This window comes from Streptomyces sp. NPDC047042 (assembly GCF_040644035.1).
Taxonomy (GTDB): domain Bacteria; phylum Actinomycetota; class Actinomycetes; order Streptomycetales; family Streptomycetaceae; genus Streptomyces.
Window position 1 is genome coordinate 1 of sequence record NZ_JBEYVP010000017.1, and the last position, 56665, is coordinate 56665.

Annotated in this window: 51 protein-coding genes (1 of these 51 cut by a window edge); 19 read left to right on the forward strand and 32 right to left on the reverse strand. The window is 70.7% G+C overall.

The window, feature by feature from the left end:
* Positions 1 to 424 precede the first annotated feature (424 nt).
* Positions 425 to 1432 (reverse strand): stage II sporulation protein M, encoded by a 1008-nt coding sequence (locus ABZ855_RS20710; protein ID WP_360808777.1) that lies wholly within the window; start codon positions 1430 to 1432, stop codon positions 425 to 427.
* 131 nt (positions 1433 to 1563) lie between these two features.
* On the opposite strand from ABZ855_RS20710, the gene ABZ855_RS20715 reads away from it, so the two are divergent.
* Positions 1564 to 2541, forward strand: coding sequence for an RDD family protein (locus tag ABZ855_RS20715; protein ID WP_360808779.1), 978 nt, complete (start codon positions 1564 to 1566; stop codon positions 2539 to 2541).
* Here ABZ855_RS20715 and ABZ855_RS20720 read toward each other — a convergent pair.
* The 8 genes from ABZ855_RS20720 to ABZ855_RS20755 form a co-directional block, all read right to left on the reverse strand.
* Positions 2538 to 3155 (reverse strand): hypothetical protein, encoded by a 618-nt coding sequence (locus tag ABZ855_RS20720; protein WP_360808781.1) that lies wholly within the window; start codon positions 3153 to 3155, stop codon positions 2538 to 2540. The genes ABZ855_RS20715 and ABZ855_RS20720 overlap by 4 nt on opposite strands.
* Before the next feature lie 163 nt (positions 3156 to 3318).
* Positions 3319 to 4776, reverse strand: a complete 1458-nt coding sequence (gene ahcY / locus ABZ855_RS20725; protein ID WP_360808783.1) for an adenosylhomocysteinase — start codon at positions 4774 to 4776, stop codon at positions 3319 to 3321.
* A 270-nt stretch (positions 4777 to 5046) separates the two neighbouring features.
* A complete protein-coding gene (locus ABZ855_RS20730; RefSeq protein ID WP_360808785.1) occupies positions 5047 to 6024 on the reverse strand; it encodes a cation diffusion facilitator family transporter in 978 nt (325 codons plus the stop codon).
* Positions 6025 to 6226: 202 nt separating this feature from the next.
* Entirely contained in the window at positions 6227 to 7378 is a 1152-nt protein-coding gene (gene manA, locus ABZ855_RS20735) for a mannose-6-phosphate isomerase, class I (RefSeq protein WP_360808787.1), read from the reverse strand.
* A 105-nt stretch (positions 7379 to 7483) separates the two neighbouring features.
* Positions 7484 to 8623: an SIS domain-containing protein gene (locus ABZ855_RS20740; protein WP_360808789.1), complete on the reverse strand. Its 1140-nt coding sequence runs from the start codon at positions 8621 to 8623 to the stop codon at positions 7484 to 7486.
* 29 nt (positions 8624 to 8652) lie between these two features.
* Positions 8653 to 8823: a Trm112 family protein gene (locus tag ABZ855_RS20745; RefSeq protein ID WP_190149712.1), complete on the reverse strand. Its 171-nt coding sequence runs from the start codon at positions 8821 to 8823 to the stop codon at positions 8653 to 8655.
* Positions 8824 to 9245: 422 nt separating this feature from the next.
* On the reverse strand, positions 9246 to 10619 hold the full coding sequence (locus tag ABZ855_RS20750) for a phosphomannomutase/phosphoglucomutase (RefSeq protein WP_360808791.1): 1374 nt from the start codon (positions 10617 to 10619) through the stop codon (positions 9246 to 9248).
* A 99-nt stretch (positions 10620 to 10718) separates the two neighbouring features.
* Positions 10719 to 11138 carry a DUF3499 domain-containing protein gene (locus tag ABZ855_RS20755; protein ID WP_360808793.1) on the reverse strand — a complete coding sequence of 140 codons (420 nt, stop codon included), beginning with the start codon at positions 11136 to 11138 and terminating at the stop codon, positions 10719 to 10721.
* Positions 11139 to 11451: 313 nt separating this feature from the next.
* On the opposite strand from ABZ855_RS20755, the gene ABZ855_RS20760 reads away from it, so the two are divergent.
* Complete coding sequence (locus tag ABZ855_RS20760; RefSeq protein WP_360809103.1) at positions 11452 to 11901, forward strand: metallopeptidase family protein; 450 nt, start codon at positions 11452 to 11454, stop codon at positions 11899 to 11901.
* An 18-nt stretch (positions 11902 to 11919) separates the two neighbouring features.
* Here ABZ855_RS20760 and ABZ855_RS20765 read toward each other — a convergent pair whose 3' ends face one another.
* From ABZ855_RS20765 to ABZ855_RS20775, 3 genes are all read right to left on the reverse strand, one after another.
* Positions 11920 to 13407 (reverse strand): DUF5719 family protein, encoded by a 1488-nt coding sequence (locus ABZ855_RS20765; protein WP_360808795.1) that lies wholly within the window; start codon positions 13405 to 13407, stop codon positions 11920 to 11922.
* Positions 13404 to 17072, reverse strand: coding sequence for a glycosyltransferase (locus ABZ855_RS20770; RefSeq protein WP_360808797.1), 3669 nt, complete (start codon positions 17070 to 17072; stop codon positions 13404 to 13406). Before ABZ855_RS20770 ends, ABZ855_RS20765 begins: the two co-directional genes overlap by 4 nt.
* A gap of 176 nt (positions 17073 to 17248) precedes the next feature.
* Positions 17249 to 17512 (reverse strand): WhiB family transcriptional regulator, encoded by a 264-nt coding sequence (locus tag ABZ855_RS20775; RefSeq protein WP_010034659.1) that lies wholly within the window; start codon positions 17510 to 17512, stop codon positions 17249 to 17251.
* Between the two features lie 681 nt (positions 17513 to 18193).
* Here ABZ855_RS20775 and ABZ855_RS20780 point away from each other — a divergent pair.
* Entirely contained in the window at positions 18194 to 18688 is a 495-nt protein-coding gene (locus ABZ855_RS20780; protein WP_360808799.1) for a cysteine dioxygenase family protein, read from the forward strand.
* An 84-nt stretch (positions 18689 to 18772) separates the two neighbouring features.
* Positions 18773 to 19732 (forward strand): 2-phospho-L-lactate transferase, encoded by a 960-nt coding sequence (cofD, locus tag ABZ855_RS20785; RefSeq protein ID WP_360808801.1) that lies wholly within the window; start codon positions 18773 to 18775, stop codon positions 19730 to 19732.
* Positions 19733 to 19869: 137 nt separating this feature from the next.
* Here the strand turns inward: cofD and ABZ855_RS20790 are convergent, their stop codons facing one another.
* Positions 19870 to 20430 (reverse strand): hypothetical protein, encoded by a 561-nt coding sequence (locus tag ABZ855_RS20790; protein WP_360808803.1) that lies wholly within the window; start codon positions 20428 to 20430, stop codon positions 19870 to 19872.
* Positions 20431 to 20535: 105 nt separating this feature from the next.
* On the opposite strand from ABZ855_RS20790, the gene ABZ855_RS20795 reads away from it, so the two are divergent.
* Together ABZ855_RS20795 and ABZ855_RS20800 are read left to right on the forward strand one after the other, a co-directional pair.
* Positions 20536 to 21822, forward strand: a complete 1287-nt coding sequence (locus tag ABZ855_RS20795) for a coenzyme F420-0:L-glutamate ligase (protein ID WP_360808805.1) — start codon at positions 20536 to 20538, stop codon at positions 21820 to 21822.
* A gap of 157 nt (positions 21823 to 21979) precedes the next feature.
* A complete protein-coding gene (locus ABZ855_RS20800) occupies positions 21980 to 22996 on the forward strand; it encodes a DNA-3-methyladenine glycosylase 2 family protein (protein ID WP_360808807.1) in 1017 nt (338 codons plus the stop codon).
* Positions 22997 to 23336: 340 nt separating this feature from the next.
* Here ABZ855_RS20800 and ABZ855_RS20805 read toward each other — a convergent pair whose 3' ends face one another.
* Positions 23337 to 24419 carry an NDP-sugar synthase gene (locus tag ABZ855_RS20805; protein WP_360808809.1) on the reverse strand — a complete coding sequence of 361 codons (1083 nt, stop codon included), beginning with the start codon at positions 24417 to 24419 and terminating at the stop codon, positions 23337 to 23339.
* A gap of 116 nt (positions 24420 to 24535) precedes the next feature.
* A complete protein-coding gene (locus tag ABZ855_RS20810; protein ID WP_360808811.1) occupies positions 24536 to 25825 on the reverse strand; it encodes a peptidoglycan recognition protein in 1290 nt (429 codons plus the stop codon).
* 138 nt (positions 25826 to 25963) lie between these two features.
* Between ABZ855_RS20810 and ABZ855_RS20815 the strand changes: the two genes are divergently transcribed.
* The 4 genes from ABZ855_RS20815 (at position 25964) to ABZ855_RS20830 (ending at position 31887) form a co-directional block, all read left to right on the forward strand.
* The gene (locus ABZ855_RS20815; RefSeq protein WP_360808813.1) at positions 25964 to 26722 is read left to right on the forward strand and encodes a TIGR03089 family protein; all 759 of its coding nucleotides are present in this window, start codon (positions 25964 to 25966) and stop codon (positions 26720 to 26722) included.
* Between the two features lie 175 nt (positions 26723 to 26897).
* Positions 26898 to 28034 (forward strand): LCP family protein, encoded by a 1137-nt coding sequence (locus ABZ855_RS20820; protein WP_360808815.1) that lies wholly within the window; start codon positions 26898 to 26900, stop codon positions 28032 to 28034.
* Between the two features lie 223 nt (positions 28035 to 28257).
* Entirely contained in the window at positions 28258 to 30018 is a 1761-nt protein-coding gene (locus tag ABZ855_RS20825) for an LCP family protein (RefSeq protein ID WP_360808817.1), read from the forward strand.
* Between the two features lie 189 nt (positions 30019 to 30207).
* Entirely contained in the window at positions 30208 to 31887 is a 1680-nt protein-coding gene (locus tag ABZ855_RS20830; protein ID WP_360808819.1) for an LCP family protein, read from the forward strand.
* Between the two features lie 67 nt (positions 31888 to 31954).
* Here ABZ855_RS20830 and ABZ855_RS20835 read toward each other — a convergent pair whose 3' ends face one another.
* Positions 31955 to 33004, reverse strand: a complete 1050-nt coding sequence (locus tag ABZ855_RS20835; RefSeq protein ID WP_360808820.1) for a glycosyltransferase family 2 protein — start codon at positions 33002 to 33004, stop codon at positions 31955 to 31957.
* A gap of 180 nt (positions 33005 to 33184) precedes the next feature.
* Between ABZ855_RS20835 and ABZ855_RS20840 the strand changes: the two genes are divergently transcribed.
* Positions 33185 to 34678, forward strand: a complete 1494-nt coding sequence (locus tag ABZ855_RS20840; protein WP_360808822.1) for an LCP family protein — start codon at positions 33185 to 33187, stop codon at positions 34676 to 34678.
* Positions 34679 to 34721: 43 nt separating this feature from the next.
* Here ABZ855_RS20840 and ABZ855_RS20845 read toward each other — a convergent pair whose 3' ends face one another.
* Positions 34722 to 35270, reverse strand: a complete 549-nt coding sequence (locus ABZ855_RS20845) for an acyl-CoA thioesterase (protein WP_360808824.1) — start codon at positions 35268 to 35270, stop codon at positions 34722 to 34724.
* A gap of 119 nt (positions 35271 to 35389) precedes the next feature.
* Between ABZ855_RS20845 and ABZ855_RS20850 the strand changes: the two genes are divergently transcribed.
* Positions 35390 to 36712 (forward strand): LCP family protein, encoded by a 1323-nt coding sequence (locus tag ABZ855_RS20850; protein ID WP_360808826.1) that lies wholly within the window; start codon positions 35390 to 35392, stop codon positions 36710 to 36712.
* A gap of 64 nt (positions 36713 to 36776) precedes the next feature.
* On the opposite strand, the gene ABZ855_RS20855 is transcribed toward ABZ855_RS20850, so the two are convergent.
* Complete coding sequence (locus ABZ855_RS20855; protein WP_360808828.1) at positions 36777 to 37934, reverse strand: acyl-CoA dehydrogenase family protein; 1158 nt, start codon at positions 37932 to 37934, stop codon at positions 36777 to 36779.
* Positions 37935 to 38155: 221 nt separating this feature from the next.
* Between ABZ855_RS20855 and ABZ855_RS20860 the strand changes: the two genes are divergently transcribed.
* The 3 genes from ABZ855_RS20860 (at position 38156) to ABZ855_RS20870 (ending at position 41041) form a co-directional block, all read left to right on the forward strand.
* Positions 38156 to 39499 (forward strand): UDP-glucose/GDP-mannose dehydrogenase family protein, encoded by a 1344-nt coding sequence (locus tag ABZ855_RS20860; protein WP_360808830.1) that lies wholly within the window; start codon positions 38156 to 38158, stop codon positions 39497 to 39499.
* A gap of 746 nt (positions 39500 to 40245) precedes the next feature.
* On the forward strand, positions 40246 to 40605 hold the full coding sequence (locus ABZ855_RS20865; RefSeq protein WP_360808832.1) for a VOC family protein: 360 nt from the start codon (positions 40246 to 40248) through the stop codon (positions 40603 to 40605).
* Between the two features lie 40 nt (positions 40606 to 40645).
* Complete coding sequence (locus ABZ855_RS20870) at positions 40646 to 41041, forward strand: VOC family protein (protein WP_360808834.1); 396 nt, start codon at positions 40646 to 40648, stop codon at positions 41039 to 41041.
* Positions 41042 to 41070: 29 nt separating this feature from the next.
* On the opposite strand, the gene ABZ855_RS20875 is transcribed toward ABZ855_RS20870, so the two are convergent.
* From ABZ855_RS20875 to ABZ855_RS20890, 4 genes are all read right to left on the reverse strand, one after another.
* Positions 41071 to 42234 (reverse strand): dipeptidase, encoded by a 1164-nt coding sequence (locus tag ABZ855_RS20875; protein WP_360808836.1) that lies wholly within the window; start codon positions 42232 to 42234, stop codon positions 41071 to 41073.
* Between the two features lie 139 nt (positions 42235 to 42373).
* Complete coding sequence (locus tag ABZ855_RS20880; RefSeq protein ID WP_360809105.1) at positions 42374 to 43555, reverse strand: dipeptidase; 1182 nt, start codon at positions 43553 to 43555, stop codon at positions 42374 to 42376.
* 5 nt (positions 43556 to 43560) lie between these two features.
* Entirely contained in the window at positions 43561 to 44106 is a 546-nt protein-coding gene (gene purE / locus ABZ855_RS20885; RefSeq protein WP_360808838.1) for a 5-(carboxyamino)imidazole ribonucleotide mutase, read from the reverse strand.
* Positions 44103 to 45254 carry a 5-(carboxyamino)imidazole ribonucleotide synthase gene (locus ABZ855_RS20890; RefSeq protein ID WP_360808840.1) on the reverse strand — a complete coding sequence of 384 codons (1152 nt, stop codon included), beginning with the start codon at positions 45252 to 45254 and terminating at the stop codon, positions 44103 to 44105. The genes purE and ABZ855_RS20890 overlap by 4 nt, the downstream gene beginning before the upstream one ends.
* Positions 45255 to 45397: 143 nt before the next feature.
* On the opposite strand from ABZ855_RS20890, the gene ABZ855_RS20895 reads away from it, so the two are divergent.
* Entirely contained in the window at positions 45398 to 45979 is a 582-nt protein-coding gene (locus ABZ855_RS20895; RefSeq protein ID WP_360808842.1) for a GtrA family protein, read from the forward strand.
* Between the two features lie 21 nt (positions 45980 to 46000).
* On the opposite strand, the gene ABZ855_RS20900 is transcribed toward ABZ855_RS20895, so the two are convergent.
* The 4 genes from ABZ855_RS20900 to ABZ855_RS20915 form a co-directional block, all read right to left on the reverse strand.
* Positions 46001 to 47272, reverse strand: a complete 1272-nt coding sequence (locus ABZ855_RS20900) for an ATP-binding protein (RefSeq protein WP_360808844.1) — start codon at positions 47270 to 47272, stop codon at positions 46001 to 46003.
* Positions 47273 to 47426: 154 nt separating this feature from the next.
* Positions 47427 to 48104: a response regulator transcription factor gene (locus ABZ855_RS20905; RefSeq protein WP_053745752.1), complete on the reverse strand. Its 678-nt coding sequence runs from the start codon at positions 48102 to 48104 to the stop codon at positions 47427 to 47429.
* Between the two features lie 231 nt (positions 48105 to 48335).
* A complete protein-coding gene (locus ABZ855_RS20910; protein WP_360808846.1) occupies positions 48336 to 48617 on the reverse strand; it encodes a DUF397 domain-containing protein in 282 nt (93 codons plus the stop codon).
* Entirely contained in the window at positions 48599 to 49441 is an 843-nt protein-coding gene (locus tag ABZ855_RS20915) for a helix-turn-helix transcriptional regulator (RefSeq protein ID WP_360808848.1), read from the reverse strand. The genes ABZ855_RS20910 and ABZ855_RS20915 overlap by 19 nt, the downstream gene beginning before the upstream one ends.
* Positions 49442 to 49642: 201 nt before the next feature.
* On the opposite strand from ABZ855_RS20915, the gene ABZ855_RS20920 reads away from it, so the two are divergent.
* Together ABZ855_RS20920 and ABZ855_RS20925 are read left to right on the forward strand one after the other, a co-directional pair.
* Entirely contained in the window at positions 49643 to 49801 is a 159-nt protein-coding gene (locus ABZ855_RS20920) for a hypothetical protein (protein ID WP_360808850.1), read from the forward strand.
* Positions 49798 to 49962 (forward strand): hypothetical protein, encoded by a 165-nt coding sequence (locus tag ABZ855_RS20925; protein WP_360808852.1) that lies wholly within the window; start codon positions 49798 to 49800, stop codon positions 49960 to 49962. Before ABZ855_RS20920 ends, ABZ855_RS20925 begins: the two co-directional genes overlap by 4 nt.
* A gap of 138 nt (positions 49963 to 50100) precedes the next feature.
* On the opposite strand, the gene ABZ855_RS20930 is transcribed toward ABZ855_RS20925, so the two are convergent.
* From ABZ855_RS20930 to ABZ855_RS20955, 6 genes are all read right to left on the reverse strand, one after another.
* A complete protein-coding gene (locus ABZ855_RS20930; RefSeq protein ID WP_360809107.1) occupies positions 50101 to 51381 on the reverse strand; it encodes a hypothetical protein in 1281 nt (426 codons plus the stop codon).
* Positions 51382 to 51425: 44 nt separating this feature from the next.
* Positions 51426 to 52598, reverse strand: coding sequence for a hypothetical protein (locus ABZ855_RS20935; protein WP_360809109.1), 1173 nt, complete (start codon positions 52596 to 52598; stop codon positions 51426 to 51428).
* Positions 52598 to 53500 carry a hypothetical protein gene (locus ABZ855_RS20940; protein ID WP_360808854.1) on the reverse strand — a complete coding sequence of 301 codons (903 nt, stop codon included), beginning with the start codon at positions 53498 to 53500 and terminating at the stop codon, positions 52598 to 52600. Before ABZ855_RS20940 ends, ABZ855_RS20935 begins: the two co-directional genes overlap by 1 nt.
* A 41-nt stretch (positions 53501 to 53541) precedes the next feature.
* Positions 53542 to 54255: an LPXTG cell wall anchor domain-containing protein gene (locus ABZ855_RS20945; protein WP_360808856.1), complete on the reverse strand. Its 714-nt coding sequence runs from the start codon at positions 54253 to 54255 to the stop codon at positions 53542 to 53544.
* 239 nt (positions 54256 to 54494) lie between these two features.
* Complete coding sequence (locus ABZ855_RS20950) at positions 54495 to 54971, reverse strand: ATP-binding protein (RefSeq protein WP_360808858.1); 477 nt, start codon at positions 54969 to 54971, stop codon at positions 54495 to 54497.
* Positions 54972 to 55152: 181 nt separating this feature from the next.
* Entirely contained in the window at positions 55153 to 55566 is a 414-nt protein-coding gene (locus ABZ855_RS20955) for an STAS domain-containing protein (RefSeq protein WP_360808860.1), read from the reverse strand.
* Between the two features lie 299 nt (positions 55567 to 55865).
* Between ABZ855_RS20955 and ABZ855_RS20960 the strand changes: the two genes are divergently transcribed.
* Positions 55866 to 56665, forward strand: the 5' portion of a protein-coding gene (locus tag ABZ855_RS20960) for an RNA polymerase sigma factor SigF (RefSeq protein ID WP_360809111.1). 121 nt of this gene lie beyond the right edge of the window; the window shows 800 of its 921 coding nt (coding positions 1–800); it begins with the start codon at positions 55866 to 55868; its stop codon lies beyond the right edge, outside the window.

Sequence of the window (56665 nt, forward strand, 5' to 3'; positions counted from 1 at the left end):
GGCGTTGATTTTTGGCACGCTGTTGAGTTCTCAAGGAACGGACGCTTCCTTCGTACTCACCCTCTCGGGCTTTCCTCCGGGCTTTTCCCTTCGGTCTTGCTGTCTTGCGTTTCCGACTCTATCAGACCGTTTCCCGATCCGATTTCCTCGGCGCTTTCCAGGTTTCCGCTTTCGCGTTTCCCTTTCCGGCGAGTCCGACTTTATCAGAAGTTTTCGGCCGGACTGACCGACTGCTCATTTCTGAGATTCATCGGGAGGTGGCCCTCGGGAATCCAAGTCCTCGAGAAGCCAGTAGATTTTCGCTGTCGCCACCGGACCCATCCGGCTCCAGGCAACTGCTCTAATCTACCTCCCCACTCGCTCCGCGTCAACGGCGTTTGTGGGGCGAAGAGGAGACTAGCAGCCCGGCCGCCGTGTCCGCACATCAGGCGGCGGTGGGGACCGAGGCACTCCGCTCGGCCGCATCGAGGTCACCCGTCTCGCCGGCGCGCGCGGCACGACCGCCGAGGACGTACACGTACGCGAGGAAGGCCAGCTCGGCGACGACCCCGATCGTGATGCGGGCCCAGGTGGGCAGGCCGGACGGGGTGACGAAGCCTTCTATGGCGCCCGAGACGAAGAGGACCAGGGCCAGGCCGATCGCCATTCCCAGGGCGGCTCGTCCTTCCTCGGCCAGTGCCGTGCGGCGGGAACGCGGGCCCGGGTCGATGACCGTCCAGCCCAGGCGCAGGCCCGTGCCGGCGGCCACGAAGACCGCGGTCAGTTCCAGGAGGCCGTGCGGCAGGATCAGGCCGAGGAAGGTGTCCAGTCGGCCCGCCGATGACATCAGGCCGATGCCGACGCCCACGTTGAGCATGTTCTCGAAGAGGATCCAGACGACCGGCAGGCAGAGGAAGACGCCCAGGACCAGGCACATCGCGGCGGCCTGGGCGTTGTTCGTCCAGACCTGAGCGGCGAAGGACGCCGCCGGATGGCTGGAGTAGTACGTCTCGTATTCGCCACCGGGGCGGGTGAGGGCACGCAGTTCGTCGGGGGCCGCTATGGAGGACTGCACCTCGGGGTGGGTGCCTATCCACCAGCCCAGGAGGATCGCCACCACCGTGGAGATGAGCGCGGTGGGGACCCACCAGTGGCGGGATCGGTAGACCGCCGCGGGGAAGCCGTGGGTGAGGAATCGGGTGACGTCCCGCCAGGACGCGCGGCGGGTTCCTGTCACGGCGCTACGCGCGCGTGCCACCAGTTGACTCAGCCTGCCGGTCAGCTGGGGGTCCGGGGCGCTCGACTGGATCAGCGAGAGGTGGGTGGCGGTGCGTTGGTACAGGACGACGAGTTCGTCCGCCTCGGCTCCGTTGAGGCGGCGCTGGCGGCGGAGCAGTGCGTCCAGGCGGTCCCACTCGGCACGGTGGGCGGAGACGAAAACGTCGAGGTCCATCGGTTTTGCCTGCTCCTCGGCTGTTCGTCGACTGCACGTCGTGGGTGTCGGCTTGTCGTACTGCGGCGCGATGCCCTGTCAGCTTGGCAGACTTGCTGTTCCAGGGGCAGGTCAGGGGAAGGACGGCAGGCGTGAGTGAGCTGGTTACGGGCGAGGCGGTGGCGCTGGAGCTGCGCCCCGCGAAACTGCCCAGCAGGGCGCTCGCCGTGTTGCTCGACCTTCTGGTGGTCGGGGTGGTCTACACCCTGGTCACCATTGTTCTGGTCATATCCACGGCTTCACTGGACGAGGCGGCGCAGGCCGCTGTCGCCGTCGCCGCGTTCCTTCTGGTGCTGGTGGGTGCGCCGATCGCGGTGGAGACCCTCAGCCATGGCCGATCGCTCGGGAAGCTGGCGTGCGGTCTGCGGGTGGTGCGGGACGATGGTGGGCCGATCCGGTTCCGCCACGCGCTGGTGCGTGGTGCGGTCGGGGTGGTCGAGATCCTGATGACGTTCGGGGTGGTGGCCTGTATCGCGTCGCTCGTGTCGGCGCGTGGGCGGCGGCTCGGTGATGTCGTCGCGGGCACGCTCGTCGTACGGGAGCGAGTGCCGGTGGCTCGGGCCGCTTTCGTTCCTCCTCCGCCGCCGTGGTTGTCGGGGCGCTTCGCGGAGCTCGACCTGTCGGCCGTGCCCGACGGGTTGTGGCTGGCCGTACGTCAGTATCTGACGCGTATGGGGCAGCTGGATCAGCAGGTGGGCTGGGCCATGGCCCAGCGGCTGGCCTCCGAGGTGGCGGCGTGTACGGGGGCTCCGGCACCGCAGGGTGTTCCGCCGGCGGCCTATCTGGCAGCTGTGTTGCAGGAGCGGCAGGTGCGGGAGGCTCGGCGGGCGTTCGGGAGCGGGACTGCGGCCGTGGGGCCCTCGGTGCCCGGTGGTCACGTCGCGCATGGTGGGCCGGGGGTGTTCAGGGCTGCGGCGCCGCAGCCGCCCGGTGTGGCTCCTCATCCGCCCGCTGGGGTTTCCTATCCGCCGGTCTCCGGCGTCGGCGTCCCTGTTCCGGTCGTCGAAGCCGCGCCGGCGGACCAGGGCGGCGATCGCCGCTCCTCCGGCGGGTTCGCGCCGCCTGCCTAGTCGGCGAACACCGACGGCGGGGATTCGAGGTGTTCCAGCTCGATGCCCGGGGCGGCGAGGACCACGTCGCCGGCGATGTGTACGGCGTGCTGTTCCCCGGTGTCCAGGGCTGTGACCTGGTATTCGTCCACGATCAGGGGGCCGTTGTCAGTGGCGTGTGCTTCTCTTTTCACCAAGGCCCAGGACTGGTCCACGGTGCGGGGGGCGAGGACGGGGTCCGAGAAGGCGACGAGGCGTACGCGGGTTGCGGTGGCGGAGGGGGTGAGGCGTAGGAGACGGGCGGTGGCGACCAGGAACGCGGGGGATGTGCCGGTGAAGGCATGAGCGCGGACGTTGCCTTCGGTGGCATGGGTGCCGGTGGGGTCGGTGCGGACCCAGGTGACGCCGTCGAGTGCGGCGCCACGGACCTGCCAGCTCGCCGCGTGGAGTTCGAGGCGGATCGGACGGCCCAGGTCGTCGAGAGTGAGGTCGACGGAGCCGGTGTGGTCGCCCGAGGGGGCGGTCAGCTGGGAGACATAGCGCCAGCCGGAGGGGCCGGGGGCGCAGTGGAAGTGCTCTTCTGCGAGGGGGGTGTGATCGTGCGCATCGTGAAGCGAATAACGGCCGCGGGGCATGGGGGTCCTGGGTCTTTCGGACTGTCGCTCGAGCTGTCGAGCCGCTGAGCCTCGGTAAAGGGGCAGGCCCCCGGCACGGGGGTGCGGGGGCCTGCCTCGGAGGACCTGCTGGTGGTGAACGCGTCAGTGCACGGGCGTGTTCACCACCAGTGGGGACACCGGCTCAGTAGCGGTAGTGGTCCGGCTTGTACGGGCCCTCGACCTCGACCCCGATGTACGACGCCTGCTCCGGGCGCAGCGTGGTCAGCTTGACGCCGAGGGCGTCGAGGTGGAGGCGGGCGACCTTCTCGTCGAGGTGCTTGGGCAGCACGTAGACGTCGGTCGGGTACTCCTCGGGCTTGGTGAACAGCTCGATCTGGGCCAGGGTCTGGTCCGCGAAGGAGTTGGACATCACGAACGACGGGTGCCCCGTCGCGTTGCCCAGGTTCAGCAGACGGCCCTCCGACAGCACGATCAGGACCTTGCCGTCGGGGAACTTCCACGTGTGGACCTGCGGCTTGACCTCGTCCTTGACGATGCCCTCGATCTTCGCCAGGCCCGCCATGTCGATCTCGTTGTCGAAGTGGCCGATGTTCCCCACGATCGCCTGGTGCTTCATCCGGGCCATGTCCGAGGCCATGATGATGTCCTTGTTGCCGGTCGTGGTGATGAAGATGTCCGCCGTCTCCACCACATCGTCCAGCGTCGCCACCTGGTAACCGTCCATCGCCGCCTGCAGCGCGCAGATCGGGTCGATCTCCGTCACGATCACCCGGGCACCCTGACCGCGCAGCGACTCCGCACAGCCCTTGCCCACGTCGCCGTACCCGAAGACGACCGCCGTCTTGCCGCCGATCAGGACATCCGTGGCCCGGTTGATGCCGTCGATCAGCGAGTGGCGGCAGCCGTACTTGTTGTCGAACTTCGACTTGGTGACGGCGTCGTTGACGTTGATCGCGGGGAACAGGAGGCTGCCCTCGCGCTGCATCTCGTACAGGCGGTGCACACCCGTCGTGGTCTCCTCGGTCACACCACGGATCTCCGACGCCAGCTGCGTCCACTTCTGCGAACCATTGCTGATCGTCCGGTTCAGCAGCTCGAGAATCACCCGGTGCTCGTCGTTCTCGGCCGTCTCGACGGCGGGAACCTCACCGGCCTTCTCGTACTCCACACCCTTGTGGACCAGGAGCGTGGCGTCACCGCCGTCGTCCAGGATCATGTTCGGACCACCCGTGGGACTGCCCGGCCAGGTCAGCGCCTGCTCCGTGCACCACCAGTACTCCTCCAGCGTCTCGCCCTTCCAGGCGAACACCGGGACACCCTGCGGGTCCTCGGGTGTGCCGTTCGGGCCGACCGCGATCGCCGCGGCCGCATGGTCCTGCGTCGAGAAGATGTTGCAGGACACCCAACGGACCTCGGCACCCAGGGCGACCAGGGTCTCGATCAGGACGGCCGTCTGCACGGTCATGTGCAGCGAACCCATGATGCGGGCACCGGCGAGCGGCTGGGCCGCCGCGAACTCCTTGCGGATGGACATCAGGCCGGGCATCTCGTGCTCGGCAAGGGTGATCTCCTTCCGGCCGAACGCGGCCAGGGAGAGATCTGCGACCTTGAAGTCCTGTCGGTTGTCGACAGTCGTCATTACGGGCTGCTCCTCAAGGTTGGGATGAGGTGATTACGGCTGTTCTGCGCGGCGGCGGACACAGGGGTGCCCGAAGAGGGCACGGGCGTGCCCCAGTACGCGCAGCGCAGTCCGTCGGAGGCCCTCTCTCCCTCGGTCGGTCCTCGTGGGGACCGCCCGACCGCCATCAGCAGCGACGTCTGGCTCGGTCCCAAGCTACACCTGTCGGCCGACCGTCCCCAGTCCGCCTGCGAACACATCCGGACACATCGAGGCCGAGCAGAGGTGAACTCAGTGGGCGGCGGGCTGGGTCGGACCACCCGGGGACGCCTCGGGGTCGGGGCCCTTGGCGGCGTCCTTCTCGCTGTAGATGTCCGGTTCCAGGTAGATGACGCGGGCGATCGGGACGGCGGCGCGGATGCGGCCCTCGGCGGCGTTGATCGCGGTGGCCACCTCGGCGGCGGTGTCGTCGTGCTGGACGGCGATCTTGGCGGCTACCAGGAGTTCCTCGGGGCCGAGGTGGAGCGTGCGCATGTGGATGATGCCGGTGACGGTGTCGCCGTCGATGATCGCCTTCTCGATCTCCATAACCGCTTCCGCGCCCGCGGCCTCGCCCAGGAGCAGTGACTTGGTCTCGACGGCCAGTACGAGGGCGATCAGGATCAGCAGGATGCCGATGCAGAGGGTGCCGATGCCGTCCCAGACGCCGTCGCCGGTGGCGAGGGCGAGGCCGACGCCGCCGAGGGCCAGGATCAGACCGACGAGCGCGCCGAGGTCCTCGAGAAGGACGACGGGCAGTTCAGGCGCCTTGGCGTGGCGGACGAAGTCCTTCCAGGAGTCGCCGCCGCGCAGAGGGTTGGACTCCTTGATGGCCGTACGGAAGGAGAAGCCCTCGGCGATGATCGCGAAGACGAGGACGCCCACCGGCCAGTACCAGTGTTCGATCTCGTGCGGGTGCTTGATCTTCTCGTAGCCCTCGTAGATCGCGAACATGCCGCCGACCGAGAAGAGCACGATGGAGACGAGGAAGGCGTAGATGTACCGCTCGCGGCCGTAGCCGAAGGGGTGTTGCGGAGTTGCCTCGCGCTGGGCCTTCTTGCCGCCGAGGAGGAGAAGCCCCTGGTTGCCGGAGTCGGCGAGCGAGTGCACGGACTCCGCGAGCATCGACGACGAGCCGCTGAAGAGGAACGCCACGAACTTCGCTGCCGCGATCGCGAGGTTGGCGCCGAGTGCCGCCACGATCGCCCTGGTGCCGCCTGACGCGCTCATGTGTTCGCGTTGTCCCTTCGTACGTTCGCTGTCCCGGGCTTTGCCCGCCCTTTGCCGGTGGGCCATTGTTGCAGCCACCTCCGACAACGACCCGCCAGGCTGTCACACAGGCCCTGGCAACCAGTGCCCGGGATGTGCTTGAACAGTCACCGGCAGGCGTTGACGGTCTCCGGGGGTGTCGGGCGGGGTGCCGAACGGGGTGTCAGACGACGACCGTCGCCCGGAAGAGCGTGCCGGGGCCGGACACTTCGGCTTTTTCGTTCGCCGGTACGAAGGCCGACTGGCCGGGGGCGAGTTCGATGTCACCCGCGCGGACCGAGCCTGCCGTGCAGAGGAGGATCTGCGGGGTCGGGAGGGTGAGGTCGCGGGTGGGCGTCGTCTGCGGAAGGACGTACCGGGAGAGGCGGAACTCGTCGATGGGGGTGTCGTAGACCTCCTCGCCGTCGGCGGAGGCCTCCGGGCGCAGTACGCCGGGGTCGCTCGCCTCGAAGCGGACGACGCGCAGGAGTTCGGGGACGTCGACGTGCTTGGGGGTCAGGCCGCAGCGCAGGACGTTGTCGGAGTTGGCCATGATCTCGACGCCCAGGCCGTTGAGGTAGGCGTGCGGGATTCCCGCGCCGAGGAACAGGGCCTCGCCGGGCTGGAGTCGGACGTGATTGAGGAGCATCGCGGCGATGACGCCCGGGTCGCCGGGGTAGTGGTGGGCGATGTCGGCGTAGGGGGCGTAGTCGCCGCGGAGGCGGGCGCAGGCGGTCGCGGCCTCGGTGACCGTGCGGGCCATGTCCTCGCGGTCCGCGCCGAGTACGGCCGTCAGGACCTCGCGCAGCGCCGCCTCCTCGGGGTGGGCGCGCAGCAGGTCGACGTACGGCTTCAGGGAGTCGACGTTCAGGCCGGCGAGGAGTTCGGCGGCCTGCGAGGGGTCGCGGAAACCGCACAGGCCGTCGAACTCGGTGAGGGCGCAGATCAGTTCGGGCTTGTGGTTGGCGTCCTTGTAGTTGCGGTGTCCGGCGTCCACCGGGATCCCGCGGTTCTCCTCGTCCGCGTAACCCTCCCTGGCCTGGGCGAGGTTGGGGTGCACCTGGAGGGAGAGGGGCGCGCCGGCGGCGAGGATCTTCAGGAGGAAGGGCAGGCGGGGGCCGAATTTGGCGACGGCCGCCGCGCCGAGTTCGGCTTGCGGGTCCGCGTCGATGACCTCGACGAGCGTGCCGCGTCCGGTGCGCGAGGGGGCGCCGGGGTGGGCGCCCATCCACATCTCCGCCTGCGGTTCACCGGTCGGCTCGGTGCCGAGGAGCGCCGGGATGGCGGTGGTGGATCCCCAGGCGTAGGGGCGGATGGTGTTGTCGAGGCGGTCCATACCGGTCTTTCTGGTCTTCCTGCGTGCAGGTTGAAGTAGGTGGACGGGAGACGGTTTTCGCAAGTTCTCGCCAGATCAGGTCGGGTCAGGTCGGGGCACGCCGGGTCAGGTCCCGGCGGTGAGCGCCAGGTACACCGCCGCAAAGTCCGTGGTGGCGATCAGTTCCGCCAGGGTCTCCAGTTCGGCGCCGTCCTCCGGTTCGAGCTCGCTGATCGCCGTGTCGTGGCCGAGGGCGAGTTCGCGGGCGGCGGGGGCGGCGCTCAGGCCGCCGGTCGGGCGGTCGCGGAGCAGGACCACGCGCGCGTGCAGGGCGGGAGCCTCGTTCACCCGGTCGCGGAAGAAGTCGTCGGGGTCGGCGCCGGCGGCGAGCCGGCTCGCGAGCAGGGCGCCGTGCGCGGCGAGTGCCTCGGGGAGTTCGGCGGCCAGCGCGGGGCGGCCGGCGAGTTCGGCGAGGGCGGCGGCGAACCGGCGGCCGGCGGGTCCGGCCGATGTGCCCTCCGTCCAGATCACCGGGAGCGTGTCCGCGAGTTCGGCGGCGAGGGTCTTGGCCGGATTGCTGTACGTCGCGATGGCCGGGCCGCAGCGTTGGGCGATGTGGTCGAGGCGGTCGGCGACCTTCTCCAGCGCGTCCGGCGGGGCTGCGAGCAGGCCCGTGCGGTCCAGGAGGGCGAGCAGCGGGGTGAGCAGCGCCCACAGGACGCCGGGGGCGGACGCGGCGAGCGGCAGGTCCGTCGCCTCCTGCTCGTACGGGGCGGTCGCCATCCGTACGAAGAGGCCGTGGGCCGCGCCTTCCACCGTCTCGGTGAGCGGGGTGCTCGCGGGCGCTACGGCGACGACCGTGCAGCCGCGGCGGTAGGCCTGCTCGGCGAGCAGGGACAGGCCCGGTTCGGTGCCGTCGGGGGTGGCGATCAGGAGCAGGTCCACGGAGCCGGCCCAGCCCGGCAGCTCCCAGCGGAGGGCGCCGGCCGCGGGGGCGACGCCGGTGGGGGCCAGGCGGATGACGGGGGTGGTCGCGCCGGCGAGGGTGCCGAGGAGGTCGGCGACGCAGGTCGCGGCGGCGCCGGGGCCCGCGATGAGGACGGCGCGGGGGCGGCCGTCGGGTTTCAGGTCGTTGATGCCTGCCTCGGCCGCGTGCCGGGCGGCGGTGCGGACGCGGGCGCCCGCTTCGGCCGCGCCGCGCAGGAGGTTGCGGCGGTCTGCGTCCGCCAACGCCTCGGGGGCGTCGAGCAGCGATTCGTCGAGCATGGGTGGCACCTCCGATCGCCGGGTGGGGACTACGCGGGGTGGCGGGCCTCGTCCACGAGCAGTACGGGGATTCCGTCGCGGACGGGGTACGCCAGGCCGCAGTCCTGGCCTGTGCAGATCAGCTCGGTGTCCTGCTCCTTGAGGGGGGCGTGGCAGGCCGGGCAGGCGAGGATCTCCAGGAGGCCGGCTTCGAGCGGCATGGGGTGTCCCTTCGGGGGTGCGGTGCAGTGGTGTGGCCTGGTCAGGGTACCGCCGGAGGGGGGTGGGTGTCGGGCGTGGTGGGGGTGGGGGTGGGAGGGGGTTCGCCCCCGCCGCCCCTACCCGTCCCATCCCGGGGGGGGGGGGGGGCCCCCCCCCCCCCCCCCCCCCCCCCCGGCGGGGGGGGCCCCCCCCCCCGGGGGGGGGGGGGGGGGGGGGGGGGGGGGCGGGGGGGGGGGGGGGGGGGGGGGGGGGGGGGGGGGGGGGGCGGGGCGGGGGTTCGCCCCCGCCGCCCCTACCCGTCCCATCCCTGGGGGCTGCCGCCCCCAGACCCCCGCTACGGCCTGAACGGCCTCGTCCTCAAACGCCGGACGGGCTGAAATGCGGGCCGGGGCTGGAAAGGAAGGGCCTACCCCCGGCGGCCTCAGCCTCGGATGATGGTCAGGACCTCGTCCCGGATCTTTGCCATCGTTGGTTCGTCCCTTGCCTCCGTGTTCAGGCGTAGGAGGGGCTCCGTGTTGGAGGGGCGGACGTTGAACCACCAGTCCGTCGCCGTGACCGTCAGGCCGTCCAGGTCGTCCAGTTCGATGCCGTCCCTGGACTCGTAGGCCGTCCTGATCGCGGCCAGGCGGGCCGTCTGGTCGGCCACCGTGGAGTTGATCTCGCCGGAGCCCGCGTAACGGTCGTACTGGGCCACCAGGGCCGACAGGGGGCCGTTCTGGCCGCCGAGGGCGGCGAGGACGTGCAGGGCGGCCAGCATGCCCGTGTCCGCGTTCCAGAAGTCCTTGAAGTAGTAGTGCGCGGAGTGCTCGCCGCCGAAGATCGCGCCCGTGCGCGCCATCTCGGCCTTGATGAAGGAGTGGCCCACGCGCGTGCGCACGGGTGTGCCGCCCTGTTCGCGGACGACCTCCGGGACCGACCAGGACGTGATCAGGTTGTGGATGACCGTCCCGGAGCCGCCGTTGCGGGCCAGTTCGCGGGAGGCCACCAGGGCGGTGATCGCCGACGGCGAGACCGGGTCGCCCTGTTCGTCGACCACGAAACAGCGGTCCGCGTCCCCGTCGAAGGCGATGCCGAGGTCGGCGTGCTCCTCGCGGACCCGCTTCTGGAGGTCCACGAGGTTGGCCGGGTCGAGCGGGTTGGCCTCATGGTTCGGGAACGTGCCGTCCAGCTCGAAGTACATGGGGACGAGGGTCAGGGGCAGGCCGGCGAAGACGGTCGGCACGGTGTGGCCGCCCATGCCGTTGCCCGCGTCGACGACGACCTTCAGGGGGCGGATGGAGGTCACGTCGACGAGCGAGCGAAGGTGCGCCGCGTAGTCCTCCAACGTGTCCCGTGACGTGATCGTTCCCGGCGTCACGGGCTTCGGCTCCGGTGCGCCCGAGTCCAGCCAGGACTCGACCAGTTCCCGGATCTCTGCGAGGCCCGTGTCCTGGCCTACGGGTGCGGCGCCCGCCCTGCACATCTTGATGCCGTTGTACTGGGCCGGGTTGTGCGAGGCCGTGAACATGGCGCCGGGCAGGCCGAACGCGCCCGACGCGTAGTAGAGCTGGTCCGTGGAGCACAGGCCGATCTCGGTCACCTCGACACCGCGTGCCGCCGCCCCGCGCGCGAAGGCCCGCGACAGGCCGGGCGACGAGGGCCGCATGTCGTGTCCGATCACGATCGCGTCCGCCCCGGTCACCTGGATGAAGGCAGCGCCGAGCAGTTCCGCCAGCGGCTCGTCCCACTGGTCCGGGACCACACCACGTACGTCGTACGCCTTCACGAGCTGCGACAGATCTGCGGGCACGGCCATCCCTCCTGAAAGTCTCATCGGTCGCCCCAAACTACCCGTCGGGACCGACAACTCCCGTGCATGGAGGCCCGCTGATTCCGCGATGCGGAAAGCGGTTTCTCAGTTCTCCGGGGACCGCAGCACCCTGAGGTGTCCGCGCCGTGCGACCTCGCGGGGATCCGCCGTGCGCGCTCCGCCGCCTTCGGTGTTCCGCTCCGGCGGACGGGCCGCTTCGCGGACCGCGTTGGCAAGCGCTTCCAGATCGTCTCCGCTGGGCCGTGCCGGAGCGGAGCTGTCCAGAAGCCGGACGACCTCCCAGCCGCGCGGCGCGGTGAGGCGCTCGGAGTGCTCGGCGCACAGGTCGTAGCAGTGGGGTTCGGCGTAGGTGGCGAGGGGGCCGAGGACCGCGGTCGAGTCGGCGTAGACGTACGTCAGCGTCGCGACGGCGGGACGGCCGCAAGCGGTGCGCGAACAGCGACGTACAGGGCTCACGACGTTGGACGGTACCGCACTCTTGAGCGGGCCGCGACGACTCCCCACCTGGCCACTCTCCCGTGTCGTGGTGTGAAACGGCCCACACGGGTCTTCTGGGACACCTCTTTGACCTGGGGCGACATGGGGGTACGGGATACCGAACAACCCCGCCCCGGTCCCCACTTGGCTCAAAACATGTCAATTACCGTGAGATTGACGGCCATCGGCGATCTGCGATGGATATGAAATCGAGCCCAACGTTGGCTGGAATGGTCTTCCCACGGCATGGCGTCGCAGGGCGTCCGGCCCTGGTCGGCGACCGTGGACGCCGCGTGCCAGGCACCCGCGCGGTGGTCACGGGGACTACGCTTCGTCAGTGATGGACAACCCCGTACCGCCCCGCGCCGCAGGCCCCGGCCCCCGCCGCCGTGATCGCCACGGCCGTGGCATGCGCGGCCCCGTGGCGCCGCCGCAGGTTCCGCTCTCCGCGAGCCGCGCCGAGGCGTTCGCGGATCTGGTGCAGGACTCCGTGGAGCGGCTCGAGCGGCGCTGGCCGCAGCTCGCGGACATCGACTTCGTCGTCCTCGAGGTACCGCGGCTGGAAGGCCCGCCCGAGGCCTGGGCCGACGAGGCGGTCCCCCTGGGGGGCACGATTCCCGCCCGCGAGGGTCACCCCGCGCGCGTGGTGGTCTATCGCCGCCCGGTCGAGATCAGGACCAAGGGCCGCGACGAACGCGCGGCCCTGGTCCACGAGGTCGTGGTCGAACAGGTCGCCGAGCTGCTGGGGCTCACGCCCGACACCGTCGATCCGCGGTACGGCGAGGAATGACCCGATCCTGTACGTCGGTTACTTCTGCAGGACCGACAGGTCCTGCTCCGCGTCCGGCACCGCCACGGTCGCCCGGTCGTCCGGCAGTGTCTGGACGGTGAACGCCGGGACGCCGTCCTCCGGCGCGAGGAGGGTCCGGGACGCGTAGACGGCTCCCCCGGAGACCCGCTCGACCGTCAGCGCGTACGTGCCCTTCAGGCCTGCGGGGACGGGGAGTTCGAGGTCCTGCGTGGTGCCCTTCTTGATCGTGTACGTCTTCGTCGCCGCCGTACCGCCCTCGCTGCCCGCGGACGCCGTCACCTTGACCTGCGCGGCGCCGTCCGGGGCGGTCAGGGACAGGATGGTGCCTCTGGCGGTGTTGCCGACGACCGTCGCGCGCGTGGAGACCGGGCCCGTGGCCGGGATGAACGCGGTCTCCTGCTTGGCGCCCTTGCCGCGTACGACCTCCAGGGCGGCGACGAACGGCACCGCGTTGTCGGTCGGTGTGAGCACCACGGAGCCGGCCTCGCCGCGCGTGAGGTCACCGAGGTCGGCGACCGCGGTCATGCCCGCCTTGAGGTGCAGCGTCTCGTTGCCGGCCGGCGTGATCAGGCCGGTCGGGGAGGCGAGCCGCACCTTCAGGTCGGCGTCGTTCTCGCTGGGCGTGAAGGCGATCAGACGTACGGACGTGGCGTCCTTGGGGATGCCCGGCAGGACCTGGCTGCCCGCCGGTTCGCTGGACGCGCTCAGCCAGTCGCCGCCGGTCTTGGCGTCCAGGGCCTGGACGGCCGCGCCGACCCGGCCGCTGCGCACGTTCACATGCACGGTGAGGTCGGCCTGGGGGCCGTCCGTGAGCGTGGACAGCAGGATCGGCTCGCTGCCGCGCGGCGGGACCGTGATGCCCTCGCCCACCTCGGACTTGAGGTTGCCGTCCTTGCCGTACAGCTCGATGTCGACGACCGCGGCCGAGTCGTCGGGGTTGATCAGATGGACGTAGTCCGAGCGGTCGGCGGCGGTGCTGGCGCCCGGGAACCAGAACTCGGTGTCCGGGACGGCGCAGTTGACGCCCAGCAGACCGCGCCCGATGCCCGCGGCGACGTCGGTGGTCTCCTGCAGGGTCCAGCCCGGCGCGAACTTGCCCTCGGCGGTGCCGAGGAGCGCGGGCGCGTCGCCGCCCGAGGTGTCCCCGTCGACCGGCTTCCCGGGCTCCTTGGGCGCGAGGACGGGCTTGGCCGCCTTGCCCTTGCCCTTGGCGCCGGGCACCGACTTCGTGGTGGCGGCCGCCAGTTCGGCCTTGCCGTCGCTCCCGGTGCCCTTGGTGACGGGCGTGAAGGACGCGTACGTCGTCTCCGCAAGGTCGGAGTCGCTGGGAGCCGGGCAGAGCAGGCTCGTGCGCTCCACGGGCAGCTGGGCGGCCGCCTTGGCCGTGCCCGCGTCGGATGTGCCCGGTGTGCTCATCGAGGCGAACCCGGTGACGGCGGCGAGCGCGGTCGTGCCGGCGATCAGGGAGATGGTGGTGCGGTTCACTGCTGGCTCCCGTCGGGGTGCTCACCCTGCGGGTGGGGCTGGTGGGGCTGCGCCGGGTCGTACGCGGGGTCGTAACCCTGGGTGTACGTCGGGTCGTACGCCGCGTTCTGCGGCGAACCGCCGTACGCGTACGGGTCGTACTGGCCGCTCTGGTACGGCTCCCCCTGGTACGCCGGGTCGTAGGTGCCCGGCGGGTACTGCTGGGCGTTCTGGAACTGGTCGGCGCCGTAGGCGTCGAACTGGGCCCCCGCGTAGGCCGCGTTGTTCCATTCCTCGCCGTAGGGCTGCTGTTGCCCGACTGCGGCGGGGACCTCCTCCGAAGGAGGAGGTGGGGCCGACGGGAACTCGGCCTGTTCGTCGGACTGTTCGGTCTCGTCGGCCTCCGCCTGGGCGCGCAGTCGGCGGGCGCGGCGGCCGTCGCCGGAGGTGGCCTGGGCGGGGATCTCGCGCTCTTCCTCGGGAAGGTCGTCGTCGACGTCCCGGCGGCGGCCCGGCAGGGCCATCACGACGAGGACGACGGCGAGCGCGCCCTGGGTCCACAGCCAGGCGGTGTGACCGATCGGGGTGTCGAAGGTGACGTCCAGCTTCCCTCCGGAGGAGGGGAGTTCGAAGCCCTGGGCCCAGCCGTCGAGGGTGGTGGGGGTGAGGGGCTTGCCGTCCAGCGTGGCCGTCCAGGACTCGTCGACGGCGTCGGCGAGGCGCAGGACGCGGCTGCCTGCGCCGGCCGGGATCGTGGTGTGGATGTCGACGGGCCCCGCGGCGACGGGCAGCGGGTCGCCGGCGCCGGACGCCGGGACGATGGCGGCGCGCGAGACCTGCTGGTCGACGCGCCACAGCGCGACGCCGTCCTGCTGGCTGAGCCTGCTCAGGCCCGGTGTGGCGTCCAGGACGCGCGTGACCTGGCGGGGTGCGCCCCGGTGGACGAGGACGTAGCGCACGGCGAAGTCGCCGAGTTCGTCGGCCTGGTCGGCGCCGGAGCCCGCGACGAGGTTGGCGACGACCTTGTCGAGGAGCGCGTTCTCGCCGCTCTGGGCGGCGAGTTCGCCGTCGCCGAGACGGGCGCCCGAGCCGCGGACGAGGGTGTAGCCGACGCGGGCGGTGGAGTCGCTGGCCAGGACCAGGGTGCGGGCCTGGTCGCGGGTGCCGCTCTCCTCGGCGACGAACGCGGGCACCTGGACGGGGTCGCGCCGTTCCAGCGGGCCGTCGGCGCCGCGGATCATCCAGCCGGCGGCGAGCAGCAGCGGGCCCGCGGCGGCGGCGAACGCGATCAGCGCGGCGACCGGCTGACGCCAGCCGAAGCTCTGCTCGGCCACGCGCGAGCGTGCCCCGTCGGCACCGAGCGTGGCGGCGGCCAGCAGGGCGAGTCCGTAGACGAGGGTGGCGGGTCCGGCCCAGGCCGAGCTGTTCGACAGGACCGCGAAGACGAGCGCCACCAGGGCCACCGCCCAGGCGGTCCAGATGCCGGCCTGGCGCTCTGTGCGCAGCAGGGCGGCCAGTGCGGCGAGCACGACGCCGATGAGCATCAGCCCGCTGACCGTGCCGGGGCCGCCGGGGCTGGCGCTGAGGAGGTCGAGGGCGCCGGCGGCGCCGGAGCCGTACTCCAGGCCGGCTTCCTTGAAGAAGCCGAACGGGAGCAGCGACAGCGACCAGGGGGCGAGCACCAGCAGCGGTACGCCGAACTGGGCGAGGAAGCGCAGCCCGTAGGCGGTGATCTCGCCTCGCCGTACGACCAGCAGCGCGAGGCCGAGCAGCAGGGCGATGGGCCACACGATGGGTGTGAACGCGGTGGTGATCGTCAGGAGCAGGGTGTACGCCCAGGAGGCGCGCCAGCTGCCGCGCGCGCCCGACGGGTGCGCGAGACCGCTCGCCGCGATGCCCGCGCGGGCCATCAGCGGGAGCAGGACGGCGAGTACGGCGGTGCCGATCCGGCCGCCGGCGAGGGCGCCGGTGGCCGCGGGCAGGAAGGCGTAGACGACGGCCGCCCACGCGCGCAGGAGCCGTGATTCGACGAGCGGGCGGGAGGCGAAGTACGCGGTGAAGCCGGCCAGCGGCACCGAGGCGATCAACAGGACGGTGACCGCGAGGCCCGTCGAGCCGAACAGGGTGGAGGCGAGCATCGCGATGATCGCGAGGTAGGGCGGCGCGGACGAGGTGTCACCCACGCCCACCGGATGCCAGGCGTCCAGATAGCGCGCCCAGAGTTCGGCGGAGTCGGCGGGCGCGGGCAGCAGCGCGCCGCCCGCGAGAGCGCCGCCGCCGAGCAGCTCACGGCAGGCGACGAGCGAGACGAGCAGCAGGACGAGGAAGAGCACCGGGCCGGGTTTGCGGGCGATGCGCTTGAGGCGGACGAACTGTTCGACCTCCAGGAAGTCGGCGTCGTCACCGCCGGGCCCGGACTCGACCGCGCCGCCGTGCCGGCCCGCGCCGGAGGTGGCCTCGGGGTCGGAGCGGCCGCCGATGTCGCCGGCGACCTGTTCGATGGTGGCCCGCACGGTCGCGCCGGGCGGCGGGAACAGTGCCCTCAGTTCGCCCTTGTCGATCTGGGGAGCGCCTCGCCTGCGGCGCCCGGCGATGATCCGCTCGGGTCGCAGCAGGGTGCCCAGGAGGCCGCGGATCTCGTCGACGGCCTGTCCGGGGGCCTTGCCGACGAGATACGCCACCGTGCGCACCAGGGTGCCGAGGATCACGCGCAGCAGCACCCAGGGCAGCTGCGCCGTACGGCTGTTGACAAGCAGGGTGTAGACGGCGCCGGCCTTGTCGACCTTGTGCGGGGACGCGGAGGTGCGGCCCACGCAGTCGACGGTGCGGCGCTCGCGGGAGGACGCCTCGGCGTGCCGTACGACCGCCTCCGGGGCGACGAGGACCCGGTGGCCGGCGGCGGTGGCACGCCAGCACAGGTCGACGTCGTCGCGCATCAGGGGCAGCCGGCGGTCGAAGCCGCCGAGTTCCTCGAAGACGTCGCGTCGTACGAGCATGCCCGCGGTGGACACGGAGAGCACCGGGCGGACGTGGTCGTGCTGGCCCTGGTCCTGTTCACGGCGGTCCAGGCCGGTCCAGCGGCGGCCGGAGTTGGCGATGGTCACGCCGACTTCGAGGAGCTGTCTGCGGTCGTACCAGCCGCGGAGTTTGGGGCCGACGACCGCGATGTCGTCCGCCCGGCCGAGCTCGTGTTCGTTCTCGACGACCCGCAGCAGCTGGGCCAGGGCGTCCGGCTCGGGGGCGCAGTCGTCGTGCAGCAGCCAGAGCCATTGCACCGGCTCCCCGTGGGGGAGCTCCGGCATGTCGTACGCGTCGTCGCGCCAGCTGCGGGTGACGGGGTCCCAGCCGCTGGGGCGCTTCAGGTACGTCAGCTCGTCCGGTGTGAGGACCGGCGCGGTGCGGTTGGCCTCGTCGACGGCCTGGCCGAAGCCGGTGCGGCGGGCGAGGTGCAGGACTCGGTCGGCGCCGAGGGCGTCGGTGACCAGCTGGGCGGATTCGTCCGCGCTGCCGGTGTCGGCCGCCATGACGTTCTGCACCGGGCGCTCCTGGCCCAGTACCCCGGCGAGCGCGTCGGGGAGCCAGCGGGCGCCGTCGTGGGTGACGAGCACCGCCGTCACCACGTGACGCGGGAACTCGGGCGTGGTGGCAGTGCCGTAGTCGGCTGCCGTGTGGCTGTGCGCGGACATCGAGGTACGGGCCCCGGTTCGGTGGACTGTGGTGGACGCCTGTGCCCTGTGTGAGCGGCGGGGCGTCTCGGACGAGCAGCCACACTATCGGCTGGGCAGCACAGCGGCCCGCCGCCTGTGGATAACCACCCGCGACGGGCCGTTCGCCGTGCTGCCCTGATCCCGTGCCGTGCGTCTCAGACGGCGGCCTTCTTCAGTCGCCGGCGTTCGCGCTCGGACAGGCCGCCCCAGATGCCGAAGCGTTCGTCGTTCGCGAGGGCGTATTCGAGACATTCGGAGCGGACCTCGCACGCGAGGCAGACCTTCTTGGCCTCTCGGGTCGAGCCGCCCTTCTCGGGAAAGAAGGACTCGGGGTCTGTCTGGGCGCACAGCGCGCGCTCCTGCCAGCCGAGTTCCTCGTCCGCGTCGTCGACCAGCAGTTGCTGCACCGTCTCGGTCATGTGCGCCCCTCGTCTGTCTTTCGCGTCCCCGTGAGGTTGCCGTCAGCCGGTCTCGGCCGAACGACACGAGTGAAATTACAAGTGTGCTGCTCCGGGCGAGTCAAGCCGAGATCTGCTATTGGGCCCCTTATTCACTCTGCGGAACCAAGGCCATGCGGAAAGTGTTCAAATCGGCATAAACCTTGACAGCAGGAGAAGGCCCCAGGGGGCCCCAGAGGGACGGCTACCCCGATACGGAGCCTGTACGGGGGAGGACGTCCAGAAGTTCGATCTCGTTCCGAGGTCCGTGCGCCTGGTTGTGCGCCATATGTCCCCGAAGACGCGCGAACAAACCTTTCACCTGACAGATGAACCGGATGGGGTGAAACGCGTCCCACATACCGGGTGTCGAGTTGACAGTGAAGGTGTGAACCGGTGTCCTTGTGGGCATGCTCGCGAACTTGGCACTCACCTCGACCCGCCCCGCGCGGTCCCTCGGTGCTGCCCCAGCTCGCTGTAGCTGTTGTTGCTGTTCCAGCTGTTGAGCCCAACGCGCTCCGGCTGCCTTTGAGTCCACCGTGACTCGGCTGCTGTTTCCTTCGAAGCCCACATCAGGGCGATGCGTTTCCCACCCGTGATCCGGGCGGGCGGTACGCGACACCCAGCCAACCCCCACACTCCTGCCGAGGACCTCCGCACTCCATGAACAGCGACAGCGACCTCCAGATCGCCGGCGACATCCTCGAAGTACCGCACCTCCTCCAGGCCCCGCGCGAGCACCCGGCCACCGTCGCCGACTTCGTCGGCCTGGCCCGCGCCATCGCCGCGGACCGCTCCCAGTGGGCACACCTGGTCGAGTACGACGCGACGTCGCGCTGGTACCACCGGCTGCGCACAGGCCCCGGCTACGAGGTGTGGCTGCTGTCCTGGGTCCCCGGGCAGGGCAGCGGGCTGCACGACCACGGCGGTTCGTCGGGCGTCCTGACCGTCCTGGAGGGGCGGCTCACCGAGCGGACGGACCGCGGCACGCGCGCGTTGGGGGCGGGAGCGCAGCGTGTGTTCGCTCCGGGGTACGTGCACGAGGTGCTCAACGACAGCCTCGAACCGGCCGTGAGTCTGCACGTCTACTACCCGGGTCTCACCGAGATGCCGATGCACGCGGCTCGCTGCGCGCCGTCGGCGGTCGTGGCCGGCTGAGGCAGGGAGGTCGCCGCTGTCGGGGGGCGTCTCCACGACAGACCTGCCGACGCGTTGTCGTACCCGCCTGCAAGACTTGGCCGCATGCGCATCGTGGTTCTGGCAGGCGGCATCGGTGGTGCCCGGTTCCTGCGCGGTCTTCAGCGGGCCGTGCCGGACGCGGACATCACCGTCATCGGCAACACCGGGGACGACATTCACCTCTTCGGGCTGAAGGTCTGCCCGGATCTCGACACGGTGATGTACACCCTCGGCGGAGGCATCAACGAGGAGCAGGGCTGGGGGCGGACCGACGAGACCTTCCATCTGAAGGAGGAGCTCGCGGCGTACGGGGTCGGGCCGGAGTGGTTCGGTCTCGGCGACCGGGACTTCGCCACGCACATCGTGCGGACGCAGATGCTCGGGGCGGGATTTCCGCTGAGCGCGGTCACGGAGGCGCTGTGCGACCGGTGGAAGCCCGGGGTGCGGCTCATCCCGATGTCCGACGACCGGGTGGAGACCCATGTCGCCGTCGAGGTCGACGGTGAGCGCAAGGCCGTGCACTTCCAGGAGTACTGGGTGCGGTTGCGGGCCTCGGTTCCGGCCGAGGCCATCGTGCCGGTCGGCGCGGAGCAGGCGAAGCCGGCGCCCGGTGTCCTCGAGGCGATCGCCGAGGCCGATGTGATCCTCTTTCCGCCGTCCAACCCGGTCGTGTCCATCGGCACGATCCTGGCGGTGCCCGGGATCCGCGAGGCGATCGCGGAGGCCGGGGTGCCCGTGGTGGGCCTCTCCCCCATCGTCGGGGACGCGCCCGTGCGGGGGATGGCCGACAAGGTGCTCGCGGCGGTCGGCGTGGACGCCACGGCTGCGGCGGTCGCCGAACACTACGGCTCGGGGCTGCTGGACGGCTGGCTCGTCGACACGGTCGACGCGGGCGCGGTGGAACGCGTGGAGACGGCGGGCATCCGCTGCCGCGCGGTGCCGCTGATGATGACGGACGTCGAGGCGTCGGCACAGATGGCCCGCGAGGCGCTGGCACTGGCGGAGGAGGTGCGGGGCGCGTGAACGGCGAACTTGCCGGTGAGGGGGCCTGCGGCGCTGGGGGGGTGTGGGGTGCGGGTGCCCCTGGCAGTGAGGGTGGCAGTGCCGGGGCCGGTGTGCCTGGCAGTGCGGGTGCCGGTGCCGTAGGCGGTGCGGGTGCCCTAGGCGGTGCGGGTGAGGGTGTCCGTGCCGATGTCGGTGTGCGTCCCGATGCGGGTGGCAGTACCGGTGCCGGGGTCACAGGCGGTGCAGGTGGCGCAGGCGGTGCAGGTGACGGCGTCCGCGCCGATGCCGGTGTGCGTCCCGATGCGGGTGGCAGTACCGGTGCCGGGGTCACAGGCGGTGCAAGTGGCGCAGGCGGTGCAAGTGGCGCAGGCGGTGCAAGTGGCGCAGGCGGTGCAAGTGACGGTGTCCGCGCCGATGCCGGTGTCTGTCTCGATGCGGGTGGCAGTACCGGTGCAGGTGGCAGTGCCCTTGGCGGTGACGGTGCCGTAGGCGGTGCAGGTGAGGGTGTGCGTCCCGATGCCGGTGTGCGTCCCGATGCGGGTGGCAGTACCGGTGCAGGTGGCAGTGCCGCAGGCGGTGCCGGTGGCGGTATCGGTGGCGGTATCGGTGCCAGGGTGGGTGTCCCTGGCGGTGTCGGTGCGGGTGGCAGCGTCCGTGACGGGGACCGTGGTCGGGGCGGGGTCGGGGCAGATGTCCGTGGCGGTGCCGGGGACCATGGCCGGGGCGGGACCGGTACAGGTGCCGGTACAGGTGTCCGTGGCAGTGGCGGGGACCTTGGCCGTGCCGGGGGCGGTGGTGTCGGGGGGTATTGGGTTTGGGCTGTGGAGGGGTTGCCTGAGGTTCGGGGTGGGGACGATCTTGCGAAGCTCATTGCCGATGCTGAGCCCGGGCTGATCGACGGGGACGTGTTGCTCGTCACCTCGAAGATCGTGTCCAAGGCCGAGGGGCGTGTCGTCGAGGCGGCCGACCGGGAGGCCGCCATCGACGCCGAGACCGTCCGGGTCGTCGCCCGGCGCGGGGCGCTGCGGATCGTGGAGAACCGGCAGGGGCTCGTCATGGCCGCCGCCGGCGTCGATGCCTCCAACACGCCTTCCGGGACAGTGCTGTTGCTGCCCGAGGATCCCGACGCGTCCGCCCGCGCCGTGCGGGACGGGCTCAGAGACACCCTCGGTGTCAACGTCGGCGTCGTCGTGACCGACACCTTCGGGCGACCCTGGCGCGCGGGGCTCACGGACGTGGCGATCGGCGCCGCGGGCGTGCGCGTACTCGACGATCTGCGCGGGGGCACGGACGCGTACGGCAATCCGCTGTCCGCCACCGTCGTGGCGACCGCCGACGAGCTGGCCGCCGCCGGGGATCTCGTCAAGGGCAAGGCTTCCGGGCTGCCCGTCGCCGTCGTGCGCGGGCTGTCGCATGTGGTGGTGGTTGATGAGGATGACGATGCCGGGGACACGGGGGCGCGGGCCCTGGTGCGCGACGCCCGCGACGACATGTTCCGGCTCGGTACGTCGGAGGCCGTACGGGAGGCGGTGACCCAGCGGCGGACGGTGCGGGCCTTCACGGACGAGCCCGTCGACCCCGGTGCGGTACGGCGGGCGGTCGCCGCCGCGGTGACCGCGCCCGCCCCGCATCACACGACGCCCTGGCGCTTCGTACTGCTGGAGTCGGAGCGGTCGCGGACCGAGTTGCTCGACGCGATGCGGGACGCCTGGATCGCGGATCTGCGGCGCGACGGGAAGAGTGAGGCGTCTATTGAAAAGCGGGTTCGGCGGGGGGATGTGCTGCGGGCGGCTCCGTATCTCGTGGTGCCCTGTCTGGTGATGGACGGGTCGCACACGTACGGGGACGCGCGGCGGGACGGGGCCGAGCGGGAGATGTTCGTGGTCGCGGCCGGGGCCGGGGTGCAGAACTTCCTGGTCGCGCTCGCCGGGGAGCGGCTCGGGTCGGCATGGGTGTCGTCGACGATGTTCTGCCGGGATGTCGTGCGGGAGGTGCTGGGGCTGCCCGGCGGGTGGGATCCGATGGGGGCGGTCGCGGTCGGGCATCCGGCTCAGGCTCCGCAGGCTCGAGTGGATAGGGATGCGGGGGCGTTCATCGAGGTGCGGTGAGTCCGAGGTGTGGTGCGTTCGCGGTGCGGTGCGTTCGCGGTGTGGTGCGTTCGCGGTGCGTTCGCGGTGCGGTGCGGTGCGTTCGCGGTTGAGGGGCGCTGTCCCAGCAGACGTTCGTTTCTTCTGGCTTCGTCCTTCGTGTGCTAGGAACGGTCTCGTGGCAGGACGGTTCGCTTCCCAGCCCTCGCGGCCCACTCGTACCACCGTGCGAGGTGGTCATGTCGTCGTGCCTGGTGGGGTGCCCCGGCAGGCCGTCGCGCCCGGGCGGACCCGGACCTGGGTGCCCGGGGTGCCGCTCGATCTCGGGCTGGTGCTGGGGCCGTTGCGGCGCGGGCCGGGCGACCCCACGTTCTGGGCCGCGCCGGACGGGTCCGTGTGGCGGACCAGCCGTACGCCCGCCGGGCCCGGGACGCTCCGGGTCGCCCTGCGGGACGGGGTGGTCCGGGGAGAGGCATGGGGGCCGGGGGCCGAGTGGCTGCTGGAGCAGTTGCCCGAGTTGCTGGGAGCGGCCGACGATCCCGAGGTGTTCGCGCCCCGGCACCGGATCGTCGCCCTTGCCCGGCATCAGCGGCCGGGGTTGCGGCTGACGCGGACCGGGCTGGTCATGGAGTCGCTGATCCCCTCCGTGCTGGAGCAGAAGGTCACCACTGTTGAGGCTTATCGGGCCTGGCGGTTGCTCGTACGGAAGTTCGGGGAGCCCGCGCCTGGGCCGGCGAGTTCGCCTCGCGGGTTGTTCGTGGTGCCCTCGGCCCGGGACTGGGCGCTGATTCCGTCCTGGGAGTGGCATCGGGCCGGGGTCGACAACAAGCGGGCGTCGACGATTCTGCGGGCGGTTCGGGTCGCTGGGCGGCTGGAGGAGGCCGTGGCGCTGGATCCGGAGCGGGCTCGGGCTCGGCTGGAGGTGGTTTCGGGGGTGGGGGCGTGGACCTCGGCGGAGGTTGTGCAGCGGAGTCATGGGGCGGCGGATGCGGTGACTGTGGGGGATCTGCATCTGCCGGGGATTGTGGGGTTCGCGTTGGCGGGGGATCGGGGGGCGGATGATGAGGTGATGTTGTCGTTGCTGGAGCCTTATGCGGGGCAGCGGCATCGGGCGGCTCGGTTGATTTTGTTGAGTGGGCGTACGCCGGGGAGGCGGGGGCCTCGGATGCAGCCGGGGGATATCGGGCGGTTGTGAGGTGGCGGTTCGTTTTTTCGCCCCCGCCGCCCCTACCCGTCCCATCCCGTTCCTGGGGGCTGCGCCCCCAGACCCCCCTACGGCCCTGAACGGGCCTTGTCCTCAAACGCCGGACGGGCTGGAAATGCGGGCCGGCGCTGCAGAGGTGCCGGACGGGCTAGGGGGCGGGGCCTGCCGTCCTCGAACGCCAGACCGGCTGGGGGCGGGGCCTGTCGTCCTCGAACGCCAGACCGGCCGGGGGTGGGGCCTGTCGTCCTCGAGCGTCGGACGGGCTGGGGGTGGGGCCTGTCGTCCTCGAGCGTCGGACGGGCTGAGGGGGCGGGGCGGCGTTGGATCTCTGTCACTCGTCCGGGGAGAAGCGGAGTGCCCCCGGGGGGATTCTGGCGTCGCACCACACCCGTACTCCCTCTCTCAGTTCGTTGTCGGCGCCGATGATCGCGCCGTCGCCGACGACCGTGCCGGTCAGGATCGAGCGTTCGCCCACGCGGGCCCTCGTGCCGATCAGGGAGTCGGTGATGACCGCGCCCGGTTCGACCACCGCGCCCGCCATGATCGTGCTGCCCGTGACGCGGGCGCCCTCCGCCACGTACGCGCCCTCGCCCACCACCGTGCCGCCGGTCAGTTTCGCGTCGGCGGCCACTCGGGCCGAGGGGAGGATCAGGCGGTCGCCGCAGCGGCCGGGGACGGCCGGGGACGGGGCGCGGCCCAGGACCAGGTCCGCCGAACCGCGTACGAAGGCCGCCGGGGTGCCGAGGTCGAGCCAGTACGTCGAGTCGACCAGGCCCTGGAGGTGTGCGCCGGCGGAGAGGAGTTCCGGGAACGTTTCTCTTTCGACCGACACCGGACGGTCTGCCGGGATCGTGTCGATGACCGAGCGGCGGAAGACGTACGCCCCCGCGTTGATCTGGTCGGTGACGATCTCCTCGGGGGTCTGGGGTTTCTCCAGGAACGCCGTCACTCGGCCTGTTTCGTCCGTCGGGACCAGGCCGTAGGCCCTCGGGTCCGTCACCCGGGTGAGGTGGAGGGAGACGTCTGCCGATGTGGATTTGTGCGTGCGGATCAGGGCCCTGATGTCCAGGCCGGTGAGGATGTCGCCGTTGAAGACCAGGACCGGGTCGTCCGGGCCCGAGTGCAGGCGGGAGGCCACGTTGCGGATCGCGCCGCCCGTGCCGAGGGGTTCGTCCTCGGTGACGTACTCCAGGTGGAGGCCGAGGGACGAGCCGTCCCCGAAGTACGGTTCGAAGATCTCGGCCAGGTAGGAGGTCGCCAGGACGATGTGCTCCACCCCTGCCGCTCTCGCTCTCGCCAACTGGTGGGTGAGGAAGGGGACCCCGGCCGCCGGGACCATCGGCTTGGGGGTGTTCACGGTGAGCGGCCGCAGCCGGGTGCCCTTGCCGCCGACCAGGAGGATCGCTTCTGTCACCTGTCGTCTCTGCTTCCTGCCGGGACCGACCGAAATCGTGTTCGGTCGGCCAGTGTGTGCAGATCGTTCGACCGTTCGTATGCAGAACCGAGCTCCGGTGTGCGCGATGCGTGAACTCATCGCCCCTGGTACTTGGCCGCGGCCTTCCGTGCCGTGCCGAGCTGCCCGTAGAGCAGGCGGCCCGGGCACTCGGTGGCGAAGCCGTCCCGGTGGCCGGAGATCACGTTCAGTCGTACGTTCTTTCCCTTTTGATAGAGATTCCCACCCCCTGACTTCAGGTATGTCTTTCCGTTCGGATTGCCCCCGAACAGCCCGAGTTTCCAGGCGGTGAGCCGAGCGATCGCGTTCACTGCCGATTTGGACGGCTTGGAGCCGGTGAAAGTTCCGAGGACGGCGATTCCCATGCTGTCGGTGTTGAATCCGAGCGTGTGTGCGCCCATCACGGGCTTCGCCGTGCCGCCGGCCCGGCCCTCGTAGATGTTTCCGCACCGGTCGACGAGGAAGTTGTAGCCGATGTCCCGCCAGCCGCTGCTCAGCACGTGGTAGCGGTAGATGCCACGGATGATGGAAGGGACCTGCGAGCACCAGTAGTTGTTGCCGGAAGCCGTGTGGTGCACGAAGGCCGCCTTCACCTTCTTCGTGTAGATGAACCCGCGTTCGCGCAGCGACTCGTCTGCGCCCCAGCCGCGGCGCAGGATGATCTTCGGGCGGGGGCCGATGTACGGCTTCATCCGGCGCTCTTCGGGTGCGAGGTTCGCGTTCTCCGACCCCGACTCTGACCCCGAGTTCGCGTTCTCCGACTCCGGGTTCGCGTTCTCCGACTCCGGATCCGTCGCCGTCGGTTCTGTGCCCGGGTCCACCAGTTCGAGGCGCAGGCCCGCGGGGAGGGGGGCTCGGGTGTCCAGTGCGCGTCCCTCGCCGTCCGCCCGTACGCGCACCTCCACGCCGTCCGAGTCGCCCACCCACAGCGGGGCCGTGGAGCCCCGGACCCGGCCTGACGTGCGTTCTGCGGAACCGGGGTCGGCCGCGTGTTCGTGGTTGTGCGTCTCGACGTCCTGCCAGCCGGACCAGCGGCCGCCGCCGGCCTCCCGGGTGCGGACCTCGACCCGGCCGTACAACTCGGTGTCCGGGTTGTCCCAGACGACGCCGACGAGCGAGAAGCGGTGTACGTCCGGCCGGTACAGGCCCTGTTCGGCGGCCGAGCCGAGGATGCGGTCGCCGGGGCGGGGGGCCAGCGGGAGCGACTGGGTGCTGCCGGGGGCAGCGGGATCGGAGGGAGCCGCCTTCGCCGGTCTTGCCTCGGCGGATCTCGCCAGGGCCGAAGCCGGGGTGACGGGCAGGGTCAACGGGAGCGCCAGGGCGGTTGCACAGACGACACCGACAGAGGAAGAAAGGTATCCACGCATGCCCCTGATCCTGGACATAGTCATACATATCTGTCCATCGATGAACTGACGATCCGTCTGGCGCGTTCGCCCGAACGGTGGTCCCGCGGGTCGGCCCGCGCCCGCCGCCCCACGTACCCTCCGCGTACCCTTGCGCGGGTGAACGCCACCGACCGCACCCCTGCCGACCTGCTGCGTTCCGCGCTCGCCGCGGACCCCGCCCGCCCCCTGGTGACCTTCTACGACGACGCCACGGGCGAACGTGTCGAATTGTCCGTGGCCACCTTCGCCAATTGGGTGGCCAAGACCGCGAATCTCCTCCAGGGCGAGCTGTCCGCCGAACCCGGCGACCGGGTCGCGCTGCTGCTGCCCGCGCACTGGCAGACGGCGGTGTGGCTGCTGGCGTGTTCGTCGGTGGGCGTCGTCGCGGACATGGCGGGCGAGCCCGGCGCCGCCGACATCGTCGTCAGCGGGCCCGACACGCTGGACACGGCACGCGCGTGTTCCGGCGAGCGGATCGCCCTCGCGCTGCGGCCGTTGGGCGGACGGTTCCCGCAGGCTCCGGCCGGCTTCGCCGACTACGCGGTGGAGGTGCCGGGACAGGGGGACCGCTTCGCGCCGTACGCGCCCGTCGATCCGGAGGCGCCCGCGCTGATCGTGGCCGGGGCGGAGTTCACGGGAGCCGAGGTCGTCGAGCGCGCCGGAGCCGACGCGGTGGGCTTCGGGCTCACCGGGCCCGGGTCCCGGTTGCTGTCGGGGCTGGGGTACGAGACCTGGGAGGGAGTGAGCGCGGGGCTGTACTCGCCGCTCGCCACCGGAGGGTCCGTCGTACTGTGCCGGCATCTGGATCAGGCGCCGGAGGACGTGGTGGCCAAGCGGGTCGAGGACGAGCGGGTGACGGCTACACGCCGCGCGTAGTTTCGCGGTTGCGGGCCTGGGGTGACTCGCCGCGCCCGCGCGGCGGAACCGCACGTCGGCATTCGTACGGGCCCGCGCCCCTGGGGGCGCTTTCCAGGGTTCGCCTCACCCCGCGTTCATCCGTTCGGCCCATCAGCAGCACCCCTCGGCCCGGTCTCCGCGTCATGGTCGAGTGGTGACCGACACCCCTGGCACCCTCGGGCCCGGCACCGGCGGCACCGCCGTCGGTCGGCGGCGCCGTTGGCTGCGGCGGGCCGCTCTCGGGGCCGGGGTGGTCTCGCTCGGCACCGTCGGGATCGGGCTCGCGGTCTACGCCAAGCTCGACGGGAACATCACGCCGGACCTCGGCGCCGCCGCCGAACTCGCCCGGTACGAGAAGGAGCGGCCCACCTCGCTCGTACGCGGGGCCCAGAACATCCTGCTCATCGGGTCCGACTCACGGGCCGGCGCCGACAACCGGAAGTACGGGCGGGACTCCGGGACCGAGCGGTCGGACACGGCCATCCTGTTGCATCTCGCCGCCGACCGGCGCAGCGCGACCGCCATGTCCCTGCCGCGCGATCTGATGGTGGACGTACCGAGCTGTCTGCGGCCGGACGGGAGCCGGAGCGAGCCCGGGTTCACGATGTTCAACCGCGCCTTCCAGCAGGGTGGTTCGGCCTGCACGATCCGTACCGTCGAAATGCTGACGGACATTCGGGTCGACCATCACATGGTGGTCGACTTCCACGGCTTCAAGGAGCTGGTCGACGCCGTCGACGGGGTCGAGGTGTGTCTGGCGAAGCCGGTCGACGACCGGGAGGCCCGGCTGCGGCTGCCCGCCGGGAAGGTGACGCTCGACGGCGAGCAGGCGCTCGGGTACGTGCGGGCGCGGAAGTCCCTCGGCAACGGGAGCGACACCTCGCGGATGGAACGGCAGCAGCGGTTTCTCGGGGCGCTCGTCAACAAGGTGCAGAGCAATGACGTCCTTCTGAATCCGGTGAAGCTCTATCCGGTGCTCGATGCCGCGACTTCCTCGCTCACCACGGATCCCGCCCTGGCCAGTCTGCGCGGTTTGTACGAATTGGTGCGCAGTATGCGCGACATCCCTGTCGGACGTGTGAGATTTCTGACCGTTCCTCGGGAGTCGTATGCCTATGACACCAATCGCGACCAGCTTGTCGAACCCGATGCCGGGCGGCTCTTCGAGCGGCTGCGGACGGACACTCCGGTGGTGGTCAGGGGGGAGAGGCCGGTTAGAAAGGGTTCCGTCGGCCCGTCTCCCGTGCCCGCTTTTCGCGGTAACACCGCCGCCGAGGACCTCTGCGGGTAAAGCGCTTGCCAAGTCGGCGAACGTTAGTTCAAGAAAATGGGTGGATTGCCCGGTGTAGGGGCGTGGAATTTGTCACCGTCGTCGCTTGACGCCCAACTGGCCGGATAGTGTGAGCGATCCGGTGCGTCAGGACACGTGTCGTGTGCACACCGGAAGACCGAGACCCGAGCGCCTTTGGAGGGGGAAAGGCGCCGCGTGGCCCCGACGGAGGATGCAGACAACCGTGGACGCGCAAGGCCGTGGGCGGGCGGACGACATCGACCCCGCAGACCAGTGGGTGCTCAACCCGAGCACCGGCGAATACGAACTGCGACTGACTCCCTCCGCACCGCAATCAGCGGTCCCGGGACCTCGTCGAGCCGCCCCCGTCACCGCGGGTGCGGGGCGCGGGCGTTCGGCGGCACCGGAGCGGGAGCAGGAACGCGAGACGCACGGGGTGCCGGGCGCACCCGGGCAGGTACCGCCGCCCAGACGGCGTCGTGGTGTGCCCGAGGAGGAGCCCCTGCCCGGGCGGCGCCGTTCGCGCGCCCCGCAGAAGAAGAAGTCGAAGGCCAAGAAAATACTGCTCTGGACGGGCGGGACCATGGCCTTCGTCATGGTGGCCGCCGCGGCGGGCGGCTATCTCTACCTCAAGCACCTCGAGGGCAACGTCACCACGACCGATGTCGGTACGGCGGGCAAGGCCGGGTTCAGCAAGGACGAGGCCTTCAACATCCTCATCATCGGTACGGACAAGCGCACCGGTGCGGGCAACGAGGCCTACGGCGACGCGGGCAGTGTCGGCCACGCGGACACGACGATTCTGCTGCACGTCTCCAAGGACCGGACGAACGCGACCGCGCTGAGCATCCCGCGTGACCTGATCGTCGACGTCCCGGACTGTCCGACAGTCCAGGAGGACGGGTCCGAGAAGATCATCCCCGGTACTCAGAACGTCCGCTTCAACACCAGTCTCGGGCAGGACGGGCGCGACCCCGGCTGCACCATGCGCACGGTGAAGGAGGTCACGGGGATCTCGCCGGACCACTTCATGATGGCCGACTTCAACGCGGTCAAGACACTGACGACGGCGGTCGGCGGGGTCGAGGTCTGTGTGACCAAGCCCGTCAACGACAAGGAGTCGAAGCTGAAGCTGCCCGCCGGCAAGTCGACGGTCGAGGGCGAGCAGGCGCTCGCCTTCGTCCGTACGCGGCACAGCTTCGGCAACCAGGGCGACCTGGACCGGATCAAGGTGCAGCAGCAGTTCCTCAGCTCGCTGATGCGCAAGATGGCCTCCGGCGACACGCTGACCAACCCGGCCAAGCTGGTGAAGCTCGCGGAGGCGGCCACCAAGGCGCTGACCGTGGACACCGGTCTCGGCAAGGTGTCCACGCTCAAGGACGTGGCGCTGGAGCTGAAGAAGGTGCCGACCAAGAACATCACCTTCATGACCGTCCCGGTGGTCGACAACCCGGCGGAGAAGGTCCGGGCGACGGTCGTCGTCGGCCCGACGGCTCCCGAGGTGTTCAACGCGATCGCCAACGACGTGTCGTTCACCGCGGTCAAGCAGCAGAAGGCGAAGGAGGCGGCCGCCGTCGCCGCCCGTCTCAAGGGCCCTCAGTCCGCCGCCGCCGACGTCCGGGTGCGGATCCTGAACGGTGGCTCCTTCAACGGCGCCGCACAGGACGCTCTCAACTACCTGCAGAATGATGAGGGCGTGAACAAGTCCGAGAACGCGGGCAACGCCTCGGTGGAGCTCGCGAAGACAACGCTGGAGTACGCGCCCGACCAGGCCGACCAGGCCCGGCGGCTGGCCGCCATCATGGGGCTGTCCGGAGCGGCGATGAAGCCCGGCAAGAGTGTGACGAACTCCCAGGGGCTGCCGACCATGACGCTGACCCTGGGCAAGGACTTCAAGGAGGCCGGCGTCTCGCTCACCGCGCCGGCGAAGGCGCCGACCGTGCAGGGACAGTCCACGGCGGACAAGGCGCAGTGCGCCAGCTGAGCACGTACATCGGCTGAGTACATCGGCCGAGTACACCGTCTGCGTACGTCGGCAGCGAACGTCGGCTGTCCGATGGGCGTCTGCGCCAGATGTTTTGGTGCGCCGGTTGACCTGACAGGCCTGTCTCGCGTCCTACAGGGCGCGAGACAGGCCTGTTCGGCGGCGGCGGCAAGGGTGGGGAGGCAGGGAATGACACAGAGCAGTGTGCACGGGGAGGGGACGCGGTCACGCGTCCGGCCTGCTCGGGTTCCGGGGCAGAGAGACGGTTCGCACGAGGAGGGGAGCGACGCCGGGGACGGGGGCGGCGACGCGTCCGGCGACGGTGGCAGCGGCGGCGGTCCGGGCGGAAAAGGGCGACGGGCCGGCAAGCACAGGCTGCTGCGCTGGTCGGCGGTGACCCTCGCGGTGCTGATACTCGGCACGGCCGGTGTCGGATACCTGTACTACGAACATCTGAACAGCAACATCCAGAAGGGCAGGCGCGACAGCGGCGGCGACTCCAAGGCGCGGAAGACCGAGCCGAACGCGGCCGGGCAGACCCCGCTGAACATCCTGCTGATCGGCTCGGACAGCCGTAACTCCGACGCCAACGTGTCGCTGGGCGGTGACCGGGACAACCGGGGCAACCCGCCGCTGGGCGACGTCCAGATGCTGGTCCACGTCTCCGCCGACCGCAAGAGCGCGGCCGTGGTGAGCATCCCGCGTGACACCCGCGTCGACATCCCGAAGTGCACGGACCCCGACACCGGGGAGAAGTTCGCGGCGACCAACGCCATCATCAACACGTCACTGGCCCGGGGCGGCGCCGGCTGCACGCTGGCCACCTGGCAGGACCTCACCGGGGTCTACATCGACCACTGGATGACGATCGACTTCGCCGGCGTGGTGAAGATGGCCGACGCCATCGGAGGCGTCGAGGTCTGCGTGAACCAGAACGTGTGGGACCGTCCGCTGCCGGGCGTGTCCGGCGGGTCCGGGCTCAAGCTCACGGCCGGCAAGCACAAGGTGCAGGGCAAGCAGGCGCTGCAGTGGCTGCGTACCCGGCACGCCTTCTACAGCGACCTGGGGCGCGCCAAGGCCCAGCACATGTACATGAACTCGATGATCCGCACGCTGAAGGCGCAGAACGTCTTCACGGACGCCGGGCGGCTCACCGGTCTGGCCGAGGCAGCCACCAAGTCCCTGACGGTGTCCGAGGAACTCGGCTCGGTCAAGGAGCTGTACGACCTGGGCATGCAGCTCAAGTCGGTGCCGACCGACCGCATCACGATGACGACGATCCCGACCGTCGTGGACCCCGAGAACCCGAACCACCTGGTGACGGCCGACGCCGACGCCGAGCAGATGTGGACGATGCTCCGCGACGACATCGCCTTCGACGACAAGGGCGGAGCCGCGTCCAAGGCCCCGAAGGCGACGGCCTCGGCGACCGCCCCGACCGACTCCGCGGCCGACCCCGGCGAGATCGGCGTCCTCGTGCAGAACGGCACGCGTACGGCCACCCTCGCCGCGGCGGGCGGCCGGGCGAAGGCGATCAGCCAGATCCTCGCGGGCAAGGGCTTCACGAACGCGGCGGCGGACACCTCCGGTTCGCTGTCCGTGGAGAAGACGGTCGTGCGCTACCCGAGCGCGGACCTCGCGGGCGATGCCCAGCTGGTCGCCAAGTCCCTGGGGATTCCGGCGAGTTCGGTGAAGAAGTCGACGGACGTCTCCGGTGTGACGGTGACCGTGGGCGCCGACTGGCGTGAGGGCACGGCGTATCCGAAGGAGGAGGCGCCGAAGGCCGGCCAACTGCCCGAGACCGCCGACAAGGTGGTCGGTTCGGACACCGGCGCGTGCATGGATGTGTACGCGCCCTATCGCTGGTAACCGGTCGGCGAACAGACGAGTCGGGGGCCTGCCGTCGTATGACGGCGGGCCCCCGACTCGTCGTGTTTCAGGCCGCGTTCGCGCCGTCCAGGACCGCCGGCCGTCGGGCCGCGATCACCTTCCTGGCAAGCGACTTGGGGCTCGTCAAAAAGCCCCAGCCCCAGCACATGTGCATCGTGGCGAGGGCGACGGGGATCTGCAGCCGGGCCTTCAGCGACAGGCCCTTGCCCGCCGGGACCGAGCCGGCCGTGATCGCCGCGAGGTAGCCGCCGGGCACCAGGAAGGCCCACGGGGTCAGTACGGCGCCGAGCAGCACGCCCGCCGCTATCGCGAGCACGGCGGTGGGCGGGGCGAGGTAGCGCACGTTGATGGAACCCTCGTGGTAGCGGGCCACGACATGGCGCCAACGGCCGTAGTCCTTGTACTGCTTGGCCAGCGCGCGCACGGAGGGCCTCGGCCGGTACGACACCCGCAGCTCGGGCGAGAACCAGATGAGGCCGCCCGCCTCCCGGATGCGGAAGTTCAGCTCCCAGTCCTGGGCGCGGATGAACTCCACGTTGTAGCCGCCCTGTTGCTCGAGGGCGGCGCGCCGGAAGACCCCGAGGTACACGGTCTCGGCGGGCCCGGCCACGCCCCCCGTGTGGAAGGCGGCGTTGCCGACCCCGATCTTCGAGGTCATCGCGGCGGCCACCGCGTGCTCCCAGGCGTTCTCGCCCTCGGCGTGCATGATCCCGCCGACGTTCTGCGCGCCGGTCTCGTCGAGGAGACGTACGGCGGTCGCGATGTAGTCGGGCGAGAGCATGCCGTGCCCGTCGACGCGTACGACGACGGGGTGCCGGGAGGCCTTGATCGCGGCGTTCAGCGCGGCGGGCGTACGGCCGGTCGGGTTGGGGACCGTGTGGACGCGCTTGCTCGTACCGGCCGTTTCGCGGACCAGCTCGGCGGCGATCTCGTCCGTGCGGTCCGTGGACGGACCGAGGGCGATGACGACCTCCATCTCGCCGGCGTACTCCTGGGCGAGGATCGCTTGGACGGCTCCGCGCAGATGCCGCTCCTCGTTGAGGACGGGCATGATCACGGACACGGCGGGCGGCTGCACGTCGGGCTTGGCGTTCATAGGGGGCTCACGTTACCGCGAACGGGGGACACCGACGCGCGCCGACCGTCCCCTGACCCGGGCCGCAGATCGTATGGGCCTACGGTGCTCACGGATCGCACGTTCGGCCCACTCCCCCCTCCCTTGCCTCCCCTCCTCCCTCCCCTTTCCCCCGGCCAGCCTTCGCGGAGGTGTCCCCCCATGCCCGCGTCCCCCGCACCCCCCGCATCTCCCCGCTCCCCCGGTTCCCCGCAGCGCCGGCCACGGCCGTCGTCCGGGCGCCCGCGTCCGCCCGTACGGCGGAAGAAGCCTCGTTGGGCCATGCGGGCGGTGACGACGCTGTCCGTCGTGGTGCTCGCCGCCGCCGGGATCGGGCACGCGGTGGTGTCCAGCCTCGACGCCGACATCGCCCGCGTCGATCCCTTCAAGGACATGAAGAACCGTCCCCGTGCCGGTCACGGCATGAACGTGCTGCTGGTCGGCACGGACGGGCGGGACGGGATCAGCGAGGCCGAGCGGCGCCGGTTCCGGCTCGGGGGCGCGCCCTGCCACTGCACCGACACGATGATGATCGTGCACATCTCGGAGGACCGGGAGCGGGCGAGCGTGGTCAGCCTGCCGCGCGACTCGTACGCCGAGACGCCCCCGCACACCGACCGGATCAGCGGGCAGCGGCACGGCGGACACGTCATCAAGCTGAACGCGGCGTACGCGGAGGGCGGCCCGAACCTCACCGTGCGGACGGTCGAGCAGATGACGCATCTGAAGATCGACCACTATCTGGAGATCGACTTCATCAGCTTCATGAAGACGGTCGATGTGCTGGGCGGAGTCGAGATCTGCACGCCCAAGCCGCTGAAGGACTCGTACACCGGGCTGGATCTGGCCGCCGGGACGCATGACCTGAGCGGCGGACAGGCCCTGCAGTACGTGCGCGCCCGGCACGCCGACGGGTCCTCCGACCTGGGTCGGATGCAGCGCCAGCAACGGTTCATGGCGGCGCTCATCGCCCAGTCGACGTCGTCCGGTGTGCTGCTGAACCCGATGAAGTTCCGGGACATCACCCGGGCGGTGCTCGGCTCGGTGCGGGCGGACAAGGAGTTCGGCACCGGCGAACTCCTCGACCTCGGGCGGGCCATGCGGAACTTCTCCCCGGCGTCCTCCGAGTTCACGACCGTGCCGATCGGGCGGATGGGGTACGCCGTGAAGGGCATCGGTTCGACGCTGAAGTGGGACGCGGCGAAGACGGGACGGCTGTTCCGGGCCCTGCGGGAGGACGAGCCGCTGTCGGTGCGGCGCAGCACCGGGGGCGGCGGGGGCGGCGGGAAGAGCGGTGCGCCGGCCCGGGTCGAGGTGGCGCCGCAGCAGATCCGGGTGCAGGTCGAGAACGGGACACTCACCGCCGGGCTGGGACGCAAGGTCGATCAGGCGCTGGCCGCGACCGGGTTCCGCACCACTCGGGTGCCGGTGAACGCGCGGGACCGGGAGACGCACCGGACGGTGATCACGTACGACCCCCGGTGGGACCGCTCCGCGAAGTCCCTGGCGGCGGCGTTGCCGGGGAGTTCGCTGCGGTCGGTGCCGGGGCAGGGTCCGGTGCTGAAGGTGATCGTCGGGGCGGACCATCAGGGCGTGCGGAAGGTGCGGGTGGGCGAGTTCGGGGTGAGTACCGGGGATCAGGCGGGGTGCCGGTGAGGACCTCGGGGGCGGGGACGACAGCCACGTCGTCCCCGTCCCCTCAGTCGTCCAGGCCCTCCGCCGCTCTCCGTTCCCGGAGTTCCACGATCGCCCTTCGCCGGGCCAGGCGGTGCGTGCGGCGGATCTGGGCCTCCTGATACCGGCGCTCGTCGCGTTCCGTCTCCGGGAGGACCGGCGGGACGCGGCGGGGCCTGCCGTCGGCGTCGACCGCCGCGAAGACCAGGTACGCCGACCCGACCTGGGTCGCCGGCGCCGACTCGTTCCAGCGCTCGGCGAGGACCCGTACCCCGACCTCCATGGAGGTCCGGCCGGTCCAGTTGACCTGGGCCTTCACATGGACCAGGTCGCCCACCCTGACCGGTTCCAGGAACGCCATCTCGTCCATCGACGCCGTGACGGCGGGCCCGCCGCTGTGCCGGCCGGCCACCGCGCCCGCCGCGTCGTCGACGAGTTTCATGATCACACCGCCGTGCACCGTACCCAGGAGGTTGGTGTCGGCGTGGGTCATGATGTGGCTGAGGGTGGTCCGGGAGGCGGAGGTCGGCTTGCCCGGGGGCGCCTCTTCCGCCCTTGTGGCCTGGTCTGTCATGGCGACCACCCTATGTCGGACGTACACCTGGGCGATTTGTGTCAGCTTCGCAACAGCCGTGCTCCTAATTTCCTTCGACCCTTGTAAAGGGCATGGCCCGGCACTGCACACTGGTCCGCATGAACGATTGGCCCGACGCGTGGTCCGACGACAACCGCACCAACCGCTACGGACGCGGCAGCGCGAACGCACAGCCCGAGAGTGCGCGCGTGATGCGGCAGGTCCAGCGCGGCCAAGGCGGCCCCTACGCCCAGAACCCCGCCGCTCCGCCGTACGGCGGCGGGGTGCCTCAGCAGCAGCAGTACGCCGGTGATCAGAGCCAGGACCCGTACGGGAACGGAAACGGGGGCGGCTATGACAGCGGCTATAACACCGGCCAGGTCTACGGCGGCGCCCCGAGCGGCGGCGGACCTGGCGGCGGGCCGGCCGGGCCCGGTGCGATGAGCGGCCCGCGCCCCGCGCCGAACTGGCGCAAGCGCATCAAGTGGACCGCGATCACCGTGGTCACCCTGCTGGTCGTGGTGTCCGTCGGTACGTACTTCTGGGCCGACTCCAAGCTGAACCGCCAGGTCGACCTGTCCAAGGTGATCGACCGGCCCGACGGCGGCAAGGGCACCAACTACCTGATCGTCGGTTCCGACAGCCGTGAGGGCATGTCGGCCGAGGAGAAGAAGGCGCTGCACACCGGGTCCGCCGAGGGCAAGCGCACGGACTCGATGATGATCCTGCACACCGGCGACAACGGCCCGACGCTCATCTCCCTCCCCCGTGACTCGGACGTGGAGATCCCGTCGTTCGTGGGCTCGGAGTCCGGCAAGACGTACAAGGGCACCGGCAAGCACACCAAGCTGAACGCGGCGTACGCCACGGACGGGCCCGAACTCCTTGTGCGTACCGTCGAGTTCAACACCGGTCTGCGGATCGACCACTACGTGGAGATCGGCTTCGCCGGCTTCGCGAACATCGTGGACGCGGTCGGCGGCGTGGAGCTGACCATCCCCAAGGGCGGGATGAAGGACACCAAGTCGGGCGCGAACTTCGCGGCGGGCGAGCAGACCCTCAACGGCGAACAGGCCCTGGCCTTCGTCCGTACCCGGTACGCCCTCGCGGGCAGCGACCTCGACCGTACGAAGAACCAGCAGAAGTTCCTCGCGGCGCTGGCGAGCCAGACCGCGACGCCGGGCACGATCCTGAACCCGTTCAAGCTGTACCCGACGATGAGCGCGGGCCTCGACACCCTGATCGTCGACAAGGACATGAGCCTGTTCGACCTGGCCGACATGTTCTGGGCGATGAAGGGTGTGACGGGCGGCGACGGCAAGTCCATGAACATGCCGATCTCGGGCTCGACCGGCGGCAACCTCGTCTGGGACAAGACGAAGGTGAAGACGCTGGTGAACGAGCTGAAGAACGACGAGAAGGTCACCGTCTCGGGCAACTGAGCGAAGACGCCGTGCGCCCCCTGCCTCGACTGACGGGCAGGGGGCGCACGGCGTTTCAGAGGCCTTACGGCAGGTTGCGGGCCATCACGATCCGCTGGACCTGGTTCGTGCCCTCATAGATCTGCGTGATCTTGGCGTCACGCATCATGCGCTCCACCGGGTAGTCACGGGTGTAGCCGTAGCCGCCGAGCAGCTGGACCGCGTCCGTGGTGACCTCCATCGCCACGTCCGAGGCGAAGCACTTCGCCGCCGCGCCCTGGAAGGTCAGGTCGGCGTCACCGCGCTCCGACTTGGCGGCGGCGGCGTACGTCAGCTGGCGCGCGGCCTCGATCTTCATGGCCATGTCGGCGAGCATGAACTGGATGCCCTGGAAGTCGGCGATCGGCTTGCCGAACTGCTTGCGCTCCTTGACGTACCCCTTGGCGTAGTCGAGGGCGCCCTGTGCGATGCCCAGGGCCTGCGCCGCGATCGTGATGCGGGTGTGGTCCAGCGTCTTCATCGCGGTGGCGAAGCCGGTGCCCTCCTCGCCGATCATGCGGTCGGCCGGGATGCGCACGTTGTCGAGGTAGACCTCGCGGGTCGGGCTGCCCTTGATGCCGAGCTTCTTCTCCGGGGCACCGAAGGAGACGCCCTCGTCGGACTTCTCGACGACGAACGCCGAGATGCCCTTGCTGCGCTTGGTGGGGTCGGTCACGGCCATCACCGTGTAGTACTCGGACTCGCCCGCGTTGGTGATCCAGCGCTTCACGCCGTTGAGGACCCAGAAGTCCCCGTCGCGGACCGCCTTCGTCTTCATGCCGGCCGCGTCCGAGCCCGCGTCGGGCTCCGAGAGGCAGTACGAGAACATGCCGTCGCCCTTGGCGAGCGGTGTCATGTACTTCTTCTTCAGCTCCTCCGAGCCGGAGAGGATCACGGGGAGGGAGCCGAGCTTGTTGACGGCGGGGATCAGGGACGAGGACGCGCAGACGCGCGCCACCTCCTCGATCACGATCACCGTCGCCAGCGCGTCCGCGCCCGCGCCGCCGTACGACTCGGGTACGTGCACCGCGTGCAGGTCGGCCGCGACGAGCGCGTCGTGGGCCTCCTGGGGGAAACGTGCTTCCTCGTCCACCGCGGCGGCGTACGGCAAGATCTTCGCCTCGGCCAGGGAGCGGATCGCGTCACGGAGCATGTCGTGCTCCTCGGACGGGCGGTACAGGTCGAAATCAGCCGATCCGGCCAAGGTCTCTCACGCTCCAAAGACGCTGTATCAATTGACGCTAACTACCGTTAAGTAACCCAGTCGGTAATCCAAATTTTAAGGCCTGCCCACCGGAGTGAGACGTGAGCTTGGCGACAGAGTCAATTGTGCCCGGGGAAGGCCCGCGCCGGCCCTCCTCCGGCCCGCGGCTATGCTCGCCATCGCCCGCCCGACCGCCCCCACGCGACACCCCAGGAGCACCCATGGCTCTCAAGATCACCGTGATCGGCACCGGATATCTCGGCGCCACCCACGCCGCCGCCATGGCAGAGCTCGGTTTCGAGGTGCTGGGACTCGACGTCGTCGAGGAGAAGGTCGACCTGCTGCGGCGCGCGAAGGCCCCCATGTACGAGCCCGGGCTCGACGAACTGCTGCGCAAGCATGTCGCCGGGATCGAGGGTTCCACCGGCCGGCTGCGCTTCACCACGGACTGGGCCGAGGTGGGCGCCTTCGGCGACATCCACTTCGTCTGCGTGAACACCCCGCAGAAGCACGGTGAGTACGCCAGCGACATGTCGTACGTCGACGCCGCGATCGAGTCCCTCGCCCCGCACCTCACCGCGCCCACCCTGGTCGTCGGCAAGTCGACCGTGCCCGTCGGCTCGGCGGACCGGCTCGCCCGGACGATCTCCGGGCTGGCGCCGGCCGGCGCGGACGCGGAGCTGGCCTGGAACCCGGAGTTCCTGCGGGAGGGCTTCGCCGTCCAGGACACGCTGCACCCGGACCGGCTGGTGGTCGGCGTACGGAGCGAGCGGGCCGAGAAGCTGCTGCGCGAGGTGTACGCGACGCCGATCGAGGAGGGGACGCCGTTCGTCGTCACCGACTTCCCGACGGCCGAGCTGGTGAAGACGTCCGCGAACTCCTTCCTGGCCACCAAGATCTCGTTCATCAACGCGATGGCGGAGGTCTGCGAGGCCGCCGACGGGGATGTGGCGAAGCTGGCGGAGGCCATCGGGTACGACGACCGGATCGGCAAGAAGTTCCTGCGGGCCGGGATCGGGTTCGGGGGCGGCTGTCTGCCCAAGGACATCCGGGCGTTCATGGCACGCGCGGGTGAGCTGGGCGCCGACCAGGCGCTGACCTTCCTGCGCGAGATCGACTCGATCAACATGCGTCAGCGCGGCCAGATGGTGGAGCTGGCCCGGCAGGCGCTGGGCGGCGGGCCGTTCCTCGGCAAGCGGGTCGCGGTGCTCGGCGCCACCTTCAAGCCCGACTCGGACGACGTCCGCGACTCGCCGGCCCTCAACGTCGCCGGGCAGATCCACCTCCAGGGCGGCCAGGTGACGGTGTACGACCCGAAGGGCATGGCCAACGCCCGGCGCCTCTTCCCGACGCTCGCTTACGCCGACACGGCCCTGGAGGCGGTCCGGGGCGCCGACGCCGTACTGCACCTGACGGAGTGGCGTGAATTCCGCGAGCTGGACCCGGCGACGCTGGGCGAGGCGGTGTCCCACCGCCTGATCCTGGACGGCCGCAACGCCCTCGACCCGGAGGCGTGGCGGAAGGCCGGGTGGACGTACCGTGCGATGGGCCGCCCCACGGCCTGACGGCAACGGCCGCGCCCGGCCACCACGGTCCACCGCGCGACCGACACCGCCCCAACTCGGGACACCGGGCCCCCGCGGGGGCCAGGGCCCGCTCCGGACACCACCCGCTCAGACACCGGGGCCGTTCGAGGACACGGGTCCGTCCGGGAGCACCAGGTCCCTTCCGGACACCGGCCTGCCCGGGCACAGCAGCCCGCTCCGAACACCGGCCCGACTCGGGACACCGGGCCCCCGCGGGGGCCAGGGCCCGCTTCGGACACCACCCGCTCAGACACCGGGACCGTTCGAGAACACGGGTCCGTCCGGGAACACCAGGTCCCTTCCGGACACCGGCCTGCCCGGGCACAGCAGCCCGCTCCGAACACCGGCCCGCCCGAAGACACCAGCCCCTTCGAAGACACCGGCATGCTCAGGGACACCAGCATGCTCGGGGACACCCGCCCGCTCGAAGACACCCGGCCCGGCGGGGACACCCGCCCGCTCGAAGACACCCGGTCCGGCGGGGACACCCGCCCGTTCGAGGACACCGGTCCGGCCGAGGCTCAGTCGGCCGGACCGGTGCCGGGTCCATTCTCCACATCCCGGCCACCCTTCGGGAAGCTCATTCCACATCCCGGGCGGGCACTTCGCGCGGGAGGGTGGACGGCGCGCCCCTCGGTGCTGGTCCAGTGCGTTCCTGCCCGATTACGGGGGTACAGGGAAGGACCAGAGAGATCAGCACGCCGAAGGCGATCAACGGAGGACCCATGCCCATCGCCAAGTTCGACACCGTCGTCCTGGACTGTCCCGACCCCGGCGTACTCGCCGCCTTCTACGCCGAGCTGCTGGGCGGCACGCCCGAGGCCGAGGAGGGCTGGATCGACCTGCGGATCCCGGACGGGCCGAAGCTGGCCTTCCAGGCCGCCCCCGGACACGTACCCCCGAAGTGGCCGTCACCCGAAGCCTCGCAGCAGTTCCATCTGGACGTGACCGTGGACGACCTGGACACGGCCGAGCGGGAGGTGCTCGCGCTGGGCGCCAAGCCGCTCGACACGGAGGACCGGGCACGTTCCTTCAGGGTTTACGCGGACCCGGCGGGGCACCCGTTCTGTCTCTGCGCGGGCTGAACAGACCTGCCGGACAGGCGTAGTAGCAAACGGAGGAACCATGACGCCCGTAGCCCGATTCCGTACCGTCGTCGTCGACTGCCCCGATCCCCGCGCGCTGGCCCGCTTCTACGCCGGGGTCGTCGGCGGCACCCCCGACGGCGAGGATCCCGAGTGGGTCGTCCTCCTCGTCCCCGGCGGGCCACGGCTGGCCTTCCAGCGGGCGCCGGGGTACTCCCCGCCCGAGTGGCCGCGGGCCGACCACGACTCCCAGCAGTTCCATCTCGACCTGGACGCCGGTTCCACCTGGGCGGAGCTGGACGCGGCGCAGGAGGCGGTCCTCGCGCTGGGCGCCCGCCCACTGGACCTGGACGACCAGGACGGGAAGCGGGACTTCAGGGTGTACGCCGATCCGGCGGGGCATCCGTTCTGCCTCTGCCGGATCGAGCACCCCTGACCAATCCCCTGACCCGCCGCTGAGCGAGATCAGCCGTCCAGTTCCGCGATCCGTGCCGTGGACGGCTCCCTGCGCTGCTGGGCCGCCTTGGCCGTGAAGTCGGCGCTGCGCAGCACACGCTGGACGTTTCCCCAGGTGAGCAGGGTGAGGTCGGGTTCGGTCCAGCCACGGCGCAGAAGTTCCGCGATCAGGTTCGGGTAGCAGGAGGCGTCGCCGAGTTCCTGCGGGTGGGCGCTGCCGGAGTCGTAGGTGCCGGAGAGGCCGACGCATTCCGGGCCCGCGACCGCACGGACGTGGTCGAGATGGTCGGCGACGTCACGCACGGACGGCCCGGTCTGCTCGGCCGTCAGCGGGACCAGGCACAGGCCTCGAGCCGCGCCCAGCTGGGCGAGCGTCTCGTCGGTGAGGTTGGCGGGGTGGGGGCGCAGGGCGCGGGCGGCGGAGCGGGTGCACAGGACCGGGGCCTTGGAGATCGTGGCGGCGCGGTGGACGGTGGCCGGGGACGCGCCCGAGAGGTCGGCCAGCACACCGAGACGGTTCATCTCCCGGACCACCTCCTCGCCGAACCGGGTCAGCCCCGCCTCGCTCGCCCAGGACGTCCCGGCGAGGGTGAGGACGCGCAGGCCCAGTGAGTGCAGGACGCGCAGGATGGCGAGCGAGTCGTCGAGCGCGGCGGCCGCGGCGGGCCCGAGGACGACGGCGATGCGTCCGCAGTTGCGGGCGTCGGTGACCTGTCCGGCGGTGCCCGCGAGACGCAGCCCCTCGGGGTGGCTCCGGGCCACCGTCTTCACCAGGTCGAGCTGCTCCAGGGTGGCGCCGACGGCCCGGTCACCGGTGAGACCGTCGGGCAGGTGGAGCGCCCAGAACAGCGCGCCCACGTGGCCGCGCCGCATCCGGGGCACATCGGTGTCGACGGTGCTCTCCCCGAGCTCCAGGTCGTACCAGGGCAGGTGCCGCAACGCCCAGGGCAGCCCGCTGTAGCCGTCGGCGACGGGGTGCGCGGCGAGGATGGCGTGGGCGCGGTCGAGGGGCTCGGCGTCGGGGTCGGAGAGCGGGGAGAGGTCGGGCTCCGACGTGTGGGGGTCGTCGTCGGGACGCCCGTCGGGTTCCGGCACGGGGACGGGCGGTGGGGCCGGCGGGTCGAGTTCCCCGACCTCGGCTGTGGTGTGCAGTTCGTCCTGCAGGTCGGCCATGACGGGCTCCGTACGTCGTGATCTACCTCGTGATCGCAATACGGTCACCGTCGCACGGGGGCGCGGGGGCTTCCTGGTGGGTGGGGCGTTCGGGGGTACGCCCCCACACGCCCCCTAACCTCAGGCCTTGCCTCGGGCCTTACCTCAGGTCCAGCTCCTCCAGCGTGGCGTTCGAGGCCCCACGCCTCTCCTGGACCTCACGCGCCACATCCTCCGCCGCCCCCAGCACCCGTACCGCGTTCCCCCAGGTCAGCTTGGCGAGGTCGTCCCTCGACCAGTGGCGGTCCAGGAGTTCCGCGATCAGGTTCGGGTAGGTGGAGACGTCGCCGAGGCCGTCGGGGGTGAATGCCGTGCCGTCGTAGTCGCCGCCGATGCCCAGGTGGTCGATTCCGGCCACCTCCCGCATGTGGTCCAGGTGGTCGGCGACCGTCGAGACCGTGGCGACCGGGCGGGGGTTCGACTCCTCGAAGGCCCGGTGGATCTTCATCGCCTCGGGGGTCGTGTCGAGGGGATGGAAGCCGTGGACGCGCATGTTGTCGTCCGCGGCGGCCGTCCAGTCGACGGCGGCCTGGAGGACGAACTTCGGTACGAAGGTCACCATCGCCATACCGCCATTGCCGGGCAGTCGTTCGAGGACGTCGTCGGGGATGTTGCGCGGATGGTCGCACACCGCGCGCGAGGAGGAGTGGGAGAAGATCACCGGCGCGACGGACGTGTCCAGCGCGTGCCGCATCGTCGTCGCCGCCACGTGCGAGAGGTCGACCAGCATGCCGAGGCGGTTCATCTCCCGGACCACCTCACGGCCGAACTCCGACAGGCCGCCGACGCCCGGCTCGTCCGTCGCCGAGTCCGCCCACGCCACGTTGTCGTTGTGGGTGAGGGTCATGTAGCGCACGCCCAGCTCGTACAACCCCCGCAGGGTGCCGAGGGAGTTGGCGATCGAGTGGCCGCCCTCGGCGCCCATCAGGGAGGCGATACGGCCTTCACGCCGGCCCGCCTCCATGTCGGCGGCCGTGAGGGCGGGCCGCAGGTCGTCGCCGTACCGCGCGATCAACTGGCGTACGCAGTCGATCTGTTCGAGGGTCGCCGGCACCGCGTCCGGAAGGTCCGAGCGGACGTACACCGACCAGTACTGCGCGCCGACCCCGCCCGCGCGCAGGCGGGGGATGTCGGTGTGCAGGTGGGTGTGCTGGTCGGTGGCGATGTCGCGGGCGTCGAGGTCGTAGCGGACCTGTTCGCGCAGCGCCCACGGGAGGTCGTTGTGGCCGTCGACGACCGGGAACTCGCGCAGCAGTTCCCGGGCCTCCGCCAGGGAGTTCACGGACGTCACTTCCCGAAGCCGAATCCGCTGCCGCCGCCCGCGCCGCTCTCGACCTTGGCGCGCAGCCGCTTGCCCTTCTCGGTGGCCTGGTCGTTCAGGTCCTGCTGGAACTCCCGCATCCGGCCGAGGAGTTCCTCGTCGTGCGAGGCGAGGATGCGTGCCGCCAGCAGACCCGCGTTGCGCGCGCCGCCGACCGAGACGGTGGCGACCGGGACACCGGCCGGCATCTGGACGATCGACAGCAGCGAGTCCATGCCGTCGAGGTACTTGAGGGGAACCGGGACGCCGATCACCGGGAGCGGGGTCACCGACGCCAGCATGCCGGGCAGATGGGCCGCGCCGCCGGCGCCAGCGATGATCGCCTTCAGCCCGCGCTCGGCGGCGTGCTCGCCGTACGCGATCATCTCGTGCGGCATGCGGTGTGCGGAGACGACGTCGACCTCGTAGGCGATCTCGAACTCGTCCAGCGCCTGGGCGGCGGCCTCCATGACGGGCCAGTCGGAGTCCGAACCCATGACGATGCCCACGACGGGGCCTGCGAGGGGGCTCATTCTGTGATCGTGCCTCTCAGATAGCCGGCTGCGTGACGGGCGCGCTCCAGCACGTCGTCGAGGTCGTCGCCGTAGGTGTTGACGTGGCCCACCTTGCGGCCGGGCTTCACGTCCTTGCCGTACATGTGGATCTTCAGCTGGGGGTCGCGGGCCATGCAGTGCAGGTACGCGGAGTACATGTCGGGGTAGTCGCCGCCCAGGACGTTCACCATGACCGTCCATGGGGCGCGGGGGCGCGGGTCGCCGAGCGGGAGGTCGAGGACGGCTCGGACGTGGTTGGCGAACTGGCTGGTGATCGCGCCGTCCTGGGTCCAGTGGCCCGAGTTGTGCGGACGCATCGCGAGTTCGTTGACGAGGATGCGTCCGTCGCGGGTCTCGAACAGTTCGACGGCGAGGTGGCCGACCACGTCGAGTTCCTTGGCGATGCGCAGGGCCAGTTCCGTGGCCTGGAGGGCGAGCTCCTCCGCGATGCCGGGCGCCGGCGCGATGACGGTGTCGCACACGCCGTCGACCTGCTGCGACTCGACGACCGGGTACGCGACGGCCTGGCCGTGCGGGGAGCGGACGACGTTCGCCGCCAGTTCCCGTACGAAGTCGACCTTCTCCTCGGCCAGGACCGGGACGCCGGCCCGGAAGGGGTCGGCGGCCTCCGCCTCGGAGCGGACCACCCACACGCCCTTGCCGTCGTACCCGCCGCGGACCGTCTTGAGGACGACCGGGAAGCCGTCCCCCTCGGTGCCCCCCTCGGCCGCGAAGGCGACGACGTCGGCGGGGTCCGTCACGAGCCGGTGCCGTGGGCACGGCACCCCGATCTCGTCGAGCTTCGCGCGCATCACCCCCTTGTCCTGGGCGTGCACGAGCGCGTCGGGGCCGGGGCGGACGGGGATGCCGTCCGCTTCCAGGGCCCGAAGGTGCTCGGTCGGGACGTGTTCGTGATCGAAAGTGATCACATCGCACCCCTGCGCGAACGCGCGCAGCGTCTCCAGATCGCGGTAGTCGCCGACGACGACATCACCGACGACCTGGGCCGCGGAATCCTGCGGGGTGTCACTGAGGAGCTTGAATCTGATGCCGAGCGGGATGCCCGCCTCGTGTGTCATACGAGCGAGCTGACCCCCGCCGACCATGCCGACTACCGGGAACGTCACCCTCCAAGAGTATCGGCCCGGCTCTCCCGGCCGGATTACACGCCTGTGACCGATGTGCACAGGCATCCCCGGGAGGGGGTGGTTAGCATGGCTGGGTTGACGAAATCCCACACCGCGATCCCACAGACGGGGGCCGACAGACCATGGAACTTGGTTCCAAAGGTGGTTCCACAGGCGGTTCCGACGGGCTTCATACCCCGCCCAAGAGCGCTGTACGCCGACGATTCGACCAGTTCGCGGCCGAGGTCGCGAAGTTCGGGGCGGTGGGCACGGCCGGGCTTCTCGTCAACCTGCTCGTGTTCAACCTGGTGCGCGGCACGACCGACCTACCGGTGGTCCGCGCCAGTGTGACCGCCACCGTCGTGGCGATCTGCTCGAACTACATCGGCTTCCGCTACTTCACGTACCGGGACCGCGACAAGAGCGGCCGTACGAAGGAACTGACGCTGTTCCTGCTGTTCAGCGCGGTCGGACTGGTCATCGAGAACGGCGTGCTGTACGCGGCGACGTACGGCTTCGGCCTGGACAGCCCGCTGCAGAGCAACGTCTTCAAGTTCGTCGGGATCGGCGTCGCGACCCTGTTCCGCTTCTGGTCGTACCGCACGTGGGTGTTCCGTACGCTTCCGGCGCGTGAGGCGGTCGCCAGCGCCGAATCGTTCCTCGATGAGCTCCCCGAGGGCGGGACGATTCCCGGGCGCCGGGATCAGCGTCAGCGGGTGGGCTGAGCCGCGCCCCTGTGAGGGCGCCTACCGGACCGTCGGCTCCTCGTCCCCCTGCGGCTTCTTCAGGGGGTTGCGGGACAGGAACAGGCCGAAGACCGGCGGCTGCTGCTGGAGTAGCTCCAGACGGCCCGCGTCGGCCTCCGCGAGGTCGCGGGCGACGGCGAGGCCGATGCCCGTGGAGTTGCGGCCGCTGATCGCCCGCTCGAAGATCCGGGCGCCGAGGTCGGCCGGGACGCCGGGCCCCTCGTCCGTGACCTCGATCACGGCCTGGTTGCCGATGACGCGGGTGCGCAGGGCGACCGTGCCGCCACCGTGCATGAGTGAGTTCTCGATCAGCGCGGCCAGCACCTGCGCGACCGCGCCCGGCGTACCGACGGCCTGCAGATGCCGCTTGCCTGAGCTGACTATGGCCCGGCCCGCGCTGCGGTAGGCGGGGCGCCACTCGGCGAGCTGCTGCTGGATGACCTCGTCGAGGTCGAAGGAGACGGCGGAGCCGGTGCGCGGATCGCGCGCGTTGGTGAGGAGCCGCTCGACGACGTCCGTGAGCCGTTCGACCTGGGTGAGCGCGATCGTGGCCTCCTCCTTCACCGTGTCGGGGTCGTCGGTGAGGGTGATCTCCTCGAGGCGCATGGAGAGGGCGGTGAGGGGCGTACGCAGCTGGTGGGAGGCGTCCGCGGCCAGCCGGCGTTCGGCGGTGAGCATCCGGGCGATACGTTCCGCCGAGCTGTCCAGCACATCCGCGACCCGGTCGAGCTCCGGGACGCCGTACCGCTTGTGCCGGGGGCGCGGGTCGCCCGAGCCGAGGCGTTCGGCGGTTTCGGCGAGGTCGGTGAGCGGCGAGGCGAGCCGGTTCGCCTGCCGTACGGCGAGCAGGACGGCGGCGATGACGGCGAGCAGCGCGACGGCGCCGATGATCAGCAGGGTGCGGCCGACCTCACGGGTCACGGAGGACCGGGGTTCCTCGACCCGGACGGTCTCGCCCTCCTCGCCGTCCTCCTCGGCGGAGATGACGTCACCGACGGGCTGTTCCCCGACCTCGATCGGCGCGCGGCCGGGGATACGCACGACGGCGTACCGGTCGCCGGTGACGAGCCCCCCGAGGACCTTGGAGTTGATCTGCTCGTCGCCGAGGATGCGACTGTCCACGATGCTGGCCAGCCGCACGGCCTCGGAGTCCACCCGTTCCTGGGCGCTGCTACTGATCGTCCGCGTCTCGACGATGACGAGCGACACCCCGAACACGGCGATCACGACGAGCACCACAGCGAGCGTGGACTGAATAAGACGACGACGCACGGCCCCTCCGGGCGATGTCCAACACGGCGAACGAACCCCTGGGGGTGGTGGCGCGAAGCGCCCCACCCCAGGGGCGCGGGGAACTGCGCGACCAGCCCCCACCGGCCGGGAGTCGAACCCCGCACAGCCCCCGGAGGGTTACGCGCGTAGTCGACTAGCTCTTCTCGAACCGAAAGCCCACACCCCGGACCGTGGCGATGTACCGAGGGTTCGCCGCGTCATCACCCAGCTTCTTACGCAGCCAGGAGATGTGCATGTCGAGCGTCTTGGTCGAAGACCACCACGTCGTGTCCCACACCTCCCGCATCAGCTGGTCCCGCGTCACCACCCGCCCCGCGTCCCGCACCAGCACCCGCAGCAGGTCGAACTCCTTGGCCGTGAGCTGGAGTTCCTCGTCGCCCATCCACGCCCGGTGCGACTCGACGTCGATGCGCACGCCGTGCGTGGCGGGCGGCTGCTGGGGCTCGGCGGCGCCGCGCCGGAGCAGGGCCCGGACACGGGCGAGCAGTTCGGCGAGCCGGAAGGGCTTGGTGACGTAGTCGTCGGCGCCCGCGTCGAGGCCGACGACGGTGTCCACCTCGTCGGCGCGCGCGGTCAGGATGAGGATCGGCACGGTCAGGCCCTCGGCACGCAGCCGACGGGCCACTTCGAGGCCGTCCATGCCGGGCAGTCCGAGGTCGAGCACGACCAGGTCGATACCGCCCTGGATACCGGCGTCGAGCGCGGTCGGTCCGTCCTCGCGCACCTCGACCTCGTAACCTTCCCGGCGCAGTGCGCGGGCCAGCGGCTCCGAGATGGACGCGTCGTCCTCAGCGAGCAGTACACGGGTCATGACCTGATGGTAAACCGCCCTGGACACCGTCTGTGGTGTGACCAGGCGTTCTTGATTCTTACCTTTGGACGCCAGGACGAGGGCACCCATGACGGCCGGTGCGGCGCCCGCCTCGCATCACCACCCGAACCTGTGCCTCTGCGACGACACCTGACCTCTTACCTTCGAATAAGTGGCCTAAAATAGCCTGTCGCCTGTGATTCATGTCTCAAGTCCCTCCATTTGCGACTGTTACCTGTCATATGGCGAAAGGACGCTCTTAATCGCACCCGGGGACCTTTGGCAAGATTTCCGCCGAAGGTCTTTTTTGGCGGGGAGTTCGTCATGGCGGACGGCGGTGACGAAGGAGGACCAGGCGGCCGCTCTGAGTACGAGGGCGGGGGCGTCGGGGGTCTTGGAGTCGCGGACGGCCGGCGCGTGGAGGGTGTCGCAGACCTCGACGCACTCGCCGCCGTCGGTGTTGCTGTAGCTGCTCTTGCGCCAGGTGACCGCGCTCAGGTCGTTGGATCGCATCGCGCCTCCTCCAGCAGCTCCCCGATGAACTTCCGCGACTCGGCGGCGGACAGCGCCCGGTCGCGCATCGCGTCGTACGCGGACTGCAGGCGCTCGATCTGACCCCCGTCGTCGATGAGTTCACCATGGAGGTCGTTCTCCGTGTAAGCCACGACGCGGCCATCCACGAGTTGCAGGAACATCACCAGGCCGTTCATCAAACCGAACGGCCCCGCACTGAACGGCAGTACCTGCACGGTGACGTTCGGGCGCCCCGACATGGACACGAGGTGCTCCAGCTGCTCCGCCCACGCCTTCTGGTCACGCAGCACCAGCCGCAGCGCGGACTCGAACAGGATCGTGCGGAAGCGCGGCGCGTCCCGCGCCAGCAACATCACTCCGCGCTCGGCGCGCGCCTCGACCTGCCGGATCAGCTCGTCGCCCCGGTTGCCGCCCGCCGCCAGCACCTCGGTCGCGTACCCCCGGGTCTGCAGCAGACCCGGAATGCTGCTCAGCCCGAAGTGCCACAGACTGAGCGCCTCCGCCTCGAACTCCATGTACGCGCGGTACTGCTCCTTGAACTCGCTCTTGTCCGCCAGCGCCAGTTCCCACAACGTCACCAGAAGCCTGCCCGTACCGAAGTACTGGTCGAGCGCCCGCACCACCTCGGCGCTGCCCAGCGTGTGGCCGTTCTCCATCTTGCCGAAGAGCGAGAAGTCCCAGCCCACCCGCTCGCCGAGCTGCCGCAGACTGTCGCCGTGCGCCTCCCGCAGCGCCTTCAGCTCCTCGGCGAACCGGGCGCGCGGCCGCCGACTGAGGCTCGTCACGGTGCGTCGTTGCGACATCTCGTTCCTCTCCTGCGGTAACTGTGGGTTGCCGTAGGACGTAGGGGAAATAAGCCCCGCCGAACGTGGACCTACGGCCCTGTCCACGACATTTCGCCCCATTGACCCGGCATGCTCGTCACACACCTGAACACGCACAGTAATTCGGCGACTGCACACAGCACAGGCATACGCCGGAACCTCCACCCGAGGAGTGACCCCATGACGACGAACTCCCTCCCGCGCCTCCCCCGTCGCAACCCCACCCTCACCCCGCGCGCCGTCCGCACCCCCTCCTGGACCCCTTCCGGCTCCTGGGCGGCGCCCACCCCCGAGGTCCTGCGCTCGCTGGAAGCGGCACTCGCACGGTGGGCGTCGTGACGACGGTCCCCGGCGGGCCGGACGCACCGCCCTGCGATGTGTGCGACGCCCTGACCGTCCAGCGGGACGCGGCGCGTGCGGCCGGCCGTACCGGCGAAGCCGGCGACTGCGAGCGGGAGTTGAGGGAGCACGAGGGACACGACCTGAGGCGTACGTCGTGACAGCGGCGCGAACGTACGGCTCCGGTCCCATCCACTGGCCGCCGCCCATGTGAACAGCTCGGGAGCAGCGCGGGACCCCGCCCGGAGATACGTTTCCGGAGCGGGGTCCCGGCGTCGCCGTAGGGTCCGTTCAGTGGGTCAGCGCAGGCGTCGGCGCCCTGGCATGAACGTGAACACCGCCACGCCCGCCAGGATCACCGTTCCGGCCACCAGCCCCAGCGCCTTCAGGGCGCCGTCGTTCTCGGCGCCCGTGTTGGCGAGGCCGCCGCCGGCCGCCGTACCGCCGGACGTCGTGGTCGACGAGCCGCCCGACGCGCCGCTCGCCTGTTCCTCGGTGTTCAGGGTCAGGGAGACCGCGGTCGGGGACGGGGTGCAGGTGGTGGTCGTCCCGACGGCCTTCACCGTCAACACGCCTGGTGACAGAGTCGATTCACCGGTCGCGCCCGGCTTGTAGGTGCCCTTCATGTCGGGGATCGTCATCGCGTCGCCCGTCTTGATCGGCGCCGCGTTGGTCGGGCCCTCGACATGGACGGTGCCCTTGTCGGACCCGCCGACGACGACCTCCATGGACGGCTTCACCACGTTCGCCGGGAGGTCGGCCGGGCTGTTCATCACCGAGCCCTTGAACTGGACGGTGAGGTCGTAACTGCCGCCGTTCTTCTTGGCGTTGATCTGGATGGGGTTCGTCACGTTCTTGGGGCCGAGGGGTGTCACGCACTTGTAGGGGATCTTCACCTCCTTGCCGGTGAAGTCCGTCCGGCCGTCGTCGCTCGCCGTGGCCGAGGGGCTCGGCGTGGCCGTCGGTGACGGTGTCGGGCTCGGGGTGTCACTCGGGGTCGGGGTGGGGCTCGAGGTCGGGGTCGGGGAGCCGGTCGGGGTCGGGGTCGGTGTGGGTGACTGCGAACCGCCGGTCCCCGCCGTCACCTTGATCGTCACCGAGGGCTGCACCGGCTGGGTCGGCGTGCACTTCGTGTCCGTCCCGAAGGCGTTGATCGTGTAGGCGTCCGGCGTCAGCGTCACGTCTCCCGCCGTCGTCAGTTTCACCTTGCCCTTCATGTCGGACAGGACCATCGCCCCGCCCTTGGGGATCGCCGGGTTCTGGCGCGGTCCGACCATCGCGATGTCGGCGCTCTGCGCGCCGCCCGCCTTCAACACCCCGCTCGGCTGGACCGAGTCGGCGGGAAGGTCGATCAGGTCCGGGTTCTTGGACGCGGCCTGCGTGAACTTCCAGACCACCTCCACCTCGTCACCCACCTTCGCCGTGGCGGGCGCGGTGATCTGCACCTTGGTCGTGCCGTTGACGGGCGGCAGGCCGGCGGCCGGCGGCGGTACGCACTTGGTCGCGTACGACACCTCGGCCGCCTGGGCGGGCCCCGCCGCGGCCACGCCCAGCAGGACACCGCCCGCTCCGCCGAGCAGCAACAGGGCCCCTGCCGCACTCCCACTCCGTCTCCGTTGGGTTCTCACGTGTTCCCCTTCGTCTTCGTCGTGTCGGTCCTCGGAGCGCCCGCGCCTGCGCCACCTATGTCTGTGCCTGCGCCTGTGCCTGTGCCCGCCTCCGGGTCCGTCTCCGGGTCCGTGACGGTGACCGTGATGGTGGTCGTCGTGCCGGGGTCGGCGTCCGGGGTGAACCAGGGCAGGGCCGACGAGGCGGCGGGCGCCGGCCGGGGCCGGTCGCGGTCGGCCCGCGCCCCCAACCGGGGCATGCGCAACGTCAGTTCGGGCTTCCGCGACGCCCTGCCGGGACGCCCCGCCGACTGCTGTCCGCCCGGTCCGCGGGGCCGTACCCGGTCCACCACCGCCATCCCGACGCGGAACACCGCCGCCGGTACGACGATCGCGGCCAGGGCCCAGAACAGGGTCACGCCCCACGGCCGGCCCACGCCCCACGGCTGCTCCACGAGCACCTTGCCGCCGTACTTGAGCGAGACCGTGTAGTCGCCGTGGGCCCCGCTCGCCAGTTCGACCGGCACCTCCACGCGCGCCTTGGCGCCCGGCTGGATGGTGCCGCGCCACTGCTGCTCCTCCCACTGCGGGGCGAACACCCCGTGGGCGGTGCCGATCTCGAACACCGGGTCCTTGACGGCCGCCGTCCCGAGGTTGCCGACGGTGATCGCGAGGGTCCGCGCGGGCGGCGCCCCGAACCAGGTCAGCACGCCGCTCGAACCGTCGAGCCGTGGGTCCGTGAGCACGGAGAGACGGCCCGAACCGACCTGTTTGGGCAGGGGTTCGACCGGGTGACCCGCGACCTTGAACACCGCGTCGGCGACCGCCTGCGAGGCTCCGGTCACCGACGTCACATGCACCACGCACGGGCACGGCACCGGCGGGTCGACCACCGGCAGGCTCTTGCTGAAGTGGCCCGTCGTGTCCGTCGTGACGGCTCTCGCGTCCGCGTTGGCGCAGGAGTTGGTGCCGCCGATCACGCCCCGGGACGGTTCCGCCCTGCCGCAGATCAGCATCATCAGCAGCACCTTCGGCTGCCATCCGGTCCCCGTCACGACGACCGAACTCCCGGTTCCCGCCTCGGACTCGGACACCTGGACGGCCGGCCCGTCCGCCGCCGTCGCGGTGGCCGACGGCAACATCAGGAGAGCGATCACCAGTGCCGCGAACAGTGCGGTAATCCGCCGCATCACGTCATCGCCCCCGTCAGCCGCTCGTCCGAGTCCGTCGTCAACTCCGCGCGCACGCACGGCGGTTCGTCATGTCGTTCATGTGGTTCGAGTCGCTCACGTCGCCTCAGCCGTCGTACGCCCAGGAGGGCCACGCCCGCCGACAGCGCCGCCGCGGTCCCCGTCACCCCGCCCCACGGCACGAACCGCACCGACGTGCCCGCCTCGTCGCGTACCGTGCCGTCCGCCGCGGTGACCGTCAGCCGTACGTCGACCGCGTCGAACGCCGGGCGCCCGGACCAGGGTTCGGCGAGGGCCAGGCGCCGGCCCGGGGACAGGCGTACGGGCAGGGTGCGCGGCGGTCGGTCGAGGCGGGGGCCGAGGAGGCCGTCCGCGTGGACGGCGAGTGTCGGGGTCAGGTCGGTGGTGCCGCGGTTGACCAGCTCGTACGTGATGCGGTCACCGCGCACCCGCACGTGCTCGACCGTCAGCGCCGGCAACCGGGGACCCCCGACCCGGAGTCGGACGCGTACCGTTTCGGTCCGGCCCGAGGCGCGGGCGCTGATCGTGGCGGTGCGGTCGCCGGGAGGCGTGCCCTCGGGGATGCGTACCGTGAAGGGCACGTCGGCGCGGGTGCGCGCCGGGACGTCGACCCCAGCGGCGGCGAGGGTGAGCCAACTGCCGCCGGTGAGGCGCACGTTGAGGGGCCGGGTCGTCGGGTTGCGGACGGAGAGCGTGTCCTCGAGAACCGTTCCGGGGGTGCCCTCCGCGTAGAAGTACGGCCGGTCGGCGCCCAGGGGCGCGACGGACCAGCCCTCGTCGGCCGCCGCCGGGGTCGCCGCGGCCAGCAGCGCGACGAGGCCGAGGAGGCTGACCAGACACGGGCTGAGGCACGGGCTGAGGCTGGGGCGAAGGACACGCATCGGCGGCTCCCGGATGTCGTACGGGTCTCGTACGGTCGTCCTCAGCGGCGTGCTGTCGGCTGGTTCCTGCGGGTCAGCCACAGCGCGCCCGCCGCGCCCGCGAGCAGGACCGTGCCGCCGAGCGTGCCCAGCGCGATCATCGAGTCCTCGGGGCCGGTCTGCGGGAGATCGGTTCCGGGATCCGAACCGCCGGTGCCGCCGCTGCCGCCTGTACCGCCGGTGTCTCCGCCGCCCGAGGCGCCCGTGACGTCGAGCGTCAGGGACGGCTTGGGGTTGTTGGTGGGCGTGCAGGTGGTGGTCGTACCGGCGGCCTTGATCGTCAGGACACCGGCCGTGAAGGTGACCTTGCCGTTCTTGGCCGGCTTGTACATACCGCTCAGGTCATTGATCTTTATGGGGGTGTTGGCGGGGAGCGCGGCCTCGTTCGGGGGCCCGCTGACACTGAGCGTGCCGCTGTCGGCGCCGCCCAGCTTGATCGTGGCGCTCGGGCTCATCGCGCCCTTGCCCAGTTCCACCGGGCTGGACGAGACGCCCTTCTGCCAGGACATGGTGACCTTGTAGGAGCCGCCGCTCTCCACCGCCTTGATGTCGATGGACGACAGGGCGCTCTTGACGCCGATCGGCGTGTCGCACCGGTAGTTGACGTCCACGATCTCGGCCCGGGCGGCCGGGGCCGCCATCAGCACCGCCGATCCGGCCAGTGCCGCGACGGACGCGAGCGCGGCGCTTCGTTTCGGGTGCGTTCGGTACGACATCGTCGTCCCCCATTTTCTGACGGCACATCAGATCGCGGATCGGCCGTCAAGGTACGCCGGGGGACCAGTAGTTGGAAGAGACAGCACACGCCGGGTTCGGTTCACAGCCGGGTGCGGGTCCGGTGGGGGCTGGACGAAAAGCATGGGGCGCAGCCCCTGCTTTTCAGGGGCGCGGGGAACTGCGCGACCAGCCCCCACCGGGCCCGCACCCGGCTGTGAACCGAACCCGGCGGCGAGCGTCACGCGGGAGCGCCCAGCTCCGCCCAAACCCTCTTGCCCGCGACACCGGGAATCCGTACGACCCCCCAGTCCAGACACAACCGCTGCACGATGAACATGCCGTGCCCGCCGGGTCGCCCCGCCCGGTGCGGGGTGCGCGGGGCTGGCTGGCCCGTGCCCCGGTCGGAGACCTCGACGCGGATCACCTTGTTGTCGCAGGTGATCCACATCTCGTCCGGCCCCTCGGCGTGCAGGCAGGCGTTGGTGACGAGTTCGGAGACGACGAGCAGTACGTCCTCGGCGGCGGCCCGCTGGTCGGCGGTCTCGGCGGGCAGCCAGCCCCACGCGTACAGCGCCTGCCGGGCGAAGTCACGGGCGAGCGGAACGACACCGCTTTGGCCGTCGAAACTCAGGCTGCGGGTCTGGCGACCCCCGGAAGCGCCGCTGGACTCGGCGGACTCCTCAGAGCCCGGCGAGTCGGGCCGGGTGGTGCTCATCAGCGCTTCACCTCACCGATTCACCAGTTCACGTACACGGTCGTCATTCAACACTGTTCCCCACGCACGTCCTTGTGTGCATATTCAGGATGTCTCCTGCCCGGCGGAACCGACACAACACCCCCAAAAAGAGCGCGCTCAACAGCCCGGTCGGCCGACCGGATGGTCTCGGCCGAAACAACTAGGACGATTCAGGAGACCCAGGAGACCCGGAGGACGCGGGAGGGTCCTCCGCCAGTGCGTCCGCGAGGGAGTCGTGGACGGTGAAAACGGCGTCCGCGCCCGTGATCTCGAACACCCGCGCGACCACCGGCTGCATTCCGGCGAGATGCACCCCGCCGCCCGCGGTCTCCGCCTTCAGGCGGGCGCCGAGCAGCACATTGAGGCCGGTGGAGTCGCAGAACTCCAGGCGCGTGCAGTCGACGACCAGCCGCACGAGGCCCTTCGCGAGGCAGTCCTCGAGCGGTTCACGCAACAGGTCGGCGGTGTGGTGGTCAAGCTCACCCGCCGGTGTCACGACGGCACTGTTGCCCTCGTGCCGCACCTCGACCAGAAGCCGGCCAGACTGTGTACTGCCGACCGTCCCGCGATCCATGCCGTCTCTCTCCCGAGGTCGTGGCTGCTTTCCGGCGCCCGGCGGCGCCCGACTGACGTCCACGAAGACTACGCCTTCCTCACAATCTCCGACACCTGAACTAGCAGGCATATGCGGACATAAGGGAAGGGAACGCACTTGCGGCGGACTCGGGAGAACGGGTAGGGCTAGTAGTGAGCCAGTTCCACCAGCGAGCCGGCCCGAGACAAGCACCCGACACGGCCGGCATTGGAGGCGCCGCACACCGCACCGCACGCTCCGGCTTCGGCAGCCTTATGCCGAGAACCATGGAGGACACCATGTCACCCCGGCTCGACGCATCGCATACCCAGACGGCGACGTCGACACCCCCTCCGGAACACACGGACTCCCATCAGCCAGACCAGCACATCCCGGGCCCCCGCGTTCCGGACCCCTTGGAGGGCCTCCCCGAGATCCCTCCGTACGACGAGGTGGGGGCGGTCGACGCCCGGGCCCTGTCGAAGACCCTCTTCGCGCGACTGGAGTCCCTGGAAGAGGGCACGCACGAGCACGCGTACGTCCGGAACACCCTCGTCGAGCTCAACCTGGCGCTGGTCAAGTTCGCCGCCTCCCGCTTCCGTTCGCGCAGCGAACCCATGGAGGACATCATCCAGGTCGGCACCATCGGCCTGATCAAGGCGATCGACCGCTTCGAACTGAGCCGCGGCGTCGAGTTCCCGACCTTCGCCATGCCGACCATCGTCGGTGAGATCAAGCGTTTCTTCCGCGACACGTCGTGGTCCGTCCGGGTACCGCGCCGGCTCCAGGAGCTCCGGCTCGACCTGGCCAGGGCCGGCGACGAACTGGCCCAGCAGCTCGACCGTGCCCCCACCGTGGGCGAGCTGGCCGAACGCCTCGATCTCTCCAAGGACGAGGTCGTCGAGGGCATGGCGGCGTCGAACGCGTACACCGCCAGCTCACTCGACGCGCAGCCCGAGGAGGACGACTCCGAGGGCGCTCTCGCGGACCGCATCGGGTACGAGGACCACGGCATCGAAGGCATCGAGTACATCGAGTCGTTGAAGCCGCTGATCGCCGAACTCCTGCCCAGGGACCGGCAGATCCTCGCCCTGCGCTT

Coding starts and splice junctions, on each gene's coding strand:
- ABZ855_RS20710 (WP_360808777.1), bottom strand. CDS start 1,432: ATGGACCTCGACGTTTTCGTCTCCGCCCACCGTGCCGAGTGGGACCGC.
- ABZ855_RS20720 (WP_360808781.1), bottom strand. CDS start 3,155: ATGCCCCGCGGCCGTTATTCGCTTCACGATGCGCACGATCACACCCCC.
- ahcY (WP_360808783.1), bottom strand. CDS start 4,776: ATGACGACTGTCGACAACCGACAGGACTTCAAGGTCGCAGATCTCTCC.
- ABZ855_RS20730 (WP_360808785.1), bottom strand. CDS start 6,024: ATGAGCGCGTCAGGCGGCACCAGGGCGATCGTGGCGGCACTCGGCGCC.
- manA (WP_360808787.1), bottom strand. CDS start 7,378: ATGGACCGCCTCGACAACACCATCCGCCCCTACGCCTGGGGATCCACC.
- ABZ855_RS20740 (WP_360808789.1), bottom strand. CDS start 8,623: ATGCTCGACGAATCGCTGCTCGACGCCCCCGAGGCGTTGGCGGACGCA.
- ABZ855_RS20745 (WP_190149712.1), bottom strand. CDS start 8,823: ATGCCGCTCGAAGCCGGCCTCCTGGAGATCCTCGCCTGCCCGGCCTGC.
- ABZ855_RS20750 (WP_360808791.1), bottom strand. CDS start 10,619: ATGGCCGTGCCCGCAGATCTGTCGCAGCTCGTGAAGGCGTACGACGTA.
- ABZ855_RS20760 (WP_360809103.1), top strand. CDS start 11,452: ATGGACAACCCCGTACCGCCCCGCGCCGCAGGCCCCGGCCCCCGCCGC.
- ABZ855_RS20770 (WP_360808797.1), bottom strand. CDS start 17,072: ATGTCCGCGCACAGCCACACGGCAGCCGACTACGGCACTGCCACCACG.
- ABZ855_RS20775 (WP_010034659.1), bottom strand. CDS start 17,512: ATGACCGAGACGGTGCAGCAACTGCTGGTCGACGACGCGGACGAGGAA.
- ABZ855_RS20780 (WP_360808799.1), top strand. CDS start 18,194: ATGAACAGCGACAGCGACCTCCAGATCGCCGGCGACATCCTCGAAGTA.
- cofD (WP_360808801.1), top strand. CDS start 18,773: ATGCGCATCGTGGTTCTGGCAGGCGGCATCGGTGGTGCCCGGTTCCTG.
- ABZ855_RS20790 (WP_360808803.1), bottom strand. CDS start 20,430: ATGGTCCCCGGCACCGCCACGGACATCTGCCCCGACCCCGCCCCGACC.
- ABZ855_RS20810 (WP_360808811.1), bottom strand. CDS start 25,825: ATGCGTGGATACCTTTCTTCCTCTGTCGGTGTCGTCTGTGCAACCGCC.
- ABZ855_RS20830 (WP_360808819.1), top strand. CDS start 30,208: ATGACACAGAGCAGTGTGCACGGGGAGGGGACGCGGTCACGCGTCCGG.
- ABZ855_RS20835 (WP_360808820.1), bottom strand. CDS start 33,004: ATGAACGCCAAGCCCGACGTGCAGCCGCCCGCCGTGTCCGTGATCATG.
- ABZ855_RS20840 (WP_360808822.1), top strand. CDS start 33,185: ATGCCCGCGTCCCCCGCACCCCCCGCATCTCCCCGCTCCCCCGGTTCC.
- ABZ855_RS20845 (WP_360808824.1), bottom strand. CDS start 35,270: ATGACAGACCAGGCCACAAGGGCGGAAGAGGCGCCCCCGGGCAAGCCG.
- ABZ855_RS20850 (WP_360808826.1), top strand. CDS start 35,390: ATGAACGATTGGCCCGACGCGTGGTCCGACGACAACCGCACCAACCGC.
- ABZ855_RS20860 (WP_360808830.1), top strand. CDS start 38,156: ATGGCTCTCAAGATCACCGTGATCGGCACCGGATATCTCGGCGCCACC.
- ABZ855_RS20865 (WP_360808832.1), top strand. CDS start 40,246: ATGCCCATCGCCAAGTTCGACACCGTCGTCCTGGACTGTCCCGACCCC.
- ABZ855_RS20870 (WP_360808834.1), top strand. CDS start 40,646: ATGACGCCCGTAGCCCGATTCCGTACCGTCGTCGTCGACTGCCCCGAT.
- ABZ855_RS20875 (WP_360808836.1), bottom strand. CDS start 42,234: ATGGCCGACCTGCAGGACGAACTGCACACCACAGCCGAGGTCGGGGAA.
- purE (WP_360808838.1), bottom strand. CDS start 44,106: ATGAGCCCCCTCGCAGGCCCCGTCGTGGGCATCGTCATGGGTTCGGAC.
- ABZ855_RS20895 (WP_360808842.1), top strand. CDS start 45,398: ATGGAACTTGGTTCCAAAGGTGGTTCCACAGGCGGTTCCGACGGGCTT.
- ABZ855_RS20905 (WP_053745752.1), bottom strand. CDS start 48,104: ATGACCCGTGTACTGCTCGCTGAGGACGACGCGTCCATCTCGGAGCCG.
- ABZ855_RS20910 (WP_360808846.1), bottom strand. CDS start 48,617: ATGCGATCCAACGACCTGAGCGCGGTCACCTGGCGCAAGAGCAGCTAC.
- ABZ855_RS20915 (WP_360808848.1), bottom strand. CDS start 49,441: ATGTCGCAACGACGCACCGTGACGAGCCTCAGTCGGCGGCCGCGCGCC.
- ABZ855_RS20920 (WP_360808850.1), top strand. CDS start 49,643: ATGACGACGAACTCCCTCCCGCGCCTCCCCCGTCGCAACCCCACCCTC.
- ABZ855_RS20935 (WP_360809109.1), bottom strand. CDS start 52,598: ATGCGGCGGATTACCGCACTGTTCGCGGCACTGGTGATCGCTCTCCTG.
- ABZ855_RS20940 (WP_360808854.1), bottom strand. CDS start 53,500: ATGCGTGTCCTTCGCCCCAGCCTCAGCCCGTGCCTCAGCCCGTGTCTG.
- ABZ855_RS20945 (WP_360808856.1), bottom strand. CDS start 54,255: ATGTCGTACCGAACGCACCCGAAACGAAGCGCCGCGCTCGCGTCCGTC.
- ABZ855_RS20950 (WP_360808858.1), bottom strand. CDS start 54,971: ATGAGCACCACCCGGCCCGACTCGCCGGGCTCTGAGGAGTCCGCCGAG.
- ABZ855_RS20955 (WP_360808860.1), bottom strand. CDS start 55,566: ATGGATCGCGGGACGGTCGGCAGTACACAGTCTGGCCGGCTTCTGGTC.